Source organism: Pseudomonas sp. S44 (assembly GCF_016624805.1).
In the GTDB taxonomy this organism is placed as follows: Bacteria; Pseudomonadota; Gammaproteobacteria; order Pseudomonadales; family Pseudomonadaceae; genus Aquipseudomonas; species Aquipseudomonas machongensis.
The window spans coordinates 1-57,671 of sequence record NZ_JACVTY010000030.1 but is presented as its reverse complement, the minus strand read 5'-3'; the positions used below and the strand labels follow the sequence as shown (position 1 = coordinate 57,671).

42 protein-coding genes (1 of these 42 running past the window's edge) are annotated in these 57,671 nt (G+C 63.2%); 16 read left to right on the top strand and 26 right to left on the bottom strand.

Annotated elements, in window-relative coordinates; translation table 11 throughout:
• The 4 genes in view from IAE40_RS20440 to IAE40_RS20425 are tightly spaced (each overlapping or abutting the next) and all read left to right on the top strand, a layout consistent with a single transcriptional unit that may run on beyond the window.
• A protein-coding gene (locus IAE40_RS20440) for a monovalent cation/H+ antiporter subunit D (protein WP_153774800.1) crosses the window boundary here: on the top strand, positions 1 to 1,314 show its 3' portion. Its footprint begins 363 nt before the window's first position; only the last 1,314 of its 1,677 coding nucleotides appear in the window; its start codon lies off the left edge, out of view; it ends in the stop codon at positions 1,312 to 1,314.
• The gene (locus IAE40_RS20435) at positions 1,311 to 1,799 is read left to right on the top strand and encodes a Na+/H+ antiporter subunit E (RefSeq protein ID WP_054894321.1); all 489 of its coding nucleotides are present in this window, start codon (positions 1,311 to 1,313) and stop codon (positions 1,797 to 1,799) included. Before IAE40_RS20440 ends, IAE40_RS20435 begins: the two co-directional genes overlap by 4 nt.
• Positions 1,796 to 2,074: a K+/H+ antiporter subunit F gene (locus tag IAE40_RS20430; RefSeq protein WP_054894322.1), complete on the top strand. Its 279-nt coding sequence runs from the start codon at positions 1,796 to 1,798 to the stop codon at positions 2,072 to 2,074. The genes IAE40_RS20435 and IAE40_RS20430 overlap by 4 nt, the downstream gene beginning before the upstream one ends.
• Positions 2,071 to 2,436, top strand: a complete 366-nt coding sequence (locus IAE40_RS20425) for a Na+/H+ antiporter subunit G (RefSeq protein ID WP_063545547.1) — start codon at positions 2,071 to 2,073, stop codon at positions 2,434 to 2,436. Before IAE40_RS20430 ends, IAE40_RS20425 begins: the two co-directional genes overlap by 4 nt.
• A 30-nt stretch (positions 2,437 to 2,466) precedes the next feature.
• On the opposite strand, the gene IAE40_RS20420 is transcribed toward IAE40_RS20425, so the two are convergent.
• The gene (locus IAE40_RS20420) at positions 2,467 to 2,679 is read right to left on the bottom strand and encodes a hypothetical protein (RefSeq protein WP_197893399.1); all 213 of its coding nucleotides are present in this window, start codon (positions 2,677 to 2,679) and stop codon (positions 2,467 to 2,469) included.
• A complete protein-coding gene (locus IAE40_RS20415) occupies positions 2,676 to 3,146 on the bottom strand; it encodes a hypothetical protein (protein ID WP_054894325.1) in 471 nt (156 codons plus the stop codon). The genes IAE40_RS20420 and IAE40_RS20415 overlap by 4 nt, the downstream gene beginning before the upstream one ends.
• Positions 3,147 to 3,461: 315 nt before the next feature.
• Here IAE40_RS20415 and IAE40_RS20410 point away from each other — a divergent pair, with 315 nt between their 5' ends.
• On the top strand, positions 3,462 to 3,659 hold the full coding sequence (locus IAE40_RS20410) for a hypothetical protein (RefSeq protein ID WP_063545549.1): 198 nt from the start codon (positions 3,462 to 3,464) through the stop codon (positions 3,657 to 3,659).
• 5 nt (positions 3,660 to 3,664) lie between these two features.
• Here the strand turns inward: IAE40_RS20410 and IAE40_RS20405 are convergent, their stop codons facing one another.
• Positions 3,665 to 3,850, bottom strand: coding sequence for a hypothetical protein (locus tag IAE40_RS20405; protein WP_153774797.1), 186 nt, complete (start codon positions 3,848 to 3,850; stop codon positions 3,665 to 3,667).
• Positions 3,851 to 4,036: 186 nt separating this feature from the next.
• Positions 4,037 to 4,441: a TraR/DksA family transcriptional regulator gene (locus tag IAE40_RS20400; protein WP_054894328.1), complete on the bottom strand. Its 405-nt coding sequence runs from the start codon at positions 4,439 to 4,441 to the stop codon at positions 4,037 to 4,039.
• Positions 4,442 to 4,814: 373 nt separating this feature from the next.
• On the opposite strand from IAE40_RS20400, the gene IAE40_RS20395 reads away from it, so the two are divergent.
• Positions 4,815 to 9,341, top strand: a complete 4,527-nt coding sequence (locus IAE40_RS20395; RefSeq protein WP_200603765.1) for a DUF6543 domain-containing protein — start codon at positions 4,815 to 4,817, stop codon at positions 9,339 to 9,341.
• A gap of 36 nt (positions 9,342 to 9,377) precedes the next feature.
• Here the strand turns inward: IAE40_RS20395 and IAE40_RS20390 are convergent, their stop codons facing one another.
• The 10 genes from IAE40_RS20390 to IAE40_RS20345 all read right to left on the bottom strand — a co-directional run bounded on the left by IAE40_RS20390 (position 9,378) and on the right by IAE40_RS20345 (position 30,665).
• Entirely contained in the window at positions 9,378 to 10,151 is a 774-nt protein-coding gene (locus IAE40_RS20390; protein WP_197893401.1) for an enoyl-CoA hydratase, read from the bottom strand.
• 13 nt (positions 10,152 to 10,164) lie between these two features.
• A complete protein-coding gene (locus IAE40_RS20385; RefSeq protein WP_197893402.1) occupies positions 10,165 to 11,292 on the bottom strand; it encodes an acyl-CoA dehydrogenase family protein in 1,128 nt (375 codons plus the stop codon).
• A gap of 8 nt (positions 11,293 to 11,300) precedes the next feature.
• Positions 11,301 to 12,494 carry an acetyl-CoA C-acyltransferase gene (locus IAE40_RS20380; protein WP_197893403.1) on the bottom strand — a complete coding sequence of 398 codons (1,194 nt, stop codon included), beginning with the start codon at positions 12,492 to 12,494 and terminating at the stop codon, positions 11,301 to 11,303.
• Between the two features lie 12 nt (positions 12,495 to 12,506).
• Positions 12,507 to 13,274 carry an SDR family NAD(P)-dependent oxidoreductase gene (locus IAE40_RS20375; RefSeq protein WP_197893404.1) on the bottom strand — a complete coding sequence of 256 codons (768 nt, stop codon included), beginning with the start codon at positions 13,272 to 13,274 and terminating at the stop codon, positions 12,507 to 12,509.
• 12 nt (positions 13,275 to 13,286) lie between these two features.
• Positions 13,287 to 14,933, bottom strand: coding sequence for an acyl-CoA synthetase (locus IAE40_RS20370; protein ID WP_200603764.1), 1,647 nt, complete (start codon positions 14,931 to 14,933; stop codon positions 13,287 to 13,289).
• Positions 14,934 to 15,072: 139 nt separating this feature from the next.
• Complete coding sequence (locus IAE40_RS20365) at positions 15,073 to 19,527, bottom strand: NEL-type E3 ubiquitin ligase domain-containing protein (RefSeq protein ID WP_200603763.1); 4,455 nt, start codon at positions 19,525 to 19,527, stop codon at positions 15,073 to 15,075.
• 100 nt (positions 19,528 to 19,627) lie between these two features.
• Positions 19,628 to 24,088 carry an NEL-type E3 ubiquitin ligase domain-containing protein gene (locus tag IAE40_RS20360; RefSeq protein ID WP_200603762.1) on the bottom strand — a complete coding sequence of 1,487 codons (4,461 nt, stop codon included), beginning with the start codon at positions 24,086 to 24,088 and terminating at the stop codon, positions 19,628 to 19,630.
• A 53-nt stretch (positions 24,089 to 24,141) separates the two neighbouring features.
• Positions 24,142 to 25,179, bottom strand: coding sequence for an AraC family transcriptional regulator (locus IAE40_RS20355; RefSeq protein ID WP_200603761.1), 1,038 nt, complete (start codon positions 25,177 to 25,179; stop codon positions 24,142 to 24,144).
• Between the two features lie 92 nt (positions 25,180 to 25,271).
• Complete coding sequence (locus IAE40_RS20350; RefSeq protein ID WP_200603760.1) at positions 25,272 to 29,723, bottom strand: NEL-type E3 ubiquitin ligase domain-containing protein; 4,452 nt, start codon at positions 29,721 to 29,723, stop codon at positions 25,272 to 25,274.
• A gap of 39 nt (positions 29,724 to 29,762) precedes the next feature.
• Positions 29,763 to 30,665, bottom strand: a complete 903-nt coding sequence (locus tag IAE40_RS20345) for a LysR substrate-binding domain-containing protein (protein WP_054894337.1) — start codon at positions 30,663 to 30,665, stop codon at positions 29,763 to 29,765.
• A gap of 110 nt (positions 30,666 to 30,775) precedes the next feature.
• Here IAE40_RS20345 and IAE40_RS20340 point away from each other — a divergent pair, with 110 nt between their 5' ends.
• Positions 30,776 to 31,882: a 2-aminoethylphosphonate--pyruvate transaminase gene (locus IAE40_RS20340; protein WP_197893409.1), complete on the top strand. Its 1,107-nt coding sequence runs from the start codon at positions 30,776 to 30,778 to the stop codon at positions 31,880 to 31,882.
• Between the two features lie 35 nt (positions 31,883 to 31,917).
• Positions 31,918 to 32,745, top strand: coding sequence for a phosphonoacetaldehyde hydrolase (gene phnX / locus IAE40_RS20335; protein ID WP_200603759.1), 828 nt, complete (start codon positions 31,918 to 31,920; stop codon positions 32,743 to 32,745).
• A gap of 81 nt (positions 32,746 to 32,826) precedes the next feature.
• Here phnX and IAE40_RS20330 read toward each other — a convergent pair whose 3' ends face one another.
• Positions 32,827 to 33,387, bottom strand: a complete 561-nt coding sequence (locus IAE40_RS20330; RefSeq protein WP_153774783.1) for an NADPH-dependent FMN reductase — start codon at positions 33,385 to 33,387, stop codon at positions 32,827 to 32,829.
• 156 nt (positions 33,388 to 33,543) lie between these two features.
• Between IAE40_RS20330 and IAE40_RS20325 the strand changes: the two genes are divergently transcribed.
• On the top strand, positions 33,544 to 33,762 hold the full coding sequence (locus IAE40_RS20325; RefSeq protein WP_054894341.1) for a hypothetical protein: 219 nt from the start codon (positions 33,544 to 33,546) through the stop codon (positions 33,760 to 33,762).
• On the opposite strand, the gene IAE40_RS20320 is transcribed toward IAE40_RS20325, so the two are convergent.
• The 4 genes from IAE40_RS20320 to IAE40_RS20305 all read right to left on the bottom strand — a co-directional run bounded on the left by IAE40_RS20320 (position 33,746) and on the right by IAE40_RS20305 (position 38,147).
• A complete protein-coding gene (locus IAE40_RS20320; RefSeq protein WP_153774782.1) occupies positions 33,746 to 35,998 on the bottom strand; it encodes an Orn/Lys/Arg decarboxylase N-terminal domain-containing protein in 2,253 nt (750 codons plus the stop codon). The two genes, IAE40_RS20325 and IAE40_RS20320, sit on opposite strands and share 17 nt — an antisense overlap.
• Positions 35,999 to 36,070: 72 nt before the next feature.
• Entirely contained in the window at positions 36,071 to 36,823 is a 753-nt protein-coding gene (dnaQ, locus tag IAE40_RS20315; protein ID WP_325167289.1) for a DNA polymerase III subunit epsilon, read from the bottom strand.
• 72 nt (positions 36,824 to 36,895) lie between these two features.
• Positions 36,896 to 37,342: a ribonuclease HI gene (gene rnhA, locus IAE40_RS20310; RefSeq protein ID WP_054894343.1), complete on the bottom strand. Its 447-nt coding sequence runs from the start codon at positions 37,340 to 37,342 to the stop codon at positions 36,896 to 36,898.
• 46 nt (positions 37,343 to 37,388) lie between these two features.
• On the bottom strand, positions 37,389 to 38,147 hold the full coding sequence (locus IAE40_RS20305) for an SAM-dependent methyltransferase (protein ID WP_153774781.1): 759 nt from the start codon (positions 38,145 to 38,147) through the stop codon (positions 37,389 to 37,391).
• Between the two features lie 86 nt (positions 38,148 to 38,233).
• Between IAE40_RS20305 and gloB the strand changes: the two genes are divergently transcribed.
• The 7 genes from gloB to IAE40_RS20270 all read left to right on the top strand — a co-directional run bounded on the left by gloB (position 38,234) and on the right by IAE40_RS20270 (position 48,091).
• Positions 38,234 to 39,013: a hydroxyacylglutathione hydrolase gene (gene gloB / locus IAE40_RS20300; protein ID WP_197893463.1), complete on the top strand. Its 780-nt coding sequence runs from the start codon at positions 38,234 to 38,236 to the stop codon at positions 39,011 to 39,013.
• A 100-nt stretch (positions 39,014 to 39,113) separates the two neighbouring features.
• Entirely contained in the window at positions 39,114 to 40,547 is a 1,434-nt protein-coding gene (locus IAE40_RS20295; RefSeq protein WP_054894346.1) for a lytic transglycosylase domain-containing protein, read from the top strand.
• A gap of 171 nt (positions 40,548 to 40,718) precedes the next feature.
• On the top strand, positions 40,719 to 42,548 hold the full coding sequence (locus IAE40_RS20290) for an extracellular solute-binding protein (protein ID WP_200603758.1): 1,830 nt from the start codon (positions 40,719 to 40,721) through the stop codon (positions 42,546 to 42,548).
• Positions 42,545 to 44,386, top strand: coding sequence for an extracellular solute-binding protein (locus tag IAE40_RS20285; protein ID WP_200603757.1), 1,842 nt, complete (start codon positions 42,545 to 42,547; stop codon positions 44,384 to 44,386). Before IAE40_RS20290 ends, IAE40_RS20285 begins: the two co-directional genes overlap by 4 nt.
• 1 nt (position 44,387) lies before the next feature.
• Positions 44,388 to 45,461, top strand: a complete 1,074-nt coding sequence (locus IAE40_RS20280) for a microcin C ABC transporter permease YejB (protein WP_054894348.1) — start codon at positions 44,388 to 44,390, stop codon at positions 45,459 to 45,461.
• A 1-nt stretch (position 45,462) separates the two neighbouring features.
• A complete protein-coding gene (locus tag IAE40_RS20275) occupies positions 45,463 to 46,482 on the top strand; it encodes an ABC transporter permease (RefSeq protein WP_054894349.1) in 1,020 nt (339 codons plus the stop codon).
• Between the two features lies 1 nt (position 46,483).
• Positions 46,484 to 48,091: an ABC transporter ATP-binding protein gene (locus IAE40_RS20270; protein ID WP_200603756.1), complete on the top strand. Its 1,608-nt coding sequence runs from the start codon at positions 46,484 to 46,486 to the stop codon at positions 48,089 to 48,091.
• Positions 48,092 to 48,186: 95 nt separating this feature from the next.
• Here the strand turns inward: IAE40_RS20270 and IAE40_RS20265 are convergent, their stop codons facing one another.
• From IAE40_RS20265 to kdpF, 7 genes are all read right to left on the bottom strand, one after another.
• Positions 48,187 to 49,539: a spinster family MFS transporter gene (locus IAE40_RS20265; protein WP_200603755.1), complete on the bottom strand. Its 1,353-nt coding sequence runs from the start codon at positions 49,537 to 49,539 to the stop codon at positions 48,187 to 48,189.
• Between the two features lie 139 nt (positions 49,540 to 49,678).
• A complete protein-coding gene (locus IAE40_RS20260) occupies positions 49,679 to 50,380 on the bottom strand; it encodes a response regulator (protein WP_054894352.1) in 702 nt (233 codons plus the stop codon).
• Complete coding sequence (locus tag IAE40_RS20255; RefSeq protein WP_200603754.1) at positions 50,377 to 53,031, bottom strand: sensor histidine kinase; 2,655 nt, start codon at positions 53,029 to 53,031, stop codon at positions 50,377 to 50,379. Before IAE40_RS20255 ends, IAE40_RS20260 begins: the two co-directional genes overlap by 4 nt.
• A 141-nt stretch (positions 53,032 to 53,172) precedes the next feature.
• On the bottom strand, positions 53,173 to 53,736 hold the full coding sequence (gene kdpC, locus IAE40_RS20250; protein ID WP_200603753.1) for a potassium-transporting ATPase subunit KdpC: 564 nt from the start codon (positions 53,734 to 53,736) through the stop codon (positions 53,173 to 53,175).
• A gap of 13 nt (positions 53,737 to 53,749) precedes the next feature.
• Positions 53,750 to 55,801 carry a potassium-transporting ATPase subunit KdpB gene (gene kdpB, locus IAE40_RS20245; protein ID WP_200603752.1) on the bottom strand — a complete coding sequence of 684 codons (2,052 nt, stop codon included), beginning with the start codon at positions 55,799 to 55,801 and terminating at the stop codon, positions 53,750 to 53,752.
• A 10-nt stretch (positions 55,802 to 55,811) separates the two neighbouring features.
• Entirely contained in the window at positions 55,812 to 57,506 is a 1,695-nt protein-coding gene (gene kdpA, locus IAE40_RS20240) for a potassium-transporting ATPase subunit KdpA (protein ID WP_200603751.1), read from the bottom strand.
• Between the two features lie 9 nt (positions 57,507 to 57,515).
• On the bottom strand, positions 57,516 to 57,605 hold the full coding sequence (gene kdpF, locus IAE40_RS20235) for a K(+)-transporting ATPase subunit F (protein WP_063545570.1): 90 nt from the start codon (positions 57,603 to 57,605) through the stop codon (positions 57,516 to 57,518).
• Positions 57,606 to 57,671 lie beyond the last annotated feature (66 nt).

The following is a 57,671-nucleotide window of genomic DNA, read 5'->3' as shown; positions in this document are numbered from 1 at the left end:
CAGCTGATGGGCCTTTACGGTGCGTTCCTGACCGCCGATCTCTTCAACCTGTTCGTGTTCTTCGAAGTGCTGCTGGCGGCGTCCTATGGCCTGCTGCTGCACGGCTCGGGACGCGCGCGGGTCAGGGCCGGGCTGCACTACATCGCCATCAACCTGTTCGCCTCTTCGCTGTTCCTGGTTGGCGCCGCCATGCTCTATGGCGTGACGGGCACACTGAACATGGCCGACCTGGCGCTGAAGATCCCGTTGGTCGCAGAAGCCGATCGTGGCTTGCTGCACGCCGGAGCGGCGATCCTGGCCATGGCATTCCTGGTCAAGGCCGGGGTCTGGCCGCTGAACTTCTGGCTGGTGCCGGCCTACTCCTCGGCCAGCGCACCGGTCGCAGCACTGTTCGCCATCATGACAAAGGTCGGTCTGTATGCAGTGCTGCGGCTGTGGACACTTTTGTTCTCGGGCCAGGCAGGCGCTTCGGCGAATTTCGGTGGGGAATGGCTGGTGTATGGCGGCCTCGTCACCCTCGCGGTGGCTGCCGTCTCGATTCTCGCCGCCCAGCGCCTGGAGCGTCTCGCCGCGCTGAGCATTTTGGTCTCGGCTGGCACCTTGCTGGCGTCGGTCGGCTTCGGTCAGGCGGCCCTCACCGGCGCGGCACTGTTCTACCTCACCAGCTCCACCCTGGCCTTGTGCGCCTTGTTCCTGCTGGCAGAACTTATCGAGCGTTCGCGCTCGGCCAACGAAGTGCCCCTGGACGACGAAGAGGACGCCATCCCGCCGCCGCTCGAATCCCTGCATCCACCCAAGGGCATCAACCTCGACGACGAACAGAAGGCAGTGATCGGTCAGATCATCCCCTGGACCATGGCATTCCTCGGCTTGAGCTTCATCGCCTGCGCCCTGCTGATCATTGGCATGCCGCCGCTGTCCGGCTTCATCGGCAAGCTCAACCTGATCAGCGCCCTGTTCAATCCGCAAGGTCTGGGCATGGCGGCCGAGCAGCCTCTGTCAGCCGCCGGCTGGTGCCTGGTAGCTCTGTTGCTGCTATCGGGCATGGCATCGCTGATCGCCTTTGGCCGAGTGGGCATCCAGCGCTTCTGGAAGCCTGAGGAGCGGCCCTCGCCATTGCTGCGTCGCTATGAATGCATACCGATCGTGGTACTGCTGGGGCTGTGTATCGTCCTCAGCATCCAGGCCGAACCGCTGCTGCGCTACACCCAGGACACCGCCGCCGGCCTGCAGGCACCCGACGCCTATATCCAGGCGGTCCTGTCAACCCGCCCCGTGCCTGGGCCGACCACCATGACGCAGGTGCAACCATGAACCGGCTGTTCCCCGCCCCGCTGCTGTCGCTGGCGCTGTTCGTGCTGTGGCTGGTGCTGAACCTTTCCGTCAGCCCAGGCAATCTGCTGCTTGGCGCCGCCCTGGGCATCCTCGCACCCGTGCTCATGGCGCCGTTGCGCCCGCAGCATGCCCATATCCGCCGCCCGCTGGTGATTGCTCGCTTGATCGGCCGTGTGGGGCTGGATGTTATTCTTTCGAACCTGCAAGTTGCCCGGGGCGTGCTACGAGCCGGCGGCCATCCACCGCGCTCTGCCTTCGTGCACATCCCTCTGTCATTGCGCGACGCCCATGGCCTGGCCGCCCTGTCGATGATCACCACGGTGGTACCCGGCACGGTCTGGTCGGAGCTGGCCCTGGATCGCAGCATCCTGCTGCTGCATGTGTTCGACCTGGACGACGAAGCCACCTTCATCGAACATTTCAAGCACACCTACGAACGCCCGCTGATGGAGATCTTCGAATGACTGGCCTGCTCGCCAACGCCATTCTCGCCAGCCTGTTCATCTTCATCATCGCCATGGCCCTGGCGCTGGTCAGGGTGTTCCGCGGCCCTTCGGCGCAGGACCGGGTCCTGGCGCTGGACTACTTGTACATCCTGGCCATGCTGATGATGCTGGTGCTAGGCATCCGCTATGCCAGTGATACCTACTTCGAAGGCGCGATGCTGATCGCCCTGTTCGGCTTCGTCGGCTCCTTTGCCCTGGCCAAGTTCCTGCTGCGTGGGGAGGTGATCGAATGATGCAGACCGTCGAACTTCCGTTCTGGCTGGAGCTGGCCACGGCCGCGCTGCTGCTGATAGGCAGCCTGTTCGCCTTGATCGGTGCAATTGGCCTGGTGCGCCTGAAGGACTACTTCCAGCGCATGCATCCGCCTGCACTGGCCTCGACTATTGGCGCGTGGTGCGTCAGCCTCGCCTCGATCCTGTACTTTTCCGGTCTCAAGCAGGGGCCGGTGCTGCATGCCTGGCTGATACCGATCCTGCTGTCGATTACCGTACCGGTCACGACGCTTCTGCTCGCGCGGGCCGCCTTGTTCCGCAAACGCATGTCGGGAGAACAGGTGCCGGATGAGGTCAGCAGCGGTGGCGATCGGGGCAACTGAGCGCCCGCTGAAGCCGCCTGGAAAACGCTGTCAGTGCTGGGTAAGGCGCTGCAGCTCGCGCCGAACCATGGCCACATAAGGAGGCGGGCCGAGCCGATAGAGCTCCCCCGCCACCCAGGCCAGCCAACCATCCTTCAACTGTGCTCGATGGGCCATCAGGCGCTCGGCGTCCAGGATTGCTTGCGCCTTGTGGCGCTGGTGAAACTCGGCGCGCCCCGCAGGCAGCTCATCGTCGCCACTCATTCACTGGCCTTGAAGGTGGTCAGCTCGCCCTTGCGCCATTTGGCGACCTTGCCGGTCACCGCCTTGAGCAGTTTGCCCAGGCCTTCCGCCACCTGGGACTGGGCAGCGAACACGAGCATCACGCCCTGCCCGTCACGGAAAACAATGCCATCGCCCTCGGGTACCGAGACGAACGCATAGTCACCCACGCCATATACGTTGAACTTTATGTCGCGAAAGCGCAGCTCGAGCTTGCCACCCTCGCGACTGGGCAGGACCGCGGCCCGGAAGTGATCCCCGACCTTCAGTTCCAGACGTTGCTTGTCATCGACGACCATCGCGTTGTCGGTATCGATCTCGGCCATGTACAGGCCATCGGGGTTCTGCTCGGTGACGTAGATGAAACGGCCCTGAAAGAGCTTGACCAACTTGGCCCGCAAGTCGCCCAGGGCGAACAGGGCGTGGGTATCCAGAGTACTGACTGCCAATGAAGTGATCCTCGAACCGGTTGTTTCCCGCCGCCACACGAAGTCGTGAAAGCGTGACGCGGCGGCCATTTCAAAGCGAAGTCTGAAAGGTTAGTGACATGATGCTTGAAACGTCTGCGGGGCTCGTCGATACGGCAGGCAGGATCTTTCACCCTCGCACGCCAGCCAAAACCCCAAGAGAACGCTCAGCATAGATCCCACAGGGGGAACAATATTGTCTGACAACAATGCCGCCAGAAAAGATGCAATAGATAAAGCCAGGCCCCTCGGCAGAATGGGTCCGGCATTCATCCATGCATTTACAGGGGAAAGAATATGCACGAAAACACCGAAATCCGTCGAGAGGTCTCGAACATTTCTTACATCCGACCTGTGCGCAACATCGCGCGTTTCGTGGTCATTCCCGCCGGCGTCGCGTTCTTCCACATCACCGAGCGTGCCACTGGCCGAGTCATGGGCTTTCGCCGCAGCCACCTGGCAGCCTGCGAACTGGCGCTAAGCCTGGATATCTAAGCCGCCTATCCCTTCGCCAGTTGCTGCAGCCAGGCAGCCTGACACTCCAGCGCTTCAGCCCGGCTGGCGAAGGCCGTACCGCGACGCTCGCCATCGACCAACACTACCCAGCATGCCCGCTGTCCCTGTGCCTGCAGCATCGCAGGTACACCAGAGCCTATCATCACTGCCACATTGACCCGGGATTGCATGACCCTCTCCATTTAATTAGCAAGCTAACTACATGGATAGAGTACGACCCGCCAAGGCCGGGAAAAAGCGCTTGCCGGTAGAGCTGTATTGCATCAATCGCAACAAATCGAAATGCTTTCTGCTCCTGCGGAAACGCGAAAGGCCCCACGGATTGCTCCGCAGGGCCTTGCGCCGAGTGTCTCCGGTCAGATCTGCCGCTGATGGCGGTCGAGCTGCTCGTGACGCTCCTGGGCTTCAATGCAGTATTTGGTGGTCGGGCTGATCAGCAAGCGTTGCAGACCGATCGGCTCGCCGCTGTCGTCGCACCAGCCAAAGCTCTCGTCAGCGATACGGCCCAGGGCCATCTCCAGCTGCGGCAGCAGGCGCTGGTCGCGCTCGATGGCGTTGACCAGCCAATGACGCTCTTCCTCGACCGAAGCCACATCGGCCGGGTCAGAGGGCGTATCCAGGCTTTCGATGGTGGCGCGGCTCAGCTCGATGCGCTCATGGGTCTCGACTTTCATCGCTTGCAGCAGCGCGGTGAAGAACCCGAGCTGATCGGCATTCATGTAGTCATCGGCCGACATGGCCAGCAACTGTTCCTTGGTCATCGATTTCTCTATGAAAAAATGTGCATTTGGGCGATTCGGGTGCCGCCGGCGATGGCTCGCAGGCAGCGGAATTCTTCAAGCGCCAACCGGCACTCTTTTACAGGGGGCGGCAGTCTAAGGTGCCCGGCCCCGTGGGGCAACAGAAATGACAGAGGAATCTGCCGAATCGGACGGATTGCCCCGGGACCATACTCGGGGATGAACACCATCACGGACAGCGGCGCAGCCCCATTAATATGCAACAACAGCCGCCCTGCTGTCAGCCTGCAGCTACAATACCGAACGCTCTGGCTCGGGGTAGTGACAGGCTACCTCTACGCCACCTGTCGACGATGATCATCTGGGGGTTCCCCTTCGTAAAGGAACCTCAATCATGAGCCTTTCTACCCCCCGCCCACAGGTCGGTGATCTGGACTGCGAGATTGCCAAACACTTCCAGACGCGCCCCTCGCTTAAAGATGTGGCCAGTCGCATGCTCAAGCAGCAATGGTTGGCCCGCATGCTGGATCCCTCACTCGATCCGGCGACCCTATTCATTCGCAGCACAGGCAAGCCCGGTACGGAGCCCTACCAGCGCTCGCTGGTCAGCTTGCTGATACAGCGCTACATCTTCAAGACGACCCTCAACCTCACACCATTGCAAGACATACTGATCCAAACCCAGCCAAGCCTCGCCGACAAGACCCTGGAATCCTCACTCCACCCGATCGAGACCCTGATCGACGAAACCGCGCCGTTTCTGCTCAAGGAATATTGTCAGGCGCTGACCGACTATTGGACGGATGCAGACAAGCATCACGGCAAGTCGCCGTGGCAATGGTGCAGCCAGTACCTGCGCGAGCGCTACAAAACCGCGCTGGACGGCCATCGCAAAGAGCAATCCATGGATGACAGAACGCTGGCGGTTGCCCAACAACTGCTGGACAACACCTCGGATAACCCGGGTCTCGTTCTGCACAACGTGCGCCTGGACATGCTGATTAATTGGCAACTCGACCCGGACCTTGCCAGTGCCTTGTTGATCGAAAGCCCGGCCTCTGAGGGTAAGGAGGCCGTAACCTTGCTGTTCACCACCAGTGGTCGGTTACTGCAGTATCAAAGCCGTAACGCGATGCTGGCCAGGGGCAGGCGACGACTGCCCGCCTCATTGCCGCCTGCAAAGACAGTGATGCGCCTGATCAGAATCCCCGGGCGGCCATTCGACAATCAGGCCAGCGGTCTGTTGCAGCAACAGTTGCATGGCTCACTCATTGTCAGCTCGATACCCGATCAACTCCAGAGACCCGACGAACTGGCGCTCGCGCTCGACCGCACCACCTCGATGTTGAGCCTGTGTGGCATCGACGACACTGCGGCCCATGATCGCCTGGCCGCCGAGTTGCCGGAGTGGTTGCGCAATGCGCAACCAGGGCAACTGCAGCGCTATGCCCTGGTACTCACGGATATCGCCCAGACCTACGAGGGCGCCGGCAAGAAGGGCTGGCTGGACGGAATCCTCGACGCACAGACATTTGCCTATGCCAAGCTCTACGAGTGGATACTCAAGGATCATCCCGATTTCGACCTTGACCTCAAGCAACTGCGTGCCGCGAACCATCAGGTCACAGCCGTCGCAATACCCGGGGCAGGTGCGCTGGAGACCAGTGGCAGCATTCATGTCGAACGATTCGATCTCGCGCAGTTGGCCATTGCCAACCTAGGGCTGCTGCAGCCTGGCAAGGTGGTGGTCGAATCTGTCGATGGCAGTGGCGTGCCGCCATGGTTCGACGAAACCTACCTGCGCGCACTGATCACCCAGGCAGACATCGCCAAGCACTATCCGCAAATGCTGCGCGCCAAGCTGCTCGACGACCCGCAAGCAGCACAGCGTCGCACAGCATTGTTGCGCAAGCAGTTGCGCAGCCAGTTGCCGCTGCTGGTCATGGACCTGAACCTGCGGGGCCTGACGTCGGGCCCTGACCTCTCCAAAGAGATTGGCCAACTGTTTACCAACCCGCAGCCCCAGTCGGTCGAGTGGTACCTTCGGCCATTCGCGTTGCAGTCTAGCCTCGATGCCAGCCCTGATCATGTGAGCAATACCTGGCTGATCGAGAAGAGTGCCGGCAATGACGGCCCATGCCTGCTCTATCGCCCACTGCTGGCCACGCCCCTATCTTACTTCCAGGACCGTATAGCACTGTTCGAGGCGCTTGCCACACCTGGCGACCTGCAGGATGACATCCTGCAACGGCTCCCGGAGCAGGCGCGCAAGGTATACGCCTACGGTGGTTTTCGCGAACCGCACCTGTTCCATCCAGGAGAGGACGACTGGGCAGTGCCGTTCGGCAAACCCGCCCCGGCATCGCTGTCGATCGAACCGCCCTGCCTAGACCCCGCATCAGCGCTGTACAAGGCCTGCGTGGAGGAAACCATTACCCAATTCAGCAGCCATGCACAAAGCAGCGAACAGACACGCTGGGCACGCTGGCAGACACTGGGTTGGCTGTTACTCAATACGGTACTGCCTTTCGCCCCCGAGTCCGTGGCCACCGCGGGCTGGATCATTCAGATGGAGAGCTCTTTTCTCCAGGCAACCAGCGACCGGCCACAGAACACCAGTGATCGCGCTGCCACCCTGGTAGAGCTGCTACTCAACCTCGCCACGCTGCTGTTCGCCCACGCCCGTCGCAGGATCGACCTGCAACGACCGCTGGAAGCCCCCACCGTCGACCCGCTGGCCACCCCAACCGTCGATCAGTTGCCGACACTGGTGAGCAGCGCCCCCGATCCACTGTTCGATTTTTCCTGGAGCAATCCCTTGTTCAAGCTTGACAGCGCCCAGCGTCAATCGCTGCTGGCGCTGCGTGCGCCCTATAAGGTCGCTGAACTGGGGCCTCCGATATCTCACGGTGCGTTGCAGGGCCTTTTCCTGCATGACGCACGCACCTGGGTCTCACTGGACAGCGGTGTTTACGAGGTGCAGCTGGATCCGATAGCACAACGTCAGCGTATCATCGACGCCGCCAACCCGGACAAGCCGGGCCCCTGGCTTCGCCATGAAGAGAGTGGCCGCTGGGAGCTGGATCTGCGCCTGCATCTCAAGGGCGGCATGCCCCTGGGCAAGCGAATCGCACAACTCAAGGCCGAGAACGCAAAGGCCCTGACAACGCTGAATGCAACAATCATCGAGGAACGAGCACAGTCTCAAAGCCGCCAGCAGATGCTGATCGATGCACTGAAGGACGCCGAGGGCAAGGAAGATGAAGCCTCGCTGCATAAATACCTGAGCACCGCCAAGGAGTGCTCGACGTTCTGGGCACAGCACCTCGAGCACCTAAGGCAACGCAACGAGCGCGCGGTACTGGAGAAGTACAAGGTGCGCCGTGCCTTTGCCCTATGCCAGCAAGTGCGCTGCGAACAGGAAGTCTTTCGTGCTCTGAATCGCTTGCATGACCCACTGCGCGCTCAGATGCTCGAAATATACGATCGGCAGAACAGTGGTCATGAGATAACCCCTGCAGAGGCCACCACCCTCGCTGAATGCATCGAGAAGATACTGCTGCTACTGGACCAGATGGTGGAGCACGGCCCCCTGCTCACTGAGCAAAGGGCACAACTCGAAAAGCTGCGTAGCGAGCACCAGACCGAGATTAGCGGCTACATCGAGGTGGTGGACAAAGGTGGCATCAAGCCCTCCTCGAACCTGGTACTGCGCTGGATGCGCATCGAGGCCTGCATCAACCGCATGACCATGCTCCAGCAACTGGATGAGGAAAGCTCCTTCTGGATTCAGCGCGCCTGGAACAACCTGCAGATGAGCATCACGCAGCACCTGCAACTGGCCAGATTGAAGAGCCCGGGAGAGGAAGTGACTGCCAGGGTCCTGAGCAGTATCACTGGCCAGCTCAGAACAGCTCGGCGACAGCTGAACAATCTGATCAGACATATGGATCCCGAGCGCAGCCGTGATGAATTCAAGCGTATGGAGCAGGATTTCGACGCGTTCGCCAACGATGTCGCCAGGGAGGCCGACGAGCTGCCTGAGTTCATCCCGGTCAGCACAGTCCAGCAACTGCGCGCACAACTGCCCGGGCTGATAGAGACACAGGAGCATGGCATCCTGCTGGGTACGGTACGTGAAGGCGAACCGAGCATCGTCGACATCCCCACCCCCGCCAGTGAAACACCCACTCGCAGCTACACACTCAAGGACGATCGCTGGGTCGAGCTCGAAGCCGCTGTACCTGAGGCGCCTGTTGCCGCACAACCGCCCAAGCTCAAGCGCCTGCTCAAGAACGGCAGGTCGTGCATGACTGCGGGGCGCAAGGAGCTGGCGCGCCTGAGCAAGTCGTACTCGAACGACTACCTGCCGGTGGAGATAGAGGAAATTCTCAAGGACCATCGCGGCCGTCTCGACAGTGCCCGCGAGTCCATAGAACGCCGCCTCACTGCGGACAATGCCACCGATGAGGCGAGTGCAGGCGGCGACGCGGCGATCGTCATCAAGGAGATCGAGGACCTGACGGCACAGCTCACGACCGAAAGCATCAGGCTGCGCACCAAAGCGGCACTCAAGCAAAAACCGCGCATGGGTGAGCTGCAATTTCTGATCGAGCAGACCAACATAACGATCAAGCCTGTCGGCACGCGCAAAGCCTTGACCAAGGTCAAGGGCAGGCCTGCTGATTTCCTGGACGAATATGTCGTGCAGCACGACGGGCAGGCGATCTGGTATGCCCACTTCCACTATCGCTCAAGCACCGCCACCAGGGAGGATTTCGTTGCCGGCCATCTGAAACTGGCCAGTCAACGCTTTGCCCAGGGCAAGATGGTCACCAACCCGCACTCGCCGAATCAAGAAGAGGTGTACCGCAGCCCGATCTCATTGGCCGACGCAAAACAGTACTTCTTCACTGACTGAAACAGCGGGGCAGCGCCCTGGCGCTACCCCTCAACCTCAACAGTCCTTGAACTGCGCCTCGCGCTTGGCGATGAACGCTGCCATGCCTTCCTTCTGATCTTCCGTGGAAAACGCCGCGTGGAACACGCGACGTTCGAAACGCACACCCTCGCTCAGGCTCACCTCGAAAGCACGATTGACGCTTTCCTTGACCATCATGCTCACCGGAATCGACTTGCTGGCGATGGTCGCCGCCACCTTCAGCGCCTCTTCCAGCAGCTCGGCCTGGGGCACCACGCGTGCCACCAGCCCTGCCCGCTCGGCCTCCTCTGCGCCCATCAGGCGGCCAGTCAGGCACAGTTCCATGGCCTTGGCCTTGCCCACGGCACGGGTCAGGCGCTGGGTGCCGCCCATACCCGGCAGCACGCCGAGGTTGATTTCCGGCTGGCCGAACCTGGCGTTGTCAGCGGCGAGAATGAAGTCGCACATCATCGCCAGTTCGCAGCCGCCGCCCAGGGCGAACCCCGACACCGCGGCGATGATCGGTTTGCGCCGATTGGCGATGCGGTCGGCGTCGCTGAACAGGTCGTCAACGTAGATCTGCGGATACTTGAGCTCGGCCATCTCCTTGATGTCGGCACCTGCGGCGAAGGCCTTGGCAGAGCCGGTCAGGACCACGCAACCGATGTTCGGATCACGCTCGAGCTGGTCCAGGGCCTGATTGATCTCGGCCACGATCTGCGCGTTCAGGGCATTGAGCGCCTGGGGACGGTTGAGGGTGATCAGGCCGACCTTGCCGTGGATGTCCAGCAGGATTGTTTCGAATGCCATGCAAGCTGCTCCTTCAAAGATTGCGCGCAATGACCATGCGCTGAATGTCACTGGTGCCTTCGTAGATCTGGCAAACCCGCACATCGCGATAGATGCGCTCCAGCGGGAAGTCCTTCAGATAGCCATATCCGCCGAGCGTCTGCAAGGCATCCGAACAGACCTTTTCGGCCATTTCCGAGGCGAAAAGCTTGGCCATCGACGCCTCCACCAGCGCCGGGCGCCCGGCATCGCGCAGGGCGGCGGCATGCAGCACCATCTGCCTGGCCACGGCGATGCGCGTGGCCATGTCGGCCAGACGGAAAGCCACAGCCTGGTGCTCGACCAGCGCCTTGCCGAAGCTCTGGCGCTCCTTGGCGTAGTCGCGCGCGACCTCGAACGCCGCACGGGCCATGCCGACGGCCTGCGAAGCGATGCCGATACGTCCGCCCTCGAGGTTGGCCAGAGCGATCTTGTAGCCCTGCCCCTCGTCGCCCAGGCGATTGTCCACCGGTACCCGCACGTCATCGAAAACGATCTGGCAGGTGTCGGAGGCGTGCTGCCCAAGCTTTTCTTCAACCCGCACCACCTGATAGCCCGGCGAATCGGTGGGCACGATGAACGCACTGATCCCACGCTTGCCCGCCTCGGGATCGGTGACCGCAAAGACGATCACCACGCCGGCGTTCTGACCGGAAGTGATGAACTGCTTGCTGCCGTTTAGCACATAGTGATCGCCATCCAGACGCGCGCGCGTTTTCAGGCTGCTGGCGTCGGAGCCCGCCTGGGGCTCGGTGAGGGCGAAGGCGCCGATCATCGCACCGCTGGCCAGCGGCACCAGGTAACGCTGTTTCTGCTGCTCGGTTCCGAACTTCAGGATCGGCACGCAGCCCACCGAGTTATGCACGCTCATGATGGTCGAACAGGCGCCGTCGCCGGCGGCGATTTCTTCCAGGGCCATGGCGTAGGCGACATAGCCGGTGTCGCTGCCACCATACTGCTCCGGCACCAGCATCCCGAACAGGCCAAGCCCGGCCATCTCGTCGATGGCTTCACGCGGGAAGCGATGCTCCTTGTCCCACTGCTCGGCGAACGGTTTGAGGCGCTCCTGAGCGAAGTCCTTTACCGCATCGGCGATCTGTTGTTGCTCGTCAGTTACCAGCATGGTTCACCTCAGTACAGGCATTCGACCGCGATCGCCGTGGCTTCGCCGCCGCCGATGCAGATGGCCGCGATACCGCGGCGCAGGTTGTTCTGGCGCAGCGCCGAAAGCAGCGTCACCAGGATGCGCGCACCGGAGGCACCAATCGGGTGGCCCAAGGCACAGGCGCCGCCATGAATGTTGACCTTGTCATGGGGCAGGTCCAGGTGCTTCATGGCGGCCAGGGTGACGACGGCAAAGGCTTCGTTGATCTCGAACAGGTCCACCTGGGCAAGATCCCAGCCAGTACGTTTGATCAGCTTGTCGATGGCGCCGATCGGTGCGGTCGGGAACAGCGCCGGCGTATCGGCGAAGGCTGCATGACCGTGGATCACCGCCAGCGGCTTGAGGCCACGCTTGTCGGCTTCACTGCGGCGCATCAGTACCAGGGCCGCAGCGCCGTCGGAGATAGAGCTGGAGTTGGCGGCCGTCACCGTGCCGCCCTCGCGGAATGCCGGCTTGAGCTGGGGGATCTTGTCCAACCGCGCCTTGGGCGGCTGCTCGTCGTCCTTGACGAGCCGTTTCTCCTTGCCCTCGATGACCTCCACCGGCACGATCTCGGCGCTGAAGCGGCCATTCTTGATCGCGTCCTGGGCACGGGTCAGCGACGCAATGGCGAAGTTATCCTGGGCCTCGCGGCTGAAGGCCCCGGCCTGGGCGCAATCTTCAGCGAAGGTGCCCATCAGGCGACCTTTGTCGTAGGCATCCTCGAGGCCATCCATGAACATGTGGTCGATGATCCTGCCATGCCCCATGCGATAGCCGCCGCGGGCCTTGTCCAGCAGATACGGAGCGTTGGTCATGCTCTCCATGCCACCCGCCACCACCACATCGGCACTGCCGGCCAACAACAGGTCATGGGCCATGATCGCCGCCTGCATGCCAGAGCCGCACATCTTGTTCAGGGTGGTACAGGTGGTGTGCTTGCCCAGGCCCGCCCCGAGTGCGGCCTGGCGCGCCGGCGCCTGGCCAAGCCCGGCGGGCAATACGCAACCGAACAACACCTGCTCGACGCTGGCGGCATCGATGCCTGCACGCTCGACTGCGGCGCGGATCGCGGCGCTGCCCAGCTGCGGTGCAGTGAGGCTTTTCAGGTCGCCCTGCAGGCCACCCATGGGCGTGCGCACGGCACTGACGATGACGATCGGATCATTGACGAGGCTCATGAGCTCTTCTCCTTACTTGGCAGCCATGCGCAGTGCACCGTCGAGGCGGATCACCTCGCCGTTGAGCATGCTGTTCTCGATGATGTGGCGGGCCAGTGCCGCATATTCCTGCGGGCGGCCGAGACGTGGTGGGAATGGCACCCCGGCAGCGAGCGAATCACGCACTTCCTGGGTCATCCCGGCCATCATCGGCGTCTCGAAAATGCCGGGAGCGATGGTCATCACGCGGATACCGAAGCGCGCCAGTTCACGGGCGGTCGGCAGTGTCAGGCTGGCAATCGCGCCCTTGGAGGCGGCGTAGGCCGCCTGGCCGATCTGCCCGTCATAGGCGGCGATGGAGGCGGTATTGATGATCACACCCCGCTCACCGCACTCGTCCGCAGGGCCTTCGGCCATGGCCGCTGCGGCCAGGCGCAGCATGTTGAAGCTGCCAATCAGGTTGACATTGATCACCTTGGCAAAGCTTGCCAGGCCATGCGGCCCCTGTTTGCCCAGGACCTTCTCGGCGCCGACGATCCCCGCGCAATTGACCAACCCGTGCAGGCCATCGAAGGCGCTGACGGCCGCCTCGACCGCTGCCTGGGCGGCCGGCTCGCTGCTGATGTCGGCCACTGCGAAGCGGGCGTTGTCACCCAGCTCCCGCGCCTTGGCTTCGACCGCCTCGGCGTTGAGGTCGACCAGCATCACACGGGCGCCGGCCTCGACCAGCATTTGCGCTGTAGCGGCGCCCAGCCCGGAGGCGGCGCCGGTGACGATGAAACTTTTGCGTTGAACGTTCATTGAGGTCTTCCTTCAGGCGCCAGCAGGGGTGGCCTGCGCAGCGCGTTGCTTGGCAATTTCCTGATTGCGCAGGATGAAGCGTTGCAGCTTGCCGCTCGGGGTCTTGGGCAGCTCGCCGACGAATTCGATTTCACGCGGGTAAGCGTGGGCGTACAGGCGCTGGCGCACATGTTGGCGCAAGGCCTCTTCCAGTTCAGGGCTGGCGCTATGCCCTGCGGCCAGCACCACGAAAGCCTTGATCAGCTCGGTACGCTGGGGGTCAGGCTTGCCCACCACCGCCGCCTCGATCACCGCCGGGTGTTCGATTAGCGCGCTCTCCACATCGAACGGACCGACGCGGTAGCCGGAGGTGGTGATCACATCGTCGCTGCGGCCGACGAAGCTGATGCTGCCATCGGAGTTGAGCTCGACGGTGTCGCCGGAAAGGTAGTATTTGCCGATGAACGCCTTGGTGGGAACGCCGTGGTAGCCGCCGAACCAGCACAGCGGCGACTGCTCGCGGTCGACTGCCAGTATCCCCGGCTGACCGGCAGGCAGCTCGTTGCCAGCTTCGTCCAGCACCACGATGCGATGCCCGGGGATGGCGAAGCCCGCCGACCCCAGGTTTACCGGGTGCGCCAGGCCATGGTGGTTGCACAGCACCATGCCCAGCTCGGTCTGGCCATAGTGGTCGTGGATGGTCACGTTCAAGGCGTCGGCGAACCAGCGGATCACTTCGGGATTGAGCGGCTCACCGGCGCTGCTGACCACCCGCAGACGCCCCTTGATCGGTGCCGAGAACGCCTCACCGGCTGCGATCAGCAAGCGATAGGCGGTGGGCGAGCCGGCCAGGTTGCTGATGCCCAGCTTGTCGATGATCCGTGCACAGCTCTCGACGCTGAACGGACCATCGTAGAACGTGGTGGCGTGCCCCAGCGCCAGGGGGCCGGTAACCGCGTAGTACAGGCCATAGGCCCAGCCCGGATCGGCCAGGTTCCAGAAGCTATCGTCAGGGCGCAGGTCGATGGCATCGCGCATGTAGCCCTGGAAGGCGACGATCGCGCGCAGTGGGACTTCGAGCGGTTTGGCCGGCCCTGTGGTGCCGGACGTGAACATCAACAGGAAGGGGTCGTCGCCGCTGCGCATTACCGGCTCGCAGTGATCGCTTGCCGCCTCCAACGCCTGCTGGAAATCCAGCTCGTGCGCCGCAGCACCGACCGTGATGATCGTCGGGCAGCCGCTGACATCGTCCAGCTTGGCGCGGTTGTTGCGATCAGTGACCACCACCCGGGCGTGGGACTGCTCCAGACGGTGCTCGATGGCCTTGGGACCGAACGCGGTGAACAACGGCTGGTATACCGCCCCCAGTCGCCAAGTGGCGAGAATCGTCACCAGCAGTTCTACGGTACGTGGCATCAGGCCGGCGACCCGGTCCCCAGGCCCCACGCCCTGATCCTTCAGGACATTGCCCATGCGAGCCGACATGGCCTGCAGCTGCTCGAAACTGTAGCGCGCGCCGTTACCTTCCTGGTCTTCACAGATCAGCGCAGGCAGGTTGCGGCCGACATGCCGGTCGCAGCACTCGACACAGGCGTTAAGTGCTTGCAGGTTGCCCTGCAAGGCGTTTGCGGCAACCCGGTCATATTCGAATGCTCGCGCGGCCTCGGCGTAATCACGCATCGTCGGACTCCTGGTTTCTTGTTGTTGGAGTTGAACCCTAGGTCCGACGATAGTCGCGCCGCCAGCGCTTGTGGACAATGGCAAAAGCGCTCATCAGGCATGATCGGTTTGGCCACTGTAGCCTCAGCGCCCTGAGCGTTCAGCCAAGCCCCCGCTCCCGGCCAATCAGCATTTGCCGGGTCAGTTCACGTATCATCTCGAGCTCCTCGACGTCCCGCCGACTCTCCAGCGCCTCGATCTCCAGGGCCAGATTCTCGGCCGAAATCTGGTCGGCCCTGGCCTGCAGCGCCGCCAATCGTGTCTGATGGTCTGTTTCGACGCGCTCGAAGACCGCATCATGGCGCTCAAGCATATAGCGCCGCCAGAACGCCTGCCGGCTCAGGCTTTCACCCAGGGCTTCGATCGACTCCGCGGCCCTCACCGCCACCAGCGCTTCCTGGAGCTGGCTGTCAGTCACCTCGGCCGCCGAGGCATAGTCCATGAACCGCGAAGTGAACGGTAGGCTCAGGCGCTCCCTCAGGCTCACTCGGTAGTACAAGCGCACTGCAAGCTGGTCGACACTATCGCCGGCTTCGATCCGGCGACGGATGTCGGCACGAGCGAACGCGTCCAACTGGTCCAGGCGAAACAGCCCCTGACCGAGTGTGATCAGCTCACTGCCCCGCTCATGCAAGGTGTTGGCATCGGCACGCGCAATCGCGGCGCAGCGCTGCAAATCACTGAAACGGTCACTGACCGCATTCAGGCAGGTCAGGTTGTCGTCGGCCAGCGCGTAAAGATGGTTGCGCAGGTCAGTGTCGGCGTTGATGGCATTGAGCAGAGACCAAACACGCGTCGACAGCACCGCTGGCACCTGAGCATGGTCCTGCGTGAGCGTCAGCCACCCCAGCAACTGGAAGAACCCATCGCTGTCCGGCATCGCCTGCAGCGTGTCCCATTGGAACAGCTGCGCGTTGTACAAGGCCGAATCGCCGCTGTCCAACCACGAAGCGCGCACCACGTCGACATTCTGCCGGGTCAGTCGCTCTGGTAGGTGCAGATGCTCCTGGATCGCGTCGAGAGCATAGAGCCCTCGCAGCTCAACGCTCGACAAAAGATTGCCTTCGACCATGAAACCGCGGCGGAAGACATTCGGCATCTGCAGGATGGCCGCTGGCACGACAGGAATCTGGTTGTCGCGCAGGTCGGCGCGCTCAAGAAATCCGCACTGCTCCAAACCGTCCGGCCAGGCACCCAATCGGCAATGGCGCACACTGATTTCGCGCAGTTGCGGAAGGTGATTGAAGCGCAAGATCAACGCCCCTAACGGATTGTGGCTCAGGTCCAGCTCGTTCAGATGTTGCAGGCCCGTCAGCACCTGGACACCTGCTTCATCGAGGCGAATGTCGTTACGCGCCAGTCGCAGACGACGCAGCTCAACCAGGTGAACGATACCTCGTGGCAAGGCCAGCAGATGATTGCCGCTCAGGTTCAGCTCCCTCAAAGCGCTGAAGCAATGCAGGAAGTCGGTCGGCACATGAGTGAGCGAGGTGTCGCTGATGACCAGCGTGGTAACGTTGGCGAACGTCGTCGGGTGGACGAACTCGGGCAAGGTCTGCAGTTGTACGCCACTGATCACCAGGGTCTGCTGCCCGTCCTGAAGGCGCCAGGCCTGGCGCATGCGCTCGGCAGCCTGGACGCGGGCAGCGTGGCTACGGCCGCCAAGCCCGGCGCTGAGCCAACCCGAGAGTGCCCTCTCCAGTCGCTCATAATCGCCTTCAAGCTCGGCCAGCCGCCGGTAAAGGGACCCAGGCGCTTGCTGCATCTGACTCAGTCGCGCCTCAAGCTGCGCGGGTAAAAGATCAGGATAGATCGCGCGCAGACGGTCCAGTAGCGGCTGCCAGGAGGAGCCAGGCTGCCCGCGTCCACTGAGCGGATACCCAACACGCCCATCAGCCATGCGCCGTCCAGGGTTGAACCAGGATTTACGTGGGGTCCAGCCCAGCAGACTTACACGCTCACTGCGTGTGCTCGGTAGTTGCGCACGCAACGCCGCACGCAGCAGCAGACCTGCATTCGTACCTGTGAGCCCCAGTGAGGTCCGTACCTCGACCGGTAGCGCGTCGACCAGCGCCTGTGCCATAGAAAACGCGGGCTCACCCTGCTTCCGACCGCCATGGTCGTAGCGTTGGAACTGGCAATCCTTATGCACCAGTGTGACTTGCGAGCCAGTGTCGGCAACAGGTCCGACGGCCTTGACCACCCGTCCATCAAGGGTTCCTTCACGCAGCACCAGGCGCAACGTCTGCGGCCACCCGGGTAGCCGTGCTGCCAGCGCCAGAACCAGTTCGGCACCCTCGTCGCTGTATACATTATCCAGGTAAAGCGACTCGCAGGCGCGGCTCAAGCGAGCCAGTTGCAGCAGTGACCGGGCGTCGTTCGCCACTGCCAGCGGTACGCGTGATTCAACCTCGGCGATCGTGCGCAGACGGCTCGACACCTGGGCGGTTGCCTGCACGGCATACCGTGCAGGCAACCCGGGAAAGTCACGCTGCAACAGCGCACACAGCGGGTCTGCAGGCGGGTTTTCGGTAACCAGATACTGGAAAAGATCGCGGCGCAGCACCGGCTCCTGCGCCAGCAAGGCAACACGCAGCCCGGCACTGTCCGCCTTGTGCAAGCCTGGCAACGCCAGGCACCACGCCTCGATACGTGCATCGTCCACAGGTAGCTGGTCCTCGGCCAACGCCTTGAAGAACGCCGATACCTGTCGGTCCGCATCGAAGCGCCGCAACGTCTCGCGCAGGTTGGCCGGAACCTCACGGCTATCCACCAGCAAGCCACGCAACTCTTCGACATCGATGTCCGCCATGTCGAGAACGGCCAAGGCATCGGTGCGGGTCAACGCCGGGTCCAGGGGCCATAGGCTCTGCAGCATCCGAGCCTCGTCCGACCACTCCAGCGGTCGCTCCAGGCGCAGCCGCCAGCCACGCTCGCCGACGGTTTCCAGCGCAGGACCGTAGCCAGCCACACGACGCGGGTGACGCACGCGCCAGCCACCTTGAGCCGACGGTTGATGCACGGCAAAGAAACGCTTGCCAACCCGCAACCAGCGCGAGTCGGCAGTGCGATAGAGCCCGTCATCCTGCAAGCGCGGCTGTAGCGGCTCGTTAACATAAGTATCCAGCGCGCTTGACCAAAGACGCGTGCCGACGCCTTGCACGTCGACAGGCTTCAGACCATCAACATAGCTGCTGCGGGCGAACCCCCGTGCAACCACCGCAGCCCCCCCAGCCAGCGCCGCCGTGACCGCAACGGTCTCGGCCACACCGAGCAGATGCTCAAGGGCTTCATGTTGATGACCACGGGTCCAGTCCGCAGTCCCTTCGAACACCTGCGAGAGCGTCTGCTCCACCAACTGGCCAAACAAAATCGCACCGATCGCAGGAATGAACAGCCCTGCCAGATTGGCCAAGCCAAGCCCGATCGACTGCCACGCCTGCAGGCGTGACTGGGTCGCAGCATGATCCGCGTCAGCGGTCGGGACCAGCACGTACCGTGCGTCGGACTTCACCCGCTGCACCTGCTGCGCCACCAGCTCCGCGAACAACTCGCCCTGCACTGTCCTGCCTTCGATCTGTAGATCCGGGCTGGCATCGGCCAGACGTTTGCCCAGTGTCTGCAGGAACGTCGGCCGCTGTTCAAACGCAACCAGACCACTGAAGAACTCAAGGTAAGCCTTGTCCTCGAGCGCGGTGACCATAGCCGCACTCAGGTCTTCCCACGAGTCATAACGCCGCAGAGCAAGCTGCGGGTCACTGGGCAGGTACAGCATGACACCCTTGCTCACACCTGCAGCGTCCCGCAGTGCGATGGTCAGGCCATCAGTGATACTGCAACCCAGCACCGTCAGCATGCCGGAATAACCTCGCAGCAGCGTCTCATGCTGCTCGGGCACACCTTGGGCGATATCCTGCAAAGCAATCTGCTCAAGCGCCGATATCTCTCCCTTGAGCGCTGCGATCTCGATCACAAGGCTCAGGCTCGAGCGCTTATCCTCGGCCAGCAGCGCGCAGTTCGATGCACTGAAAACCTGCGCTAGCTGAGCCTGGTAAAGGCTGCCGACATTTTTCTTGCGGCAGTCGCGTGCCAGATCGTTCGCCGGACCTGACAACACAACATCAGCCCCCGGATGCACAAGCCCACTGCCCTCGAGCGCGGCGTCGTCGGCGTGAAAGTTCTGCATCAGTCGCAGCAACCCTGGCTGTCGCACGTAACCCGGTCGATAGAACGGCCAATGCACTCCCGGAACCAGGCCGAACTCGCGCCTGACATCCAGCCACTGCAACTGATCGAGCTTACAGTCCTTGGGCAACCGGTCGCCGAGCAGAGCTGTGAATTGCTCAAGTACGAAGGTGTGCAGCGGGATCAGGTCGAGCGTTGCCGCACGCACCTTGTCCTGGCTGACCCGGCTGCTCTTGAAGCGATCGCGCAGACGGTTGATCTGGGCAGGTGAGGCACGCTTGAGCCATTCGGGCAACCCGGTGCGGATAAAGTCATCGACTGCATCGGCAACACTGGGCTTACCGACGGTCAAGGGAGGGATAGATGTCATGGGAGAGGCTCCTTTCGCAAATCGCGTCATGCACTCTCGCTGGACCGTCCGGGCCATGGCAGGAGGAATGAGCTCCGGTCATGGCCTGCGGCTGATCGGCCTAGCGACCTGCGTCCAGTGCATCGCGGGTCAAGCGCAACGCCAATGCCTGCAAGTCGGCCTCACGCGACTGCTTCAACGCTTTGGCCTCGGTCACGTACTCCAGATCGGCGAGCTCGTCCCTTCGTTCGTCGAGTGCCGACATCTGCTCGTCCGAGGGCGCTTCGATGGCCGCAAACTGTGCGGGCTCGGTTTCTCGCAAGTAGTCGAGCCAGAAGTCGCGTTTGCTGATGAACTGCGCCAGCTCATCACCTGCCTCCGCTTCACGAACGCGTGCCACCACGGCGTCGAGATCAGCACGGGTCACGCCAGCAATCGTCTCGAACTGCAGGCTCCGTGCCTGGCCTGGAAGGTCAAGTTCACGGGCCAACCCCACCCGATAGGCCAGGCTCACCTCGACCTCATCGACCCCGGCCCCATTCTCGACCCGCTGCACCATATCGTCCCGAGCGTACTGCTCGACCCTGTCGAGACGAAACAGCCTGCGCCCTAGCATCAGTCGGGTACTTTGGGCTTGCGCTGCGGGCACATCGCGCAAACCGTTGGCAATGAACGCCCGCACCTGAAGAGCGCTGAAGCAAGAAGCCACGCTGTCGACGCAGGTGGTAGGGTTTGCCGCAAAGTTGAAGATGTCTTCACGCAACCGCGTATCAAGCTCTATGCCATCCAGCAGCGCCCAGACACGCTGCTCGAGATCTGTGCGGGCCAGACGGAAATCGCTGCTCTGCACCAGTCGTCCGAGCAACGCGAACAGCTCCTCGCTCCCCTCTTCCTCAGAAAGCCGATCCCATTGCGCTGCTCGCCGCTCACGCTCGCCCTCTTCAAGGTGCTCTAGCCAGGACTCCCGAGCATTGAAGGACGAAGGCACGGCCTGGCTAGGCACATGGCCCGACAGTCGCTCAGCATAATCGCCAGGCAAGGGGTTGCCCTCCAGTCGCAACGCCTGACGCACAGAGAGAGGCGCTTGCAACAGCGCGTCAGGGAGTTCGCTGATACCGTTGTCGCGCAGATCGATATACTCCAGCAGTTCGGCCTGTACCAGGTCCGCAGGAAACACGCTCAATTGAGTCATACGCAGCTCGAGCTCGTAAAGACGTTGAAGCGGTCGCAACGACAAGCTGAACGTCTGCAACGGATTGCGACTGAGATTCAGGATACGTAAGCGCTGCAGCCCCTCCAGCGCCGAGTAGGCTGTGGCATCCATCTGCAGTTGGTTGCGCGACAGATTGAGTGTGCGCAGGCTGGTCAGCAGGTGCATCTCGCCAGGCAGTTCGGACAACATATTGTTGCTGAGGTTGAGGCTGCGCAGATGGCCAAAGTTTCTGAGGAACCCAGCAGGCACTGCCGAAAGCCCCAGATTGATCAGGTTCAGCTCCAGGACATGCCGAAAATTGGTGCCTGCTGGCAGGACCGGCAGTTCACCAACCGGCACACCAATTAAGCTCAGGCGCATGCCTGGCTCGTTGTTGCCACCCCGTACGATTGGACCTTCGATACGCCAGCTGCGCAACAACTCATCGGCCAGCAATTGACGCGCACTTCTCGCCGAGGCGAGCGGGGGGTCCTGAACCCAGGTTCGCAAGGCGCGATTCAAGCTGCGAAATTCCAGCTCCTCACTGAGCAGGTTGGTGAACGCCGAACCCGGCGAATTCCCGAGCAGTTCGACATAGGTCTCGACCTGCCCATCGCTGAACCCCGGATACAACGCCCGCACGCGGTCGCGCAAGGTCCGCGCCGCCGAGGAGCCGGAACTGGCACGACCGCTGAGGGGATAACCGTAGCGACCATCAGGCATGCGCCTGCCTGGGCGCAAGCTGGGACGGATCTCGCTCATCCCCAGCAAACTGATCACTTTGTCACGCCCGGCGGGCAACCAGCTGAGCAGATCCCGGCGCATCGCCGTCGCTCCCGCCTCACCCGACCAGCCCAGGCGATCAAGGTGCTCGCCCGGCAGGTAGGCCAGCAGGCTTGCAAACAGATCGCGGGGCGACTCAGGTGCATCAACTGCCTCGAGGCCATCCTGGTATACACGCACCCCTCCTTCTGCCCAGACCAGTGTCCACAGCTCACCCGCCGTAGAAGAGGGGAACAGGCGACTGGTCAAACGACCGAAAGCACTGCCCTCACGCACCTCGAAGTTGATCCGCATAGGCCATCCAGCATGGCGACGCAGCAGGCCAAACACCAGTTCAGGCAGATCATTGCTGTAAGTGTTGCCAAGCACCAGTGCCTCGATCGCCCGGGCAATCCGTGCCGACTGCAAGGCTTCGCGCGCCTGCTCGGCGAGTGCCAGCGGGATGCGGTTACGGCTGTTCATTTGCTCAACGAGCGCGGCGTTCTCCTGGGACAGCAGGTCGAGCGCATAGGCCTCGGGCAATCCGGGAAAGTCACGTTGAATCAAACTCAGGTCTACACCCTCCGGCACTTCTGGCGTAGAAAAATGCGCCATCAGCGCATGGCGTAGTCGCGGCGCATCGTCGCTAATCTGTCCGGCAAGTTCACTTCCGTCCAACGCCGGGTCCACCAGTTGCTCCAGGCAGTAGTCGAACAACGACGAGTCCGCGCCATGGGTGATGTCTTGCTCAAGGGCGTTGAAGAACCTATCGATGCGTGCGCTGGCCATGAAGCGCAGCAACGTATCGCGAAGCACTGCGGGCAGGGGACGCCGCTCCACGGCGAGCCCCCGCAAAGCGGCCTCGTCCATGCTACTGATTCGTAGAACCTGAGTGATACCCAGGTCGTCGAGCTCGGACGCACGCGGCCACAAGTGCGTCAGCAGGGTGCGCGCGCCCTGCCACTCTCCTGGCCGTTGCCAAGCCAGGTGCCAGGCGCCCTCGCCATTGCCGAACAGCATGGGCCCAAAGCCCGCACGACCATCGGTACGGCGCAGTTGCCATTCATCGGAATTGTCGGGCTGATGCACAGAATGGAAGTATCCCTCCTGCTGCCACCAGTGATTCACGCCATCGCTGTACAAGCCGTTTTCGTCCAGCACCGCCCCGCTGGGCAAGGCCTGCTCGCGAAAAGGTGAAAGGTCTTCATGCCAGAGGCGGTGGGTGCCAGGCTGGGTAGACACCGGCACCAGCTCATCGACAAAAGCGCTACGGCTGAAGGCCCGTGCGACGTAATGCCCCGCACCTGCCAGTGCAGCATTGACCGCGACGCTTTCGACCACTCCGAGCAGGTGCTCCAGTGCCTCATGCTGGTGACCGCGTGCCCAGTCATCGACGCCTTCGAATACCTCCCCCAGTACTTGTACCACCTGTGCGCCGATCAACATCGCATTAAGTGCCGGGACTAATAATCCCCCCAACTGCACGAATGTTTCACCCACACTCTCCAGGGCACGGAGCTTGGCCCATTTGCGCTCGGTATTGGCGTCCTGGGTGGGAACCGCAAGATAGCGCGCATCACTACGCAGCCTATTTACCTGCCCGTCGGCCAGGGCGACGAAGACATTGCCTGCCAGTACTTCGCCCTCCGGCTCCAGATCGGGTTTGGCATCTTTCAGGCGGACACTCAACCGTTGCAGACAGCTCGCCCGATCCTTGAGAGCCATGCGTTCGATGAGCTTCGCCTGGTTCGCGGGGTTCTGCAGGCGCTTCACCAACGCATCCTGCAATGCATGCCAAGAGTCGAATCGGCATAGCGGCTGGTCTGGCAGGTACAGCAGGACTGCCTGGACGCGCAGGCTCGCCCGCACCCCACGCGGCCAGACGTTGGCCAATTCGACGGTCAAGGCCCCCTCCAACGGGTGGCCGAGCAATGCCAATTGCCGCACCCTGACGATGTCGTAGCTGGCGTGAACCGCGGGCTTGCCGGCACTGACCAGGCGTAGCAGATCAAGGTCGGCTCGCACCAATGACTTTTTCAACGCGGCAATTTCGATGGCGAGGTCGAAGCGCTGACGCTTGTCTTCGGCCAACAGCGCAACGGTGGACGAGTCGAACACCTCCGCCAGGTGGGCCTGATAGCGTTTGCCGATATCCAAGCGGTTACAAGCCCTAGCCACTCCCTTGGCGTCAGTGAACAACGCCGGAGCATTGCGGTCATCGGACTGCTCGGCGACGAACCCAGTGCCCTCGCCAAACTCGGCATCGTCAGGAAAGTTCTGCAGCAGATGGTAGAGCGCCGGATGATGAGACTGGTAGGTATTGAACGCCTGGTTTCCCGGCAACGAGAACTTGGTCCAGCGCTCACGCCACAACACCGACAGCAGGTCGATCTTCAGGCCCAGATCGCGTTCCAGTGTCAGCTGCAGCAATGGCAGGGCAAACGCTTGCAGAGGCACCAGGCGCAGCAAGGCTGTTGCCAAGCCCTGCTCGGTTTGACGATGAGCTGCGAAGCCGTCTCGCAGCGCCTTGATCTGCGCCGGCTGCGCCTTGCTAAGCCAGTCGGGTAGGTTTTCGCCAATGAACTCATCAACAAGGTCTGCTTTGGGTGCCGCCAGAGGGGTGGTCATCGAAGGTACCTCATGTTGGGAACCACCACCTTGGTGCAGGCACCACTCGGCATTCAGCCGGAATTCTTGCCTTGTACCTGCGAGCCACCCAGTACGAAGGCCCGATACCCTCCTGGGTTGCAGCCAAACCACTTACGAAACGCGCGATAGAACGAACTGGCGTCGGCAAACCCCAGGCGTTCGGCGATATCGCTCATCGCCAGCGATCCCTCGCTCAGCCAGTCGATCGCCAGCTGTCGGCGTACGCTATCCTTGAGCCCCTGGTAGGTCTGCCCTTCCTCTGCCAAGCGACGGCGCAAGGTCGATAACGACAGGCACAGGTCGCGGGCCAGACGTTCGGCGTCGGGCCACTGGCCGGGGTCGAGCTTCCCCAGGATGCGACGCACACGTCGGGCGAGGCTGTCGGGATCTCGGTATTTGACCAGGATATTGCCCGGAGCCTCGGCGAGAAATTTCTGCAACTCCTCGGGCGTGCGCCTGAGGGGCAGGTCAAGACAATCGGCGGCGATGATCATGCGCGTACGCGGGCGCTCGAACTGCAGGTTCTCGGAGAACATCACACGGTAATCGTCGCAAAACGGCGGCTCGGCACAACGCAGGTCAATGGCGAGGATGGGAATGCGTCGGCCCGCCAGCCAGCAGGCAACGCCATGGACAATCATCCAGAACGTAAAATAGGTGAAGGCACGCCGGGGCTCATCGCGCGGTTCGTTGATAGTGATCTCGGCCAGGCTCTGCTGGCGTACCAGCCCGGGTTGCAGGTCTTCGAGCATCAACGAGAGAAACCCCAGCGCAGTCTCCAACCCTGCGCCAAGCGTGGGCTGCGCCATGCTTGCCTGGCACATGAACGAGAGGCTGCCGCTACGCAGACCGCGCGGGTCCATCGCGAAGAATTCGTCGTTACATCGACGTGCCAGCAAGCGCCAGAGACGCGCGTAGGCATCGGCACCAACGCGCGCATCAGCTTGCTCGAGGCTGCGTTCATCGATTCCCGCACGCCGCAGCAGCGCTGCGTCAGCCTTGCCCTGCGGGCAGGTCTGCAGCAGCGCTTCGCGCACCAATTGCATGGAAATCGTATCTTTCTCGCTCATCGGCTATCCAGATTGCCCAATGCAGGCCATCTTAGGGCCATGACGAAAAAAGGCCAGCTCCTGAACAATTCATGTACCGGGTCTGCTGAGCCTCACTCGGTCTGACGTGCCAGTGCCTGGCGGGTCAGCTCGAGTGCCTTGGCACCTACTGCCGACTCACACTCCGCAACGATCGCTCTGCCCTGAGCGTCGTACTCGGCATCCGTGAGGCTGTGACGACGAGCATACACAGCCTCCATTCGCGTCACGAACGGTTCGCGTATCAACCCGAAGGCTGCTTCGTGCGATCTTTGCAAACGATCAAGCCAAAAGCTTCTTTGGCTGATGTCAACCGCCAGCGCATCACTGGCCTCTGCCTCGAGCACGGCGGCCTGCGCCGCCTGCAGATCTTGCCGACTCACCCCGGCGATGGTCTCGAACTGCATCGTACGCGGTTGGCCTGGCAAGTCGAGGGGTTGCGCCAACCCTACCCTGTAGGCCAGGCTTACCTCCACCTCATCGACGCCTCGCCCACCGGCGCGGCGCTGCCTGACGTCCTCTCGGGCGTAGGCTTCCACTTGGTCGAGACGGAAGAACCTCCGTGCCAGGTCCAGCAATTGCGTCTCGACCTCGTCCGCTGAGCCGCTCTCGACGGCAGTACTGAGCATCTTGACTTCCAGCAGGCCGAAGGTCGAAATCACACTGTCCACGCAGGTGCGTGGCTCACTCGCAAGCGCAAACAACTGTTCACGCACAGCCGTATTCCGTTCGACCATGTCGAACATGGCCCATACCCTGGCCTCCAGGTGCGCCCGCGCCAAGCGAAAATCGCTGGTGTCCGCCAGTGCGTGAATCAAGCCAAAGAAATCGGCGCTTCCCGGTTCCGCCTGCAGGCGGTCCCATTGCGCGGCGCGGGTGACCCGGGACGCATCGTCGAGCCGCTCCAGCCAGCGCGTGCCATTGTGTACGTCGCTCTCGGCCTCGCTCTCAGACGTCCAGCTCGGGTCGATCCACTGGTCACGGTACTGCTCGGGTAGCGGATTCCCCACCAGCGCGAGCCTTCGCCGCCACTGCCTAGTCCGGTTGCGCAGGCTCAGCGGCAAGGCGGTGATGCGGTTGTCGCGCAGATCGACATAGTCCAGGGAGACCCCCAGTTCCAGATGTCGCGGGACCTCGGTCAGGCCAACATTGCGCAGACCCAACTGGCGCAGACGCGGCATCCGATCCAGCGCCAGCCCGAACATCCCGAGCGGGTTTTCGCTCAAGTCCAGCACACACAGTTGGCGCATCTGCCCGAGTAAGGCAAGGCCTGCAGCATCGATGTGGAGCTCGTTTCGCGAAAGCGTCAGCTCGCGTAGGTGCGGCAATGTAGAAAGCGCCTGGGGGACTACGGTGAACCTGTTACTGTCCAGATTCAGGGTCAGCAAACTGCCAAATGGCTGTAGAAAGCCCGTGGGAAGATCGCCCAGTTGCATGTGCGACAGGGTCATCTCACTGACGTGACTGAACCCCTCATGCCCGGAGAGATCCGGCAACTCGGCCGCATCCAGACCGGACAGTACCAGCACCATACCAGGGTCGCCGTTGCTATGCGCCCTGCCTGCCAATCCTTGAAAACGCCAGCAGCGACGGATTTCATCGGCCACCTGACGTCGCTGTCGACGCGTCGCTGCACCGTCTTCATCCTCGGCCCAGCTCTGCAGGTCACGGTCAAGTTGCGCATAGATTTGCTCCTGCGCGAGCAAGGCTGTGAAGGAAGATCCAGGCTGCTCATCGAGAACCTGAAGATAGATCTCCAGCTGCCTTTCGCTGAACCCTGGATAGAGGCTGCGCACCCGATCCTCCAGCGTGCGTTCCGCCACATGACTGCCGCGCCCGCCACGGCCACTCATCAAATAGCCGAAACGCCTGTCCGGAAGACGGACAGGTGGGCGGAACGTCGGCTTGGGCGGCTGCACATTCAGCAGTTCGAGTACCTGGGTCCGGCTGTTGGGTAGACGGCGCCGGAGGTCGGCACGCATTGCTTCGATGGCTCCCTGGCCTGTCCATCCCAGCCGCTGGCGGTCTGCCTCGGGCAGAAAATGCCACAAGCACTCCAACAGCCCTCCCGCGCCCTCGGTTTCGACGAGCAGACGCGTGCCATCCTCGAACACGTGCATCTGCCCTGCGAGCCATACCAGTACCTTGGCCTTGCCCCCTTTATCAGCCGGGTACAGGCTTGTGATGAGCCGTCCGTCGACAGCGCCTTGGCGTACCTCGAAGTTGATTTCGCGGGGCCAGGCCGGCTCCCTGCGCAGCAACGCGAATATCAGTCTCGGCAGCTCTTGGTGGTAGGCGTTGTTGAGGTACAACCCTTGCAACAATCGGCAAATCCACGCCTCGTGCAACGCCAGCCGCGCGCGTTCCGCCAATGCCAAGTCCAAACGTCCGCTGCTTCGCAAGCGCTGTTGCTGGACGGGGCTTACACGGTCAAGCAGATCAGCGGCATACACATCAGGCAAGCCGGGGAAATCACGCTGTATCAAGGCAGTGTCCGTGCGTCCGCCCGCCTGCTCGGTCAAATGTGCCATGAGCTCCTCACGCAACACGGCAGCGTCATCAAGCATGGCTTGTACACGAGCCTGAGACGTCATTTGCTCAAGCTTGAGGCGATTGCTGCAAAAACGCATCAAGTCCACCTCAGCAGTTTGCGGGCTATGATGCAACGCGAGAAAGAACTGATCGATTCTTCCATCAGCGGCGAACCGGTTGAGGGTGTCACGCAGCCCGGCAGGAAGCGCTCGTTGCTCGGCGACGAGGCGGCGCAAGGTCGAGTGGTCAATATCGGCGATCGACAAAATCGACTTGATTCGCTGCTCATCGAGTTCGGAGGCCAGCGGCCACAAGTGTCCGAGCAAAGACGACTCGCCCTGCCATTCCTGCGGGCGCTGCCAGGCCAGGCGCCAACCGTATTCACCGTTCCATTGCAACGCTGGAGCAAAGCCCGACTTGCCGTCGCCTCGTTGCAGCCGCCATTGAGCTGCAGCGATATCACGACGAACGCCGTGAAGGTGGCCTTGATGCAACCACCAACGCTCGCCGCCATGTCGGTACAGGCCATCGGGGCCACGTTGCGCGTGCTGCGGCACATTCCTGGCGCGGTAAGGTGCCAGCTCATGGGCCCACAATCGTCCTGTGCCTGGCCGTTGCTCGACAGGAGCCAATTCCTGCACGAAACCGCTACGTTGGAAACCTCGGGCTACCGCCGCCCCACCCGCAGCCCCCAACGCATTGACAGCAACCAGTTCGGCGACGCCAAGCATGTGTTCCAAGGCTTCGTGTTGATGACCGCGTGACCAGTCGACAGCGCCTTCGTAGACCTCGTCAAGCACCTGCACCACCGTTGCCGCGAGAAACAACTGACCCAGCCCTGGCACAAACAGCGATGCCGCCTGTAGCAAGTTCATGCCGACGGACTCCAGTGTCAGCAACCGTTGCCACTTGACCTTGTCATCGACGTCCGCCACTGGCACCAGCAGATAACGGGCATCATCCTTGATCTGCTTCACCTGCAACTCGGCGAGCTCGGCGAACAGGGCTTTGCCGCAGACCCTGCCGAGGACCTCCAGGTCAGGCGCCGCATCGCTCAGGCGCTTTTTCAACATGGCCTGAAAAGCGACGCGACTGTCGAGGGCAATCAGCGCGAGCAAGGCTTCATGCTCGTGCGGGGTCGCGAGCATCGTGACCAGATGAGTAGCGACGCCGTTCAAGTCGGCAAATCGCTGCAGTGGTCGATGAGGCAGAAAAAGCAATATGCCCGCGCTGTCGGAAGGTCCCGATGCATTCGCATGCTCCGACAGCTCTATGAGCAAGGCGCCCAATACCGCATGACCCAGCAGATAAAGGTGCTTGACCTGCACACTCGGGAGTGTCGGATTCACTGTCGACACGTTTCCCAGGAGGGGCTCCAGCGCCGCCAGCTCGGCCGCCTCGATGCGACCCTGCACAACCGCAAGCTGAGCCGCCAGCGCCAGGCGCCTGGCTTTCTCCTCGGCCAGCAATGCGCTGACCGAATCATCCAGTACCTGCTCAAGATGCGTTTGGTAATGCGCGCCAGCATCAACTTGGCGACACACCTGTGCCAACCGGGCGGTATCCACGAGCAGCTTTTCGCTGGTCAGAGACGCATGGGGTCCGGCCTTGATCAGACCAGTGCGGTGGTCAAAGTTAAGCCCCGATACGAAGTTCTGCATCAGGTGGTTCATCGCAGGTTCAAAGGTGAAATGATTGACCAGCGTCTCTCCACCTAAAAGGCTGTAATTGTCCCACCGCTGGCGCCATAAGCTATTGCGCAAGTCCAACCGGACCTTCAGCGTGTTTTCCATTGCCGTATTCAGGAGGCTACAGGCGAAGTCTTGGGGAGCCTTCAGCGCCTTGAACGCGGCCTGAAGACGTGCTTCCACCGCACGGTGCTCGTCGAATCGGCGTCGCAAGGTCGTGATTTGCTCGGCCGAAGCGGCATGCAGCCAGACAGGCAGGTTGTCCACGATGAAGCTGTCAGTGTGATCGAGTTTGAGGGTGGTCATAGGAGTTTCCTGGAAGATAACCAGGACTACTCTTGCCAATCACCTCAGCGGGGCACAGCCGGAACTGTTCCCGTCCTCTTCGGACATACTGGCCAACCCCAGGAACGCCTGGATCAAGCGCAACGGGCGACGCCGCTCCAGGCAGCCGATCATGTGCCGGTTGAGCAGCCCTGCGCCCGCCATGGGGCGCGCCACTACCCGTGGATCATGCGCTACCTCCGCCGAAGAGACGATCCCGATGCCAAGCTGCGCGGCCACCGCTTCGGTTACCGCCTCGCGACTGTCCAGCTCCAACACCACTCGGGGTTGCACATGGACCGCAGCGCAGGCCCGGTCGAAGGTCTGCCGGGTGATCGAACTGGGCTCACGCAGCACCATGACCTGCTTGTCCAGAGCCCTCAGCGCCAGCTCCCCAGGCTCGGCGGCCCACGGGTGACCGACCGGCAACAAAGCGCACAGGTGCGACTCGCCCAAACTCTGCAGATACAGGCCCTTGCGCGGTTCCACCTCGGTCAGCACCGCCACATCGGCGTGCTCGGACAGCAGCGCCGCCAAGGTCTCCTGGGCATTGCCCAGGCGCAGGTTGACGGTGATGCCAGGGTAGCGTGCGCGCAGCAGCGCCAGCATCGGCATGACCCGGTGCGGTCCGTCTGCTGCGACCTCCAGACGCCCGGTCAGCAGCTGACGGTTCGCTTCGAGCATCGCCTGGGCCTCTTCGGCCAGCCCGAACATGGCCCGGGTAATGGCCGCCAGACGCGTGCCCTCCTCGGTCAGCTCGACACGCCGCGCAGTGCGGCGCAGCAGGGTGATCTGGTAATGCTCCTCGAGCGCCTTGACGTGTCCGGTCACTGCCGGCTGGCTGATGAACAGGCGCGCCGCGGCACGGGTGAAGCTGCCCTCGCGGGCGACGGCATCGAAGGCACGGAGTTGAAAGAGGTTCATTTATCGGCATGACTTATGGCTGGCATAACAACAAACAATTTGATTGATGAATGGGCGAATTGCAACCTAGCCCCGTCGTTTCTGCCCACTGCCCCCGAGGAAGTCCCGCAATGACCAGCGCCCCGATTCTGCTGACCCCCGGCCCACTGACCACTTCGATCCGCACCCGCCAGGCCATGCTGGTGGACTGGGGCTCATGGGATCGTGACTTCAATCAGCTGACCGCCAGCGTCTGCGAACAATTGCTGGCGATTCTCGAAGCCAGCGCCAGCCACCACTGCGTGCCCCTGCAAGGCAGCGGCACCTTCGCCGTGGAAGCGGCCATCGGCACCCTCGTGCCGCGTGATGGCAAGGTCCTGGTGTTGATCAACGGTGCGTACGGCCAGCGCCTGGCAAAGATCTGCAAGGTGCTGGGCCGCAACTACAGCACCTTCGAAACCGCCGAGGACCAACCGACCACCGCCGCCGATGTCGACCGCCTGCTCGCCGCCGACCCGGCCGTGACCCACGTCGCGCTGATTCACTGTGAAACCAGCACCGGTATTCTCAACCCGCTCACCCAAATCGCCCAGGTCGTCAAGAACCACGGCAGGCGCTTGATCATCGATGCCATGAGTTCGTTCGGCGCCCTGCCCATCGATGCGCGTGAGGTGCCGTTCGAAGCCCTGATCGCCGCCTCCGGCAAATGCCTGGAGGGTGTGCCCGGGATGGGCTTCGTGTTCGCCGAGAAAAATGCCCTGGCCGCTGCCGAAGGCAACGCCCACTCGCTGGCCATGGACCTTCACGACCAGCACACCTACATGGCCAAGACTGGCCAGTGGCGCTTCACCCCGCCTACCCACGTGGTCGCGGCACTACACGAAGCACTGCAACAGTACGCTGAAGAAGGCGGCCTGCCTGCGCGTCACCAACGCTATGCCAACAACTGCCGGACCCTGCTCGACGGCATGGCCAGAATCGGCCTGCGCAGCTTCCTACCCACCGACATCCAGGCGCCGATCATCGTCACCTTCCACGCCCCCACGGACGCCCGCTACCAGTTCAAGGACTTCTACGAGCGGGTCAAGGCCAAGGGTTTCATTCTCTATCCCGGCAAGCTGACACAGGTCGAAACCTTCCGCGTCGGCTGCATCGGCGTGGTCGGTTCGGCGGGCATGCAGGCCGCCGTCGATGCCGTGGCCCAGGTGCTGCGGGAAATGGAAGTGCTGGATATCTGAACCCTTTGCCCACCCCATTGATGGAAATCGCGCACATGAACTACAGCAACCCCACCCAGCTGCAAGCCGCCATCCTCGACTGGGCCGGTACCGTCGTCGACTTCGGCTCCTTCGCCCCGACCCAGATCTTCGTCGAAGCTTTTGCCGAGTTCGATGTCGCGGTGTCCATCGAGGAGGCCCGCGGCCCGATGGGCATGGGCAAATGGGACCATATCCGCACCCTGTGCGATGTGCCGGAAATCGCCGAGCGGTACCGCAAGGTGTTTGGCCGTACCCCGACCGACAACGACGTCACGGCCATCTACGAACGCTTCATGCCGTTGCAGATCGAGAAGATCGCCGTGCATTCCGCGTTGATTCCAGGTGCACTGGAGACCCTCACCGGGCTGCGCAAGGATGGCCTGAAGATCGGCTCGTGCTCGGGCTACCCGAAAGTGGTGATGGACAAGGTGGTAGCGCTGGCTGCGCGCAATGGCTATGTCGCCGACCACGTGGTGGCCACCGACGAAACGCCCAATGGTCGCCCATGGCCGGCCCAGGCCCTGGCCAACGTCATTGCGCTGGGAGTCGACGATGTCGCCGCGTGCGTGAAGGTGGACGACACCGTACCGGGGATACTGGAAGGTCGTCGTGCCGGGATGTGGACAGTGGCGCTGGTGTGCTCGGGCAATGCCCTGGGGCTGACCTGGGAGCAATACCAGGCGCTGGGTGCCGAAAGACTGGAGCAGGAACGCAAGCGGATCCATGCGCTGTTCGAGGGCTCGCGACCGCATTACTTGATCGACACCATCAATAAGCTGCCGGAGGTGGTTGCCGATATCAATCGGCGACTGGCCAAGGGGGAGATGCCGCAGGGGGTCTGATGGCCTGGCGGTGACTCATTGGCAGGCAATTCGCGGCGGCGAGCCGCTGCGAATTGCCCGCGAAAAGGACAGCGAGCGCTATCACACCGCCCTATTGAGTTTCACCCACGCGGCAAACCGATCAATGAATGCCTGCAGGAACGGCCGAGTCTTGTCACTGAGCTTGCCCGACTCGTCGAACAGTGTCGCCGCGCCTCCGATGTAGGCTTCGGGCATCTGCATGCAGGGCATGTCGAGAAAGACCAGCGATTGGCGCAGCGCATGGTTGGCACCAAAGCCACCGATCGCCCCCGGCGAGACACTGGCCACCGCCGTCGGCTTGCCGCCCCAGGCACTCTGCCCGTAAGGTCGCGAGCCAACATCGATGGCGTTCTTCAATGCCCCCGGTACCGAGCGGTTGTACTCCGGAGTGACGAACAGCACCGCATCGCTGCGGCGGATCTCGTCGCGAAAACGCTGCCAAGGCGCCGGTACACCCGCGGCCTCGACGTCCTCGTTGTACAACGGCAGATCACCGATCTCGATGATTTTCAACGCAAGGCTGGACGGCGCCAGCTCCGATAGGGCGCGAGCCACCTTGCGGTTGTAGGAGTCCTTGCGCAAGCTGCCGACAACGACCGCTACCGAATAGACCTGGCTCATGGCGATTTGCATCCTCTGCTGGGGAAGGGGAACTGTGTAGTTATAGATGACCCTGCTTCACCCTCGAGGTTTTTTTCCGTAACAAGAAAACTTCCCGCCCCCTTCGCTGGTCTATGACTGCAGATATTTCTCCATATTTCAGAGGTTTCAACCTACATGGCAGCAGTACTGGTCGGCCAATTCCACGCCCGCGACGCCGAAGGCCGCATCTATCCGGTGCATGAGTTCCAGGAGTCGACCTTGCAGGCGGACGGCAGCACCCTTGGCGCGCCGATCACCACCTATCGCCTGGCCATCGGCGACCGGGTCAATTACCTGGGTGAAGACCGCTTCGAACTGGCCCAGAGCGGCGTAGAGATCATTCGCATTCCGTGACGCAATCCACCGTGTAGGGCCCATCGCCTTCATGCTGCAGGCCATGGACATCGGCAACGAAACCGGGAAAGCCCCTGTCGAAGGCTCGAGCGAAGGCCAGGTAGTCGAGGATCGAACGGGTCGCCTCGGTGAAGCGTTCGCCCGGCATGATCAACGGAATACCTGGCGGGTAAGGCACCAGCATCACCGCTGAGATACGCCCGAGCAGTTGCTCGATCGGCACCGCCTCGACCTCCCCCTTCACCATTCGGTCGTAAGCCTGCCCTGGGCTCATGGCCACTTCCGGCAAGCGTGTGAACAGGCGTTTGAGCTGTTTGGCCGTAGCGTTGGCACGGTAGCAGTCGTGCAATTGCTCGCACAGATCGCGCAGGCCCAGCCCCTGATAACGCAACGGTGCGACGGCCACAACGCTGGGCAGGCACAGCTGCAGGACGGTATTGGCATCATAGTGGCGCTTGAACTCGAGCAACTCGGTCAGCAGTGTGCTCCACTTGCCCTTGGTGATCCCCATGGAGAACAGCACCAGGAAACTGTACAGCCCGGTCTTCTCTACCACCAATCCACGTTCCCAGAGGAACTTGCTCACCACCGCCGCTGGAATCCCATGCTCGCCGAGCACGCCCTCGGCGGTCAGCCCCGGCATCACCAGGGTCACCTTGAGCGGATCGAGCAGCACGTAGTCGTGCGCCACCTCGCCAAAACCGTGCCACTGGGCGCCGGGCTCCAGCAGCCAGTCCTGCGCGGCCAGACGCTGGATACCTTCGGCCGTCGGTGGCTGCCAGATGGTGAACCACCAGTCATCGGTCGCGATGTGCGCACGCAGGTTGGCCAGCGCACGACGAAAGCTCAGCGCCTCGTCGAACATCTCCTGCAGCAGTGATCGCCCGGCCGGGCCTTCCATCATGGTCGAGGCAACATCGAGCGATGCCAGGATGCTGTACTGAGGCGAGGTCGATATATGCATCATGAACGCCTCGTTGAAGCGATCGCGATCAAGCTGGCGAAGGGCGCCATCCTTCACATGGATCATCGAGGCCTGGCTGAAGGCAGCCAGTAGCTTGTGGGTAGAGTGAGTGCTGAACAACAGCGGGCTGTCGACCTCGCGGGCGGTGCCCATGGCATAACGCCCACTGAAGAAGTCGTGGAACGCGGCGTAGGCAAACCAGGCCTCGTCGAAATGCAGTATCTCGACACTCGCGCCCAGGGCCTGCTTGATCTGGCCGGCGTGGTAGCACAGACCGTCATAGGTGGAGTTGGTCACCACCGCTAGGCGAATGCGCGGCTCGCGACCACGGGTCAGGGGATTGGCCTGGATCTTGGCCTCGATCGACTCGCGGCTGAACTCGCCGAGCGGGATCGGCCCGATGATGCCCAGTTCGTTACGCTCCGGACACAAGTACAACGGGATGGCCCCGGTCATGATGATCGCATGCACCACCGACTTGTGGCAGTTGCGGTCCACCAGCACCAGGTCATCACGCGCGACCATGGCATGCCAGACGATCTTGTTGGCGGTCGAGGTGCCATTGATGACGAAGAACGTATGATCGGCACCAAAATTGCGCGCAGCCCTGGCCTCGGCCTCGGCCAGCGGCCCGGTGTGATCGAGCAAAGACCCCAGCTCCGGCACCGAGACCGAGAGGTCCGAGCGCAGGGTGTTTTCGCCGAAGAACTGGTGAAAGGCCTGACCCACCGGGCTCTTGCGATATGCCACGCCACCACCGTGGCCAGGCGTGTGCCAGGAATAGTTCGATTGCGCAGTGTGTTGCACCAACGCCTTGAAGAAGGGAGGCAGCAGGCCGTCGAGATAATTGTGCGCAGCCCTCGCCACCTGCCGGGCCAGGAAGGGCACAGTGTCTTCGAACAGGTAGAGGATGCCACGCAACTGGTTCAGCTCGCTCATCGCCTCGGCAGGGGCATTTTCCAGGGTAACCTGCTCACCCAGGGCAAAGATCGGCAGAGCCGGTGCACGCAGCCGCGCCAGGTGGATCAGTTCGGCCATGTTCTGCAGCAGATGGATATTGTCACCGACGCCTTCGGCGGCGATCAGCATGCAGGCCAGGCCGTGGTGAGTGGCGGCGACCAGACGCGCTTCGGCATGGTCGGCGGCGGCGAGGATGGCGAAGCCATCCTGCTTGAGCTCCTCGGCGATACCCCGTATGCGCTCACCGGCGACGCTGTCGGCCTTGATCGCACGGTGGACGATGAGGATGGGGAACTTGAGGTCCTTGTACATCAGGCCGCTACCTCCGAAGGACGCGTGTCCATTTCAGGGTAGTCGAGCCTCAGGGCAACTGTATGGGCGGTGTCAGCCTGCTGGCGTTTCGCTCAGTGCCTGCCACATTGCCGGTGCCCCCGCCGACTTGGCGATCGCCGCCAGACGCTCGGCATGTGCCTCGAGCTCCTCTTCGCTGGCCATGATCACACGCCCCGGCTGACGCCCGACGATACGGCGGATCTCGCTACCATTGCCGCCCTGCCCTTCGTCGTCTTCAACGCCCTGGCCGGCCAGCGACAGGCTGGTCTGGCCACCGGTCATCGCCAGATAGACGTCGGCAAGCAGTTCCGAGTCGAGCAGCGCGCCGTGCAGGTCGCGGCCAGAGTTGTCGATGCCATAGCGCTTGCACAACGCATCGAGGCTGTTGCGCTGGCCCGGATGGCGCGAGCGCGCCATCATCAGGGTGTCGAGGATGGTGCAGTGCTGGGAGATGTCGGCGCGGTCCTGACGGCCCATCAAGGCGAATTCGTTGTTGATGAAGCCAACGTCGAACGCCGCGTTGTGGATGACCAGTTGCGCGCCCTGGATGTACTCGAAGAACTCTTCGGCCACATCGGCGAAACGCGGCTTGCCGACCAGGAACGCGTCGGTGATGCCGTGAACGCCAATGGCGCCCTCGTCACTCTCGCGGTCTGGCTGCAGGTAGACGTGGAAGTTGCGCCCGGTCAGGCGCCGGCCGATGACCTCGACGCAACCGATCTCGATGATCCGGTGGCCTTCGCTGACCGGCATACCAGTGGTTTCGGTATCGAGGACGACCAGTCGGGTGTTCTGCTGCTCCACGCGGGGGCTCCAAGCGACTTCTGGGAAAGGAGGCGAGTATACATCAAACCGGCCACTGGCTTTGCAGGTGCCTCAACGCTTGGCGCGAAGCTCATCCACCCCGCGGTTGGCCAGCATGTCGGCCCGCTCGTTACCCGGATGCCCGATATGCCCGCGCACCCACTTCCAGGTCACCTTGTGCCGGTTGACCTGTTCATCGAGCAACTGCCAGAGGTCGGCATTCTTCACCGGCTCTTTGGCAGCGGTCTTCCAGCCGCGTTTCTTCCAGTTGGCCATCCACTCGGTGATGCCCTTCATCACATATTGCGAGTCGGTAGTCAGCACCACTTCGCATTCGCGCTTGAGCGCCATCAGCGCGCAGATCGCAGCCATGAGCTCCATGCGGTTGTTGGTGGTGTCGCGCTCGCCGCCCCACAGCTCCTTCTCGACGCCCTTGTAGACGATCAGGGCGCCCCAGCCACCCAGGCCAGGGTTGCCCTTGCAGGCACCATCGGTGTAGATCTCGACGCTATCGCTCATGTACCGCCTTCGTTCGCTTGCAGGTTATCGACCATGGACGGCGCGGTCAGGGCTCGCTGTGACGACGATTGACCTTGGCCAGCGGCAGGGGCAACAGCTTGCCCATCGGCTCCCGGCGCTCCATGGGCAGCGGTCGCAGGCCAACCACCATCTTGCGCGCCACCAGCAGGTAAACACCCCCGCCCGCGGTCTGCCATCCCCCGGCCATCCGCTCCCACCCCGCCAGGCGCTGTTGCCAGACCGGGGAGGAAAGCGGCGGACGATAGCACCCGAAGCGGCGTTTCTCCAGCGCGAAGCCCAGCAGGTTGAGCCAATCGCCGACTCGCGATGGCGAGATGCAGCGCGCCTTGCGCAGCGCTCCGCGGCCGAAAAAGTGCCGCGCCCCCCAGGCGCTCCAGGGATTGATGCCAACGATCAACAGGTGCCCGCCCGGACGCACCGCGCTGGCAGCCTGGCGCAACAGACCGTGGGGCGAGAGGCTGAAATCCAGGCCATGCTGCAGCACCACCACATCAGCCGCATGCTCGGACAACGGCCAGGCCTGTTCCTCGCAGACGACCTCCACACCCGGCAATGGCGCGCCGAGGCGCACCGTGCGTTGCACCTGCGGCGCGCTGGGCGGTGTATCGGCGCTCGGCCCATAGTGCACGAGAAAACCGCCGAAGAAGCGGCCCAGCTCATCCTCGAGCAGTTTTTCTTCCTCCTTGAGCATCAGTTGCCCGATGGGCCCGGCGAACCAGTCACGGGCCAGGCTGATCAGCTCCACCCACTCGGGGTCGGCCTGGGCAAAGGCTTGGTCGGTCATTGCATTCTCCCTCGAAGGTTTCTTCGGCCACGCCATCGCAGCTAAGATGCCTTCATGTCCCACGCCAGATGATTCGGATCCGCGCCATGATACAGATCGATGCCCTTCCCGCTTTCTCCGACAACTACATCTGGTTGTTACAGGATACTGCCAAACGCCAGTGCGTGGTGGTCGACCCCGGCGACGCCGGTCCGGTGCTGCAGTGGCTGAAGGAACACACCGACTGGACGCTCACCGATATCCTCATCACCCACCACCACAATGACCATGTCGGCGGAGTGGAACAGCTCAAGCAGGAGACCGGCGCCAAGGTCTACGGCCCGGCCAACGAATGCATTCCGAGCCGCGACGTGGCGTTGGACGACGGCGACACCGTGACGGCGCTGGGCGTGACCTTCGAGGTGCTTGCCGTACCTGGGCACACCCTCGGCCATATTGCTTATTACAGTGCAAAAACACCGACCCCGCTGCTGTTCAGCGGCGACACCCTCTTCGCCGCCGGTTGCGGGCGAATGTTCGAAGGCACACCCGAACAGATGCAACCTGCGCTGCAGCGCCTGGCCGCGCTACCCGAGGCCACCGCCGTCTACTGCGCCCACGAATACACCCTGAGCAACCTGCGCTTTGCCAAGGCTGTGGAGCCGGATAACCCGCATGTTATCCAACGCTTCGAAGCCGTTACCCGCCTGCGCGCCGACAATCGCATCACTCTGCCCTCGACCATCGGCGTGGAGCGCTTGACCAATCCGTTTCTTCGCACAACTGAAACATCCGTTAAACAAAAAGCAGACGAATGGAAGGGACATTCAAACGAATCCCAACCCGCTGTTTTTGCTGCCTTGAGGTCTTGGAAAGACAGCTTCTGATAACCTCACGATATATCGCAGGATGACATCCAAGGTTGACCCGACTGGATGCGGTTTCTAGAATCGCCGAAATTTTTTGCCCGGAAAACCGTGTCCGCCGATGTCTTCCCGTAGCCGCCGCACCGCTCATTCCGCCGCCCTGACGCGCCTGGCCCAGGTCAGCGCACTCGCTTTGGCCGCCACTCTCGTGGGCTGCCAGAGCACCCGTCAGGTCGACGAATCCGACAGCGTTCGCGCACACAACTACCAGGCCCGGATCAAGCACAAACCAGCGCCGCTGATGATCAAGCCGGCCGAGCAAAAAGCGCCCGAGGATGTCTGGGAGCGCATGCGCCAGGGCTTCGCCCTGCAAGACAGCATCGACGTCAACCCGCGTATCGAGCAACAGCGCCTGTGGTTCGCCAGCAACCCGAGCTTCCTCGAGAACGCCGGCGAGCGTGGCAGCCTCTACCTGCACTACATCGTCGAGCGCCTCGAAGAACGCGACATGCCTCTTGAGCTGGCGCTGCTGCCGGCCATTGAAAGCGCCTACAACCCGATGGCCTACTCCCGCGCCCATGCGGCAGGCATGTGGCAATTCATCCCGTCCACCGGGCGCCACTTCAACCTGCGCCAGACCAACTTCTACGACGGTCGTCGCGACATCACCGCGTCCACCAACGCCGCGCTGGACTACCTGACCCGCCTGCACGACATGTTCAATGGCGACTGGCTGCTGGCCCTGGCCGCCTACAACGCTGGTGAAGGCACCGTCAGCCGGGCGATCGAGCGCAACGAGCGCCTCGGCCTGCCCACCGACTACTGGAACCTGCCGCTGCCTCAGGAGACCCGCGACTACGTGCCCAAGCTGCTGGCGCTGTCGCAGGTGGTCCTGACACCACAGGCCTATGGCGTCAACCTCAGCCCCATCGCCAACGAGCCCTACTTCGAAGCCGTCGCCATCAACGAGCGCCTCGACCTGACCCGCGTCGCCGCCTTCGCCAATATCGACGAAGACGAACTGATCCAGCTCAACCCCGCGTTCAAGAAACGCATGACGGTCGATGGCCCGCAGCAACTGCTCGTTCCTACCGCCAAGGCGCAACTGCTGACCAGCAGCCTGTCCAACCTCAAGCCTGAGCAACTGGTCAGCCTGCAACCGAACAAGGCCGTGTTCCAGGCCGCCCTCGCCGAGGCCAAGGCACCGGCCGCAACCAGCAGTTACCGAGTCAAGCGCGGCGACAACCTGGGCGCCATCGCCAAGGCCAACCGTGTGTCGGTCAAGGACATCCAGCGCTGGAATCGCCTGTCGGGCAGTAACCTGAAAGTCGGCCAGGTTCTGGCCCTGCGTGGCGGTAACGCGCCGAGCGCCTCAGCCAACCGCGTCGCGGCAGCCAAGCAGCGCTCCACCCAGTACAAGGTACGCAAGGGCGACTCGTACTATCTGGTGGCCAAACGGTTCAATGTCGAGATGAAACACCTCAAGCGCTGGAACCCGCGCAGCGGCCAGGCACTCAAGCCCGGCCAGACACTCACCGTCTACCTGACGCGCTGACTGCGTAGGCGCGGGCTTGTCAGGGCGGCGAGCCGGCGCCATGCACCGCGGTGTACTTTTCGCGGGCCAGCCCGCTTCCACAACCGCCCCCGCCATACCCTTTTTCCATTCCAGACAAGCTGTTACTGTACGCCGGACCAAGCCCAACGCCGCCTTGACCGGATTCCAGACTTGATAAGACCCCTCCTCCTGTCACTGAGCCTGGCCTTGAGCTTCCCCGCAGTCGCGACCGTGACCGAAAGCCACGGGTATGCGCAGTTCGGCACGCTCAAGTACCCGGCCACGTTCACCCATTTCGACTGGGTCAATCCGCAGGCGCCTAAAGGCGGAACTTTGCGGGCCATGGCATTCGGTACCTTCGACACGCTCAACCCCTACACCTTCAAGGGCACCAGCCCCGTTTCGACACCGAATTTCCAGCAGTACGGCGTCAACGAGCTGAACGAGACCTTGATGGTCGGCACCGGCCAATACGATCCTTCCGGCGACGAACCGACCTCCAGCTATGGCCTGATCGCCCGCTCGGTGGAGTACAGCGAAGACCGCAGTTGGGTGGTGTTCAACCTGCATCCCGAGGCGCGTTTCCATGACGGGCACCCCATCACCTCGGCCGACGTGGCGTTTTCCTACCGCACCCTGCTCAAGGAAGGCCATCCGCTGTACCGCACCAACCTGCAGGAAGTGCAGCGCGTCGACATCCTGGGGCCGCTGCGTATCCGCTTCGTCTTCAAGCGCGCCGGCAACCCGCTGCTGATCCTGCGCCTGGGCGAAATGCCAGTGCTGCCCAAGCACTACTGGCAAGATCGTGACTTCAAGGCCACCACCTTCGAGCCTCCGCTGGGCAGCGGTCCGTACCGCATCACCGAGGTGCAGCCCGGTCGGCGACTGGTGTTCAGCCGGGTGAAGAACTACTGGGGCAAGGATTTGCCGGTCAACCGCGGCAAGTACAACTTCAACCGCGTGGAGTTCGAGTTCTATCGTGACGCGACCGTGGCCTTCGAAGCGTTCAAGGCTGGCGAGTTCGACATCTACATCGAACACCAGGCCAAGAACTGGGCCAACGGCTATAACTTCCCGGCGATCCGCCGTGGCGATGTGATCAAGGCACAGATCCCGCACCGGATCCCGACCCAGACCCAGGGTCTGTTCATGAACACCCGCCGCGACGCGTTCGCCGACCCGAAGGTACGCCAGGCGCTGGGGCTGATGCTCGATTTCGAGTGGACCAACCGTGCCCTGTTCAGCAGTGCCTACCGTCGCTCGACCAGTTACTACCCCAACAGTGAATTCACCGCCAGCGGGCTGCCCATCGGCAAGGAATGGCTGCTGCTCTCACCGTTTCGCGAACAGTTACCCGCCAAGCTCTTCACCGAGCCCTACCAGGTCAGCCAGACCGACGGGCGCGGCATCGACCGCCAGACCTTGCGAACGGCCCTGGGCCTGCTCGGCGAAGCCGGCTGGAAGCTCGACGGGCAGCGCCTGGTCGACGCCAAAGGCCGCCAGTTGCGCCTGGAGTTGCTGCTGGTAAACCCGAATCTGGAACGCATCCTGCAACCTTATGTCGAAAATCTGTCCAGCATCGGCATCGACGCGCGCTTGCGCACGGTAGACCGAGCCCAGTACAAACAACGGCTGGACCAATTCGACTTCGACATGATCCTGATGACCCTGAACCAGACCCTCAGCCCCGGCCTCGAGCAGTGGCAGTACTTCCACTCGAGCCAGGCCACCGTCAAGGGCAGCAAGAACTACGCGGGCATCAAGGACCCTGTGGTCGATCACCTGCTCGACACGCTCATGGCCGCCCGCACCCGCGATGATCAGGTCGCCGCTGCGCGCGCGCTGGACCGGGTGCTGTCGTGGCACTACTACATGATTCCCAACTGGTACCTGGACAACCATCGCCTGGCCTACCGCAACCGGTTCGCCTTCGTCACCACGCCGCCCTACACCCTGGGCCTGAACAGCTGGTGGCTCAAGACTTCGGAGAAAGCCAAATGATGCCGACGCCTCGCCTGCGCCTGGCCTGCAGCCTGTTGCTCGCCTGCCTGAGCCTACCCGCGCTGGCCGCCCCGCAACACGCCCTGACGCTCTACGACGAACCGCCCAAGTACCCCGCCGACTTCAAGCATTTCGACTACGTCAATCCCGATGCCCCCAAGGGCGGGACCTTCCGCCAGTCCAGCTTCGGCGGTTTCGACAGCCTCAACCCCTTTATCAACAAGGGCGTATCGGCCGACAACATCAGCATCATCTACGACACCCTGATGCGCCAGAGCCTGGACGAGCCCTTCACCGAGTACGGGCTGGTCGCCGGCAAGATCGAGAAGGCCCCTGACAACAGCTGGGTACGCTTCTACCTGCGACCTGAAGCACGCTTCCATGACGGCCACCCCATCCGCGCCGAAGACGTCGTGTTCAGCTTCAACGCCCTCACCCAGCAGGGCGCGCCGTTGTACCGTCAGTACTACGGTGATGTCTCCGAGGTGATCGTCGAAGACCCGCTGCGCGTCTTGTTCAAGTTCAAGCACAGCAACAACCGAGAGCTGCCGCTGATCCTGGGCCAGTTGCCAGTGCTGCCCAAGCATTGGTACGAGACCCGCGACTTCACCCGCGGCAACCTCGAGATCCCGCTGGGCAGCGGCCCGTACAAGGTCGCCGAGGTCAAGGCCGGACGCTCGATCCGTTACGAGCGGGTCAAGGACTACTGGGCCAAGGACCTGCCGATCAACCGCGGCATGTTCAACTTCGACGCCATGACCTTCGACTCCTACCGCGACACTGCCGTCGCCCTCGAGGCGCTCAAGGCCGGGCAGTTCGACTATGCCCTGGAAGTCAGCGCGAAGAACTGGGCCACCGCCTACAACGTCCCTGCGGTGCGCGACGGGCGTCTGATCAAGGAAGAGTTGCCCAACGGCAATCCGGTCGGCATGCAGGGCTTCATCTTCAACCTGCGCAAGCCCGTGTTCCAGGACATCCGCGTGCGCCAGGCCCTGAGCCTGCTGCTCGATTACGAATGGACCAACAAGCAGCTGTTCAACGGTGCCTATACCCGCACCGGCAGCTACTTCGAAAACTCCGAGATGGCCGCTACGGGCCTGCCCTCCGCCGACGAGTTGAAGATTCTCGAGCCGCTGCGCGGCAAGATTCCCGAGCAGGTCTTCAGCGAGGCGTTCCACAATCCCGTCACCGACGGCAGCGGCATGATTCGCGAGCAGCAACGCAAGGCTTACCAGTTGTTGATGGACGCCGGTTGGAAGATCGAGAACGACAAGATGGTCGACGCCCAGGGCAAGCCGGTGTCGATCGAGTTTCTCCTGGCACAGACCGAGTTCGAACGCATCCTGCTGCCGTTCAAGCGCAACCTCGCCGACCTGGGCATCGACCTGACCATCCGCCGCGTCGACGTCTCGCAATACATCACGCGCCTGCGCTCGCGCGACTTCGACATGATCGTCGGCGGCTTCCCGCAATCCAACTCGCCGGGCAACGAACAGCGTGAGTACTGGACCAGCGCCGCCGCCGACCGCTCGGGCAGCCGCAACACCATCGGCCTGCGCGACCCGGCCATCGACCAACTGGTCGAAGACCTGATCAATGCCGACTCGCGCCAGAGCCTGGTCGCCCACACCCGCGCGCTGGACCGTGTGCTGCTGTGGGGCTACTACGTCATTCCCAACTGGCACATCAAGACCTGGCGGGTCGCCTACTGGAACCACCTTGGCCATCCAAAGGTGTCACCCAAATACGATATCGGCATCGATACCTGGTGGATCAAGCCCGACGTGACCCCGGCCGTCAGCGAAGCGCGCGTGCCACTCGTGGACGAGACGAACTGACATGCTTGCCTACATTCTGCGCCGCCTGCTGCTGATCATCCCGACCCTGTTCGGCATCCTCATCATCAACTTCATCATCGTCCAGGCCGCCCCCGGTGGCCCGGTCGAGCAGATGATCGCCAAGCTCGAAGGCTTCGATGGCGCCACCAGCCGCATTGCCGGCGGCGGTGCCGAAGTATCGGTAGCCGGCTCCAACTACCGCGGCGCCCAAGGCCTGGACCCGGCGCTGGTCGCTGAAATCGAACGCATGTACGGCTTCGACAAGTCAGCCCCAGAGCGGTTGTGGATCATGGTCAAGAACTACGCCCAGCTCGACTTCGGCGACAGCTTCTTCCGCGATGCCAAGGTCATCGACCTGATCGCCGAGAAGATGCCCGTGTCGATCTCGCTGGGGTTGTGGAGCACACTGATCATGTACCTGGTGTCGATCCCGCTGGGGATTGCCAAGGCGGTGCGCCATGGCAGCCACTTCGACGTCTGGACCAGCTCGGCGATCATCGTCGGCTACGCCATCCCCGCGTTCCTCTTCGCCATCCTGCTGATCGTGCTGTTCGCCGGTGGCAGCTATTTCGACTGGTTCCCGCTCCGGGGCCTGACCTCCAACAACTTCGACGAGCTGTCCACCACTGGCAAGGTGATGGACTACTTCTGGCACCTGGTGCTGCCGATCACCGCGCTGGTGATCGGCAACTTCGCCACCATGACCCTGCTGACCAAGAACAGCTTCCTCGACGAGATCAACAAGCAGTACGTGATCACCGCCAAGGCCAAGGGCCTGAGCCGCAACCGCGTGCTCTACGGCCATGTATTCCGCAACGCCATGCTGCTGGTGATCGCAGGGTTCCCGTCGGCGTTCATCGGTATCTTCTTCACCGGCTCCCTGCTGATCGAGGTGATTTTCTCTCTCGACGGCCTGGGCCTGATGAGTTTCGAAGCGGCCATCAACCGCGACTACCCGGTGGTGTTCGGCACCCTGTTCATCTTCACCCTGCTGGGGCTGGTGGTGAAACTGATCGGCGACCTCACCTACACCCTGGTCGATCCGCGCATCGACTTCGCCAGCCGGGAGCACTGACATGGCCCTCTCTCCCCTGAACCGCCGGCGCTTCGAGCGCTTCAAGGCCAACCGTCGCGGCTGGTGGTCGCTGTGGCTGTTCCTCATCCTGTTCGGCCTGAGCCTGGGTGCCGAGCTGATCGCCAACGACAAGCCCATCGCCGTGCGCTACGACGGCGAGTGGTACTTCCCGGCGTTCAAGCGCTACCCGGAAACCACCTTCGGCGGCGAATTCCCGCTGGAAGCCAACTACAAGAGCCCCTATATCCGCGAACTGCTGGAAAAAAAGGACAGCTTCGTGCTGTGGGCGCCGATCCCGTTCAGCTACCAGAGCATCAACTACGACCTGAAGGTCCCTGCCCCCGCGCCGCCTTCGGCCGACAACCTGCTCGGCACCGACGACCAGGGGCGCGACGTGCTCGCCCGGGTGATCTACGGATTCCGCGTCTCGGTGCTGTTCGCCCTGACGCTGACAATCGCCAGCTCCATCGTCGGCGTCATCGCCGGTGCCCTGCAGGGCTTCTATGGCGGCTGGGTGGACCTGGCTGGCCAGCGTTTCCTGGAAATCTGGTCGGGCCTGCCGGTGCTCTACCTGTTGATCATCCTCGCAAGCTTCGTGCAGCCCAACTTCTGGTGGTTGCTCGGCATCATGCTGCTGTTCTCATGGATGAGCCTGGTGGATGTCGTGCGCGCCGAGTTCCTGCGCGGACGCAACCTCGAGTACGTGCGCGCCGCCCGCGCCCTGGGTATGCGCAACGGCCCGATCATGTTCCGCCACATCCTGCCCAACGCCATGATCTCGACCATGACCTTCATGCCATTCATCCTCACCGGCGCCATCGGCACCCTCACCGCCCTCGACTTCCTCGGCTTCGGCTTGCCCGCCGGCTCGCCGTCGCTGGGCGAACTGGTCGCCCAGGGCAAGTCCAACCTGCAGGCGCCGTGGCTGGGCATCAGCGCCTTCGCCGTGCTGGCCGTCATGCTAAGCCTGCTGGTGTTCATCGGCGAATCCGCCCGCGATGCCTTCGACCCGAGGAAATGACATGAGCCAAGACACCCTGATCGAAGTGCGCGACCTGGCGGTGGAGTTCGTCACCGGCGAGCAGGTCAACCGCGTCGTCGATGGCATCAGTTTCGACATCCGCAAGGGCGAGACCCTCGCCCTGGTCGGCGAGAGCGGCTCAGGCAAATCAGTCACCGCGCACTCGATCCTGCGCCTGCTGCCCTACCCGCTCGCCCGCCACCCCAGCGGCACCATCCACTACGACGGCAAGGACCTCCTGCACCTGGGCGAGAAGCCCATGCAGCGCATCCGCGGCAATCGCATCGCGATGATTTTCCAGGAGCCGATGACCTCGCTGAACCCACTGCATTGCATCGAGAAGCAGATCAACGAGATCCTCCTGCTGCACAAAGGCCTCACCGGCAAGCAGGCCACCGCGCGCACCCTGGAGCTGCTCGAACTGGTCGGCATTCCCGACCCGAAGAAGCGCCTCAAGGCCCTGCCACATGAGCTCTCCGGCGGCCAGCGCCAGCGCGTGATGATCGCCATGGCCCTGGCCAACGAACCCGAACTGCTGATCGCCGACGAGCCCACCACCGCGCTCGACGTCACCGTGCAGCTCAAGATTCTCGATTTGCTCAAGTCCCTGCAGGCGCGCCTGGGCATGGCGCTACTGCTGATCAGCCACGACCTCAACCTGGTGCGGCGTATCGCCCACCGCGTGTGCGTGATGCAGTGCGGCAAGATCGTCGAACAGGCCGACTGCGAGACACTGTTCAAGGCCCCGCAGCACCCCTATACGCAGATGCTGATCAATGCCGAACCCAGCGGTGGCCCGGCGGCGAACGCGATCGGCAAACCGCTGCTGGAAGTCAACGACCTGAAGGTGTGGTTCCCGATCAAGAAGGGCCTGCTGCGCCGCACTGTCGATCATGTGAAAGCCGTCGACGGGATCAATTTCAGCCTCCCGCAGGGGCAAACCCTGGGGATCGTTGGTGAGAGCGGATCGGGCAAATCGACATTGGGGCTGGCGATCCTGCGCTTGATCGCAAGCCAGGGTGGGATTCGCTTCCACGGGCAGTCGCTGGAAGGGCTGAAGCAGCAGGACGTGCGGCCGCTGCGCCGCGAAATGCAGGTGGTGTTCCAGGACCCGTTCGGCAGCCTGAGCCCGCGCATGTGCGTGGCCGACATCGTTGGCGAGGGCTTGCGGATTCACAAGATCGGCACCCCCGCCGAGCAGGAAGCCGCGATCATTGCGGCGCTGGAGGAAGTGGGGCTGGACCCGCGCACACGGCACCGGTATCCGCACGAGTTCTCTGGCGGGCAGCGCCAGCGGATCGCGATCGCCCGCGCACTGGTGTTGAAGCCGGCGTTGATCCTGCTGGACGAACCGACTTCGGCGCTGGACCGCACCGTACAGCGTCAGGTTGTGGAGCTGCTGCGCAACCTGCAGTTGAAGTACAACCTGACGTACCTGTTCATCAGCCATGACCTCGCGGTGGTCAAGGCCTTGAGCCACCAGTTGATGGTGATCAAGCATGGGCATGTGGTGGAGCAAGGCGATGCGCAGGAGATATTCCATGCGCCGCAGCATCCGTATACGCGTCAGTTGCTGGAGGCGGCGTTTCTGGAGACGGCGAACAGTTGATCCCTTTGTGCAATGACAAAGAGCGACTAACGCGTTCAAAACCCAAGAGCCTGCTCAGCCCTGATAGGAGTGAGCAGGCTCAAGTCGGCTAGAGCTCAGGCTTCGGCGGCGCGGGCAGTCACTGCGTCGCCTTCGAGCACCATCCCCTCGCGCATCTTCTGCGCATCACGCACAAAGCAACGCGACGCCGCCAGCAGAAACACCAGGGTCAGCAGCAGCGCCACCGGGATCAGGTACATCGCGTCATGCAGCCCCTGGGCCTTGAACGCCTCGCTCATCACCACCTGTCCCGCCGCCTCCATGGCCGACACGGCAAAATGATCCGACAGCCCGCCGACCACCACCGGCCCCAGGCCACCACCGAGCAGGTACAGCCCGGCGAAGTACAGGGCCATGGCGGTAGCCCGCAGGCGCGGTTGCACCACATCCTGAATCGCCGTGTACACGCAGGTGTAGAAGTTGTACGAGAACAGCCACCCGACGCCGAACACCGCGACGAACAGCCCCAGCTCGATACGCCCGGCATGCAGTGCCCAGGCGGTGGCGAGAGTGGCCACCAACATGCTCAGCGCGGCGAACAACAGACGCCCATTGGCAAAACGCTGGTGCACCTTGTCGGCCACCCAGCCCCCTAGCGTGAGCCCAACCAGGCCGCTCAGACCGACGATCATCCCCGTTGCCACGGCCGCATCATGCAAGGGCAAGGCGAAGTAGCGCTGCAGCATCGGCACCATGAACGAGTTGCAGGCGTAGGAAGCGAAGTTGAAGGTCAGCCCCGCCAGTACCAGCCAGGCGAACGTGGGCACGCTCAGCACCCGACGCAGCGGGCGATCGATCGGCGCCTGGGAGATGGCAACGGTTTCCGCAGCGCCCCGCGCAGGTTCGCGGATCAGGAAGATGAACAGCGCCAACACCAGGCCGGGTACCGCCGCGATGAAGAATGGCGCACGCCAGCTGCCGAATGCCTGGACCATGGCACCGATGGTGAAGAACGCCAGCAACAGGCCCAGCGGCAGGCCGAGCATGAAGATGCCCATCGCCCGCGACCGTCGCTCGGCCGGGAACAGATCGCCGATCAGCGAGTTGGCGGCCGGCGCATAGCTGGCTTCACCGATGCCCACGCCCATGCGCACCAGCAGAAAACTCCAGAAGCTGCCGACCATGCCGTTGACCGCCGTCAGCCCGCTCCAGGCCGCCAGGCCCCAGCCCATCAGCTTGGCGCGCGAGCCGGTATCGGCCATGCGCGCCAGCGGCAGGCCAGCGATGGCGTATACCAGGGTAAAAGCGGTGCCGATCAGGCCGATCTGGAAATCGCTCAGGTGCCACTCCAGGCGGATCGGTTCGATGATGATCGCGGGGATGGTGCGGTCGAAGAAGTTGAACAGGTTGGCCAGGAACAGCAGGAACAAGATGCGCCAGGCGTTGGACGCTTGGGGGGCGGTGGTCATGGTCGGGTCCCTCGTTATCGTTATTCAGGGCTTCCAGCACGCCTGACGAAATCTAGAGGGTAAGGTGCGAGACGTCTGCCACCATTGACCGGGCTTATATCGCGCGATGGGCTGCAGCCTGACGGATCGCCCGCAGCATTCAAACCGATGGCGGCGCCACCAACCGATAGCCCACTCCCGCCTCGGTGATGATGTACCGCGGCGCGGTCGGATCGTCGCCCAGCTTGTGCCGCAGATGCCCCACCACGATGCGCAGGTAGTGGGTGTCGTCGACATGGGTCGGGCCCCAGATATCCTTGAGCAGTTGCTGTTGGGTGATCACCCGCCCCGGATGCCCGGCCAGTTGCGCCAGCAGCGCGTACTCCTTGCGTGTCAGTGCCACCTCGACGCCGTCGAGCGTGACCTTGCGATAGGCGAAGTCGACCACCAGCGCACCGAAGCTGGCGCTGGCCGCTTGCCCGGAGCCCGCCTGGGGTTTGTGTCGCAACAGCGCGCGCACCCGGGCAAGGAACTCCTGGATACCGAACGGCTTGGTCACGTAGTCGTTGGCACCGCCATCCAGCGCATCGACCTTCTGCACCTCGCTGGCTCGCACCGACAGCACCATCACCGGCACGGCGCTCCACTCTCGCAGTTCGCGCAACACCTGCTGGCCGTCCATATCCGGCAAGCCGAGATCGAGCACCACCAGGTCAGGCTTGCTCAGCGCCGCCTGAGCCAGGCCTTCGCCGCCGGTCGCAGCCTCGATCACCTTGTAGCCCTGGGACACGAGGCTGATGCGCAGGAACTTGCGGATCTGCGGTTCGTCGTCGATGACCAGAAGGGTGGCGGCTTGGCTCATGGGGCTTCACTGTCGCTGTCGGGTTGAAGAGGCAACGGCAAGCATAGAGTGATGCAGGTGCCCTGGCCATCGATGCCCTCGCCGACCAGTATGCTGCCGCCATGGGCGCCGATCATGCCCTGGCAGATCGCAAGCCCCAGGCCTGTGCCCTGCCCGCCGCGGTCGCCGCGGGCAGCGGTGTAGAACATGTCGAAGATCTTCTCGCGCTCGGCCACCGGAATGCCCGGGCCCTGATCCGCGACCGCGAAGCACAGGTGCTCGTCCTGCACCTCCACCCGCAGCGCCAGGCGACCATTGACCGGCGAGAAACGTGCGGCATTCTCCAGTACGTTGACCAGCGCCTGCTCGATCAGCGCTGCATGCACGAACAGCAGGGGCAGCTCTGCAGGTACCTCGGTGTCTGCGCGCAACGGTGCCAGCACCGCGCGCAGACGGTTCAGAGCGCTGCCAACGATATCGCCGGGCGACACCCAGTCACGCGCAAGCTTCAAGCCGCCATGGCCCAGCCGGGTCATGTCGAGCAGGTTCTGGATGTAACGATCCAGGCGCTCGGCTTCGTTGCGTGTGCCTTCGAGCAGCTCACGGCGATCGTCCGGAGGGATCGCATCACCCAGTGCCAGCAAGCTGTCGATGCTACCGCGCATGGCGGTCAGCGGGGTGCGCAGATCATGGGACACCGAGGCAAGCAAGGCGCTGCGCAACTGCTCGGTTTCGCCATGCAGGCGCGCGGCTTCGAGCTGCTCGCCCAGGCGCGCGCGGGCCAGGGCCTGGGCCAGCGGCTCGGCCAGCGCCGTCAGCAAGCGACGGCGCTGCGCGCTCAACGGCTCGCCCGAGGCCGGCTGCACCCCCAGCAAGGCCAAGGGAGTCTCGTCGACCGCCAGCGGCCACCACCACCAGCGACCATGGGGCAAGGTATCGCTGCCATGCCCTGCTGCCTGGCCATGTTGCCAGGCCCATTCGGCAGCGGCGCGCTCATTGTCGGTAAAGACCTGCGGCCCGCCGCTGGCGACCTGCAACAAGCCCTCGGCATCGCGCTCGAGCAGACAGATCTGGATACCCTGCCAATCGTCCAGGTGCTGCCCGGCGGCACTGAAAACCGCCTGGCGATCCGTGGCCACGGTCAGGCGACGCGACAGGTCGAGCAGTTGCCGGGTCTCGCCCTGGGTTTCGCGCAGCGCCTGCAACTGACGGCGCTGACGAGCGGCGAGATTGCCGGTCAGGGCCGCCATGAGCAGGAAGAACACCAGGGTCAGCACATCCTCTTCGCGCTGGATGCTGAACGAAAAGCTCGGCGGGATGAACAGGAAGTCGTAGGTCAGGAACGACAGCGCCGCACAGGCCAGCGCAGGCCCCAGGCTGCTGCGCACCGCGACCAGCAGCACCGCCGCGAGGAACACCAGCGAAATGTTCGGCAAGGCCAGCACACTGGACACGGCCCAGGCCAGCCCTGCCGCCAGCATGGTCGCCAGCAGCGCCAGCCAATAGTGGCGCCAGACCCACACTCGATTGACCACCGCCCCTGTCGGTACAGGTTGAGCGTCGCGGTCGAGCACATTGATCTCCAGCCCCCGGCTGTCGCGCAGCAAGCGTGCGGCGACGCCCGCACCGAGCACGCGGCGGCGCAGACGGTCGCGGGACTGGCCGACCAGCACCAGGCTCGCCCGCCGTTCCAGCGCATGCTGGATGAGCGTGCGCGCCACCTCCCCGGCCCTGAGTACCACGACTTCGCCGCCCAGGCGCTCGGCCAGTTGCTGTGCGGCCTGCAGGCGCTGACGAGCGCCCTCGTCACGTAGCTTGCCGTTGTCGACATGCACCAGGCTCCACGGCAAATGCCGACGCTGGGCGACGCGGCTGGCATGGCGCACCAGACGCTCGGCCTGCTCATCGCCATCGACCCCGACCAGCAGGCGCCCTCGCAAGGTCGGCGCCTGCTCGCCGCGCTGGCGGTAGCCATGGGCAAGGTCGGCATCGACCTGGGCTGCAGCGGTCTGCATGGCCAGTTCGCGCAAGGCGGTGAGGTTGGTCTGGGAGAAGAACGCATCGATCGCCGCCCGTGCCTGCTCAGGCACGTAGACCTTGCCTTCGCGCAAGCGCTCGAGCAGTTCACGTGGCGGCAGGTCGATCAGCACCAGCTCGAAGGCTTCCTGCAGCACCCAGTCGGGCAGGGTTTCGCGCACCTGAACGCCCGTGATGTCGCGAACCTTGTCGTTGAGGCTTTCCAGGTGCTGGACATTGACCGTGGTATACACATCGATACCGGCAGCGAGCAGTTCCTGAACATCCTGCCAGCGCTTGGCGTGACGGCTGCCTGGGGCGTTGGTATGAGCCAGCTCGTCGACCAGCGCCAGCGGTGGTGCAGCCTTGAGCAGGCCATCGAGGTCCATTTCTTCGAGGATGACGCCGCGGTACTCGCTGCGCAGCAAGGGCTGCTGCGCCAAGCCACCGAGCAGCGCCTCGGTTTCGGCCCGGCCATGGGTCTCCACCACCGCCGCCAGCACCTTTACCCCCTGGCGCTGCTGGGCATGGGCGGCCTGGAGCATGGCGAACGTCTTGCCCACGCCGGGAGCTGCGCCCAGAAATACTTTAAGCCTGCCGCGACCGTTGCGGGGCAGGCTCGCCAACAGCGCATCGGCGCGGGCGGAATCACTCATGCTTGATCCTTTGGTAAGGGGGCCAGGGGCCTGCTTCGCAGGCCATCACGGGGCAAGCCACAGGTCCTGCGCCGTTCTTGTGAACGCCGGTGAACCTGGGGGAGGGCTTGCCCCGCGATGGCCGCGACACGGCCTGGATTATCAGCGCTCAGTAACAGGCGCCAACCGCGCCAACGCCTGGTTCAACGCCAACACATTGACCACCGGCGGGCCGACCAATGGCCGCAGAGTGGCCTCATCTACCAGCGCTTGCAAGCGCTCGATGGGGATCTGCCGCGCCGCCGCAACGCGCGGCAACTGGTAGGCGATCGCCTCCGGCGGCAATTGCGGGTCGAGCCCGCTGCCGGAGGTGGTCAACAGGGCCTGCGGCACCGGCCCAAGCTCAGGCTGGTACAGGGCGGCGGCATCACTCCTGACCCGCTCTGCCAGCACCGGATTGCTCGGTGCCAGGTTGCTCGCGCTGCTGGATACCGTCGCGAAGGCGCCGGCCGAAGGGCGCGACTGGAACCAGCCGTCGCCCTTGAATTCCTGGGCGATCAACGCCGAGCCGCGAACCTGCCCCTGCTCATCGCGCACCAAGCTGCCATTGGCCTGCTCGGGGAAGGCGACCTGGGCGATACCGGTCACCGCCAGCGGGTACAACGCGCCGGTGACCAGGGTCATCAGCAGGACCAGGCTCACGGCCGGGCGTACGTAGGTGCTCATGTTCGTCTCTCCTTCAGACCAGGTGCAGTGCAGTGAGCAGCATGTCGATCAGCTTGATCCCGGCGAACGGCACCAGGATGCCGCCCACGCCGTAGATCAGCAGGTTGCGCCGCAGCAGGTGCGCGGCACTTGCCGCCTGCACGCGCACTCCGCGCAAGGCCAGGGGGATCAGCACGATGATGATCAGCGCGTTGAAGACGATCGCCGAAAGGATCGCGCTTTGCGGGCTGCTCAGGCGCATCAGGTTGAGCACACCCAGTTGCGGGTAGATCGAAGCGAACAGCGCCGGCAGGATGGCGAAGTACTTGGCCACGTCGTTGGCAATGGAGAACGTTGTCAGTGCACCACGGGTCACCAGCAGTTCCTTGCCGACCTGGACCACATCCAGCAGCTTGGTCGGATCGCTGTCCAGGTCGACCATGTTGGCCGCCTCGCGCGCCGCCTGGGTACCGTCGTTCATGGCCATGCCGACATCCGCCTGGGCCAAGGCCGGGGCATCGTTGGCACCGTCACCGCACATGGCGACCAGGCGGCCGTCATTCTGCTCCTGGCGAATGCGCGCCAGCTTCTTCTCGGGGGTGGCCTCGGCAAGCACGTCATCGACACCGGCCTCGGCGGCGATGGCCGCAGCGGTCAGCGGGTTGTCGCCGGTCACCATCACGGTGCGGATACCCAGTTTGCGCAACTCGGCGAAGCGCTCGCGGATGCCGGGCTTGACCACGTCCTTGAGGTGAATCACCCCCAGCAAGTGGCGGTCGACGCATACCAGCAAGGGGGTGCCGCCACTCTGGGCGATGCGTTCGACTTCACGGGCCAGCGAAGCCGGCATTTCCAGGCGTTGCAAGCCGACGAACGCCAGCACCGCATCCACCGCGCCCTTGCGGTAGCGGCGCTGACCGAAGTCGATACCCGAAAGGCGCGTCTCGGCGCTGAAGGCGATGGCGCTGTACTGCGCGGCAGCCGGCTCGTCGAAGTCGTGCAACTGGCGCAGGTAGTCGACGATGGACTTGCCCTCGGCCGTGTCGTCGGCCAGCGAGGCAAGCAAGGCTCCCTCCCCCAGCTCCTTGGGGGTAACACCGGGCGCTGCGTGCAGGGCACTGCAGCGGCGGTTGCCGAAGGTGATGGTGCCGGTCTTGTCGAGCATCAACGTGTGCACGTCGCCCGCAGCCTCCACCGCACGCCCGGAGCGGGCGATGACGTTAAGGCGCACCAGGCGATCCATACCCGCGATACCGATGGCCGACAGCAGGCCACCAATGGTCGTCGGGATCAGCGTCACCAGCAACGCGGCGAGGAAGATCAGCGGCAGGCTGCCGCCCACGAAATGGGCGAACGGCTGCAAGGTCACCACCACGATCAGGAAAATCAGGGTCAGGCCGATCAGCAGGATATCCAGGGCAATCTCGTTGGGGGTCTTCTGGCGCTTGGCGCCTTCGACCAGAGCGATCATGCGGTCCAGGGTCGACTCACCGGGGTTGCTGGTGATGCGTATCAGCAACCAGTCGGAAACCAGCCGGGTATTGCCGGTCACGGCCGAACGATCACCACCGGATTCGCGGATCACCGGCGCAGACTCGCCGGTGATCGCCGCCTCGTTGACGGCGGCGATGCCTTCGAGCACCTCGCCATCACCCGGTATCAGCTCACCGGCCACCACGCGCACCACATCGTCCTTGCGCAATGCGGTGGCAGCGACGGTTTCGAAGCTGCCATTGGCCAGACGGCGCTGAGCGGTCAGGCCCTGGCTGCCGGCCTTGAGGCTATCGGCACGGGCCTTGCCCCGGCCTTCCGCCAAGGCTTCGGCGAAATTGGCAAAGAGTACGGTGAACCACAGCCACAGGGCGATCTGCACCGCCACGCCGGTGCTCACACCGCTGCCGGGCACCAGGCACAGGACCGTGGTCAGCACAGCCGTCAGGGCGACCACCAGCATCACCGGCGAGCGCTTGAGCTGGCGCGGATCGAGCTTGACGAAGGCCTGCATCAGGGCCGGGCGCCAGAGCGCGGCGAAGCGGGTCTGGTCGACGGCGCGGGGAGCTTTCACTTCAGAAATGGGCATGTTCATGTTCGGATCCTCAGAAACCCAGGCTCAGCTGTTCGGCGATCGGCCCCAGGGCCAGGGTCGGCAGGAAGGTCAGCCCGCCGACCAGCAGGATGGTCACCAACAGCAGGCCGGCGAACAGCGGGCCATGGGTGGGGAAGCTGTTCTGGCCCTGCGGCGCGCTTTTCTTGGCGGCCAGGCTGCCTGCAAGGGCCAGCACTGGCAGGATGTAGCCGAAGCGCCCGATCAGCATGGCCAGGCCGATCATCAGGTTGTGGAACACCGTGTTGGCACCAAAGCCGCCGAAAGCCGAGCCGTTGTTGGCGGTGCCGGAGGTGTAGGCATACAGCAACTGGCTGAAACCATGCGGCCCCGGATTGCTCACCGCACCTGCCGGCCCCGGCAGGCTGGCGGCGATGGCGCCGAGCACCAGCACGCCAACCGGCATCACCAGCAGTGTCGCCACCAACAATTGCACTTCGCGGGCCTGCAACTTCTTGCCCAGGTATTCCGGCGTGCGACCGATCATCAACCCGGCCAGGAATACCGCGATCAGCACGAACAGCAGCATGCCGTAGAGGCCTGCACCGACGCCGCCGAAGATCACCTCGCCGACCATCATGTTGACCATCGCCACCATGCCAGTCAGCGGATTGAGGCTGTCGTGCATGGCGTTGACCGAGCCGTTGGAGGCGGAGGTCGTCGTCACGGCCCACAACACGCTCGCGGTGGTGCCGAAGCGGCTTTCCTTGCCTTCCATCGGCGCGCTTTGCTGCACCTGAGCGCTGTCCAGGGCCGGGTTGGGCTGGTACTCGGCCCACAGGCCGACCGCACCGCCGATCAGGAACAGGCCCAACATGCAGGCCAGGATCGCCCGGCTCTGACGCAGGTCCTTGACGTAGTGGCCGAAGGTGAACACCAGTGCCACCGGAATCAGAATGATCGAAGCCACCTCGAACAGGTTGCTCCAGGCTGTCGGGTTCTCGAACGGATGCGCCGAGTTGACGCCGAAGAAGCCGCCGCCGTTGGTGCCCAGTTGCTTGATCGCGATCTGGCTGGCGGCAGGGCCCAGCGGGATGCTCTGGTCGGCACCTTGCAGGGTGACGGCATGGGCGTAGTCGGCGAATGTCTGTGGCACACCCTGCCACACCAGCAGCAACGCCAGCACGATGCACAGTGGCAGCAGGCCATAGAGGGTGGCACGGGTCATGTCGACCCAGAAGTTACCCAGGTTGTGAGTGGAGCGCCGGCCGATACCACGGCACAGGGCGACCAGCACGGCAAGGCCGGTGGCGGCGCTGACGAAGTTCTGCACGGTCAGGCCGATCATCTGGCTCAAGTAGCTGAGCGAGGCCTCACCGCTGTAGGCCTGCCAGTTGGTGTTGGTCATGAAGCTGACAGCGGTGTTGAATGCCAGCGACCATTCCTGGCCCGGCAGGTGCTGCGGGTTGAGCGGCAGCGAGCCCTGCAGCAGGAGCACGGCGAACAGCACCAGGAAGCCCACCAGGTTGAAGGCCAGCAGCGCCAGGGTGTATTGCTTCCAGTTCTGCTCCTGCTCGGCGCGCACCCCGGACAACCGGTAGCAACCCTGCTCTACCGGGCCGAGGATCGGCGACAGCCAGGTACGCTGACCCTCCATGACCTTGTAGTAGAACCGCCCAAGCCAGGGTGCTGGTAGCAGCACAAGGGCCAGAAACGCCAGCAGCAATGCGAAGTCGTAGCTGTGCATGGCCGCTCCCTAGCTGCGATCGGCGCGCAGCAGCGCAACCAGCAGGTAAATGGCCAACGCCACTGCCAGCAGCAGTGACACTCCGTCGAGCATGTTCATCGGTGGATCTCCCCGTCTTGCGGCGTCGGCCGCTTTGGGGGAATTGTCGGGGCGGGGGGCGTAAAG

Bases quoted from the DNA above. Each gene is read 5' to 3' on its own strand.
- IAE40_RS20435 (WP_054894321.1), top strand. From the start codon at position 1,311: ATGAACCGGCTGTTCCCCGCCCCGCTGCTGTCGCTGGCGCTGTTCGTG.
- IAE40_RS20430 (WP_054894322.1), top strand. From the start codon at position 1,796: ATGACTGGCCTGCTCGCCAACGCCATTCTCGCCAGCCTGTTCATCTTC.
- IAE40_RS20425 (WP_063545547.1), top strand. From the start codon at position 2,071: ATGATGCAGACCGTCGAACTTCCGTTCTGGCTGGAGCTGGCCACGGCC.
- IAE40_RS20420 (WP_197893399.1), bottom strand. From the start codon at position 2,679: ATGAGTGGCGACGATGAGCTGCCTGCGGGGCGCGCCGAGTTTCACCAG.
- IAE40_RS20410 (WP_063545549.1), top strand. From the start codon at position 3,462: ATGCACGAAAACACCGAAATCCGTCGAGAGGTCTCGAACATTTCTTAC.
- IAE40_RS20405 (WP_153774797.1), bottom strand. From the start codon at position 3,850: ATGCAATCCCGGGTCAATGTGGCAGTGATGATAGGCTCTGGTGTACCT.
- IAE40_RS20400 (WP_054894328.1), bottom strand. From the start codon at position 4,441: ATGACCAAGGAACAGTTGCTGGCCATGTCGGCCGATGACTACATGAAT.
- IAE40_RS20395 (WP_200603765.1), top strand. From the start codon at position 4,815: ATGAGCCTTTCTACCCCCCGCCCACAGGTCGGTGATCTGGACTGCGAG.
- IAE40_RS20390 (WP_197893401.1), bottom strand. From the start codon at position 10,151: ATGGCATTCGAAACAATCCTGCTGGACATCCACGGCAAGGTCGGCCTG.
- IAE40_RS20385 (WP_197893402.1), bottom strand. From the start codon at position 11,292: ATGCTGGTAACTGACGAGCAACAACAGATCGCCGATGCGGTAAAGGAC.
- IAE40_RS20380 (WP_197893403.1), bottom strand. From the start codon at position 12,494: ATGAGCCTCGTCAATGATCCGATCGTCATCGTCAGTGCCGTGCGCACG.
- IAE40_RS20375 (WP_197893404.1), bottom strand. From the start codon at position 13,274: ATGAACGTTCAACGCAAAAGTTTCATCGTCACCGGCGCCGCCTCCGGG.
- IAE40_RS20370 (WP_200603764.1), bottom strand. From the start codon at position 14,933: ATGCGTGATTACGCCGAGGCCGCGCGAGCATTCGAATATGACCGGGTT.
- IAE40_RS20365 (WP_200603763.1), bottom strand. From the start codon at position 19,527: ATGACATCTATCCCTCCCTTGACCGTCGGTAAGCCCAGTGTTGCCGAT.
- IAE40_RS20360 (WP_200603762.1), bottom strand. From the start codon at position 24,088: ATGACCACCCCTCTGGCGGCACCCAAAGCAGACCTTGTTGATGAGTTC.
- IAE40_RS20355 (WP_200603761.1), bottom strand. From the start codon at position 25,179: ATGAGCGAGAAAGATACGATTTCCATGCAATTGGTGCGCGAAGCGCTG.
- IAE40_RS20350 (WP_200603760.1), bottom strand. From the start codon at position 29,723: ATGACCACCCTCAAACTCGATCACACTGACAGCTTCATCGTGGACAAC.
- IAE40_RS20345 (WP_054894337.1), bottom strand. From the start codon at position 30,665: ATGAACCTCTTTCAACTCCGTGCCTTCGATGCCGTCGCCCGCGAGGGC.
- IAE40_RS20340 (WP_197893409.1), top strand. From the start codon at position 30,776: ATGACCAGCGCCCCGATTCTGCTGACCCCCGGCCCACTGACCACTTCG.
- phnX (WP_200603759.1), top strand. From the start codon at position 31,918: ATGAACTACAGCAACCCCACCCAGCTGCAAGCCGCCATCCTCGACTGG.
- IAE40_RS20330 (WP_153774783.1), bottom strand. From the start codon at position 33,387: ATGAGCCAGGTCTATTCGGTAGCGGTCGTTGTCGGCAGCTTGCGCAAG.
- IAE40_RS20325 (WP_054894341.1), top strand. From the start codon at position 33,544: ATGGCAGCAGTACTGGTCGGCCAATTCCACGCCCGCGACGCCGAAGGC.
- IAE40_RS20320 (WP_153774782.1), bottom strand. From the start codon at position 35,998: ATGTACAAGGACCTCAAGTTCCCCATCCTCATCGTCCACCGTGCGATC.
- rnhA (WP_054894343.1), bottom strand. From the start codon at position 37,342: ATGAGCGATAGCGTCGAGATCTACACCGATGGTGCCTGCAAGGGCAAC.
- IAE40_RS20305 (WP_153774781.1), bottom strand. From the start codon at position 38,147: ATGACCGACCAAGCCTTTGCCCAGGCCGACCCCGAGTGGGTGGAGCTG.
- gloB (WP_197893463.1), top strand. From the start codon at position 38,234: ATGATACAGATCGATGCCCTTCCCGCTTTCTCCGACAACTACATCTGG.
- IAE40_RS20295 (WP_054894346.1), top strand. From the start codon at position 39,114: ATGTCTTCCCGTAGCCGCCGCACCGCTCATTCCGCCGCCCTGACGCGC.
- IAE40_RS20285 (WP_200603757.1), top strand. From the start codon at position 42,545: ATGATGCCGACGCCTCGCCTGCGCCTGGCCTGCAGCCTGTTGCTCGCC.
- IAE40_RS20280 (WP_054894348.1), top strand. From the start codon at position 44,388: ATGCTTGCCTACATTCTGCGCCGCCTGCTGCTGATCATCCCGACCCTG.
- IAE40_RS20275 (WP_054894349.1), top strand. From the start codon at position 45,463: ATGGCCCTCTCTCCCCTGAACCGCCGGCGCTTCGAGCGCTTCAAGGCC.
- IAE40_RS20270 (WP_200603756.1), top strand. From the start codon at position 46,484: ATGAGCCAAGACACCCTGATCGAAGTGCGCGACCTGGCGGTGGAGTTC.
- IAE40_RS20265 (WP_200603755.1), bottom strand. From the start codon at position 49,539: ATGACCACCGCCCCCCAAGCGTCCAACGCCTGGCGCATCTTGTTCCTG.
- IAE40_RS20260 (WP_054894352.1), bottom strand. From the start codon at position 50,380: ATGAGCCAAGCCGCCACCCTTCTGGTCATCGACGACGAACCGCAGATC.
- IAE40_RS20255 (WP_200603754.1), bottom strand. From the start codon at position 53,031: ATGAGTGATTCCGCCCGCGCCGATGCGCTGTTGGCGAGCCTGCCCCGC.
- kdpC (WP_200603753.1), bottom strand. From the start codon at position 53,736: ATGAGCACCTACGTACGCCCGGCCGTGAGCCTGGTCCTGCTGATGACC.
- kdpB (WP_200603752.1), bottom strand. From the start codon at position 55,801: ATGAACATGCCCATTTCTGAAGTGAAAGCTCCCCGCGCCGTCGACCAG.
- kdpA (WP_200603751.1), bottom strand. From the start codon at position 57,506: ATGCACAGCTACGACTTCGCATTGCTGCTGGCGTTTCTGGCCCTTGTG.
- kdpF (WP_063545570.1), bottom strand. From the start codon at position 57,605: ATGAACATGCTCGACGGAGTGTCACTGCTGCTGGCAGTGGCGTTGGCC.